We start from the raw sequence: 57,307 nt of genomic DNA on the forward strand, positions 1-57,307 counted from the left end.
CGGGCCATCCGATGGTCGTGGCGCATGTGGACGGCGATGGTCCGCATCTTCTGTTCTACGGCCATTATGATGTGCAGCCCGTCGACCCGCTGGAGCTTTGGCACCGCGACCCCTTCGATCCGGCTATCGAAGAGGTGGACGGACAGAAGGTGATCCGGGCGCGCGGCGCGTCCGACGACAAGGGCCAGCTCATGACCTTCGTGGAGGCGTGCCGCGCCTACATGGCCGAACATGGCAAACTGCCCTGCAAAGTGACCTTCTTCTTCGAGGGAGAGGAGGAATCGGGCTCGCCCTCGCTCGTGCCCTTCATGAAGGAAAACGCGGCGGAGCTGACGGCGGACGTCGCACTGATCTGCGACACGACGATGGCCGCGCCGGGCCTTCCGTCCATCGCCACGCAGCTGCGCGGGATGCTCAAGGAGGAATTCACCCTCAAGGGTCCGAGAATGGACCTGCATTCGGGCCTCTATGGCGGCCCCGCGCTCAACCCGCTCCGTGAGATATCAAAGCTCATCGCGAGCTTCCATGACGAGACGGGGCGCGTCGCGGTCGACGGCTTCTACGAGGGCGTGCCGGAGCTGTCCGACGAGCTGCGCCGCCAATGGGCCGATGCCGGTTTCGACGAGACGACGTTTCTGGGCCGCATCGGCATGAGCCGCGCGCATGGCGAGGAGGCTTTTTCGGCGATGGAGCAGGTCTGGGCACGCCCGACGCTCGAGGTCAACGGCATGTGGGGCGGCTATACCGGCGCGGGGACCAAGACGGTCATTCCCGCCGAGGCGCATTGCAAGCTCACCTGCCGCCTTGTCGGCGATCAGGACCCCGCGCAGGTTCGCGACGCCCTTCGCGCCCATATCGAAGCGCGCCTGCCGGTCGATACGGAGGTCGTCTGGCATGGCAGCCTCGACGGCGCACCCGCCTCGGTGATGGATACATCGCGCCCGGAATTCGAGCTCGCCCGCGGCGCGCTCAGCGACGAATGGAGCCGCGAGGCCGTCTTCGCGGGCATGGGCGGATCAATCCCGATCGCGGGGTATTTCAAAACGATTCTCGGCATGGAGCCGATGCTGATCGGGTTTGCAAAGGATGACGACGCAATCCACTCCCCGAACGAGAAATACGACGTGGAGAGCTTCCATAAGGGCATCCGGTCATGGGCCCGTATTCTCGATGCGCTTGGACAGGCGGCGCCGTGATCTGAACGAAGGCCCGAGCCGGAAGCGTTGCATTTATGCAAATACAACCTCTCCAGATGGTCGATTAAGCGCCTATCCCGAATTGTGCCCGCGCCTCACCTTTTTTGGGTCACAATCCTTAAGCTCTTTGGGCACATGGGAAAGACGTTCAAGAAACAGGGGCTACAGGAGTTCAAGGCGCGCATCGGTCGCGTCGACAGCTTCTATGCGCGCCACGGATTTTCAAAGCCGATCGTGAGCAATCGCTGCGAGCGGCCGGTCCTCTGGTCGATCATTGGGTTCGCCTGGATCGGCTTCGTGATCTCGATTGCCGAGAACCGCGCCTATCTCGAGGAAAGCCTCGCGCAAGGCGCGCTCTCCGCGCAGCACCGGGATTGGATCCTCTATGCGCTGGCGGCGCTGGTCGTTGTCTCGGCGATCAAGCTCGGTTTTCACGCCATGCGCTGCCTGCTCCGTGGCCGCGAACAGCGCGGCGTCTCGGGCAGCCTGCTTGTCGGTGCCCTTGGCGCGATCGTTGTGACCCAGATACCGGCGGATGCCCTGCATGGCGGGGTAGAGATTCTCGGCGCCGGAACGCAGGCCATCCTGCTCGCGGCCACGGATACAGCCGAGAAGACGATCGGCGTCGACACCTCCACCATCGCCTTCGTCTCACGGTCGATCACCGACTGATCTTGGCGCGTCCCGTCAGCCGGCCTAACCTGCTCGTTCAGGGCAGGAGTCGACATGACGGAATTCGCGGATATCGACGGCACGTGCATCGCGTATGAGCGGCAGGGCAGCGGCCCGCCGCTCCTCTTGTTGCATGGTTTTCCGCAGACCCGTGCCATGTGGCGCCCCATCGCGAAGACACTGGCGCAGCGCTTCGACGTGATCGCTGCGGACCTGCGCGGCTATGGCGCGAGCGACAAGCCAGAGGGCGTTAAAGCCATGTCCTTCCGCGCGATGGGCCGCGACATGAATGGCCTGATGTCCGCCCTCGGGCATGAGCGCTACCAACTTGCTGGTCACGACCGCGGCGCGCGGGTCGCGCACCGGATGGCGCTCGACGCGCCGGACCGCATCTCCTCGCTGACATTGATGGATATCGTGCCGACGCATCACCTCTTGCGCGATCTGACGATGGAGGTGGCCTCGGCCTATTACCACTGGTTCTTCCTCGCCCAGCCCGCGCCCTTCCCCGAAACCCTCATCGGTCACGATCCCGACGCCTATTTCGAGCGCTGCCTTCTGGGTTTCGGCAAGGCTGCGCTCTCCGATTTCTCGCCCGAGCTTCTGGCGGAATACCGCGCGGCCTGGCGGGATCCGGCTGCGATCCGCGCGATGTGCGACGATTACCGCGCCGCGATCGAGGTGGATGTCTCGGACGACGCGCACGATCTCGACCGCTCTGTCACTTGCCCCGCCCTCGTCCTTTACGGCGCGGACGGCGCGATGGCGCGCCTCATGGATGTCCCCGAGACCTGGGCGCCACGACTTGCTGACATGCGCGCCAAGGCGATGCCCGGCGGACATTTCTTCCCCGATCAGGCCCCGGACGCGACGGCCGCAGTGCTGATGGACTTCCTGACAGGGCTCACCCCGATCTAAGCCGTGTCACACGATCCCGTCGAACCGCTCCGGCAGGCGATATTGCACGCCGTAATCGGGGCGGTCGAACTGCCAGAACCCCGTCTCTCCGCGTGGCTTCCAACTTTTCGCCATGTCGCGCCGGAGCCATGCGAGGTCGAAGCCCTCCCGCTCCTCGAGCTGCGCGAACGCCTCGAACACCGCCCGATCCTCGCCGCGCGCCTCGGCGAACCAGTGCCGCCCTATCGAGGTCTCCTTCACGCCGACACCGATCTCTTCGATGACGCGGTTGCGGCGATCCATCGCCGCCACGTATTGCGCGAAATCGCAGAACTTGAGGTGCAGCAGGTACATGCCCTCTGGGGCATTGAGGTTTTCGGCCTTGGCGTAATGCCCCCCGCGAGACAGCTGCGCGGGCCGGCCCAGCACACAGGGCTTCGAGTGATACGGCAGGAGCTTCACGTGCCGGCGCGGACCGATGACGTGATCCCCGACCGGAGCATCCTCGCGGTCGATCCGATGGAATACGTCGAGCCCAACGGGCGTATAGACGCGCCGCCGCGCCTTGCCCTTCAGCCAGCTCAGTAGCGTGTGCCCGGTCTCGGGGTCCATCACGACGATCTCGTCGACATCCCCCACGACCACATGCGCGTAATACCCCAGAAGCCCTTCGACCATGCGATTGAGAAGCCGCCAGCGCTTGCGCTCGAAATTGGGATCAGGATCGCCCGGCAGACCGATGACGTTGCACCCTTCCGCCATCCGCGCAACCGTCTCGCCGCGACCGTGATTGATGACGTAGCAGTTCTCGCGGCCGAACATCTCGCCATAATAGGCGAGCCATTTGTCCAGGAAGAAGGCGTCGTCCCTGACCATTGTCAGCGCGGCGGCGGTCGTCTGCATGTCTGCTCGAGGCCTCTTGCGGGTCGCGTCGGCGGCACTCTAGCGTCCGCGGCGCGCCCCGTCAGCCCTGCCCGCGCGGATCGAGCAGGCGGCGCAGCAATCCGGTCTCGCTGACCTGCCCGATCAGCGCGCCATTCTCCTCGACGCCGACCGGCGCATCGGCATCGGCGCAGCGCCGCATGACCTCCTCGACGCGCATGCCCGCGGGCACCCGGATCTCGGGCGCTCCGTTCGCGGGCTCCATCACGTCGCGCGCGGTCAGAACCCCTAACGGGTTCATGTGGGCCACGAACTCCGCCACGTAGTCGTTTGCGGGCTTTGAGTAGATGTCCTGCGGGCGACCACATTGCACGATCCGGCCGCCTTCCATGATCGCGATCCGGTTGCCGATCTTGAAAGCCTCGTCGAGATCGTGGCTCACGAAGATGATCGTTTTCTTCATCTCGCGTTGCAGATCCAGAAGCTCGTCCTGCAATTTGTTGCGGATGAGCGGATCGAGCGCCGAGAACGGCTCGTCCATCAGAAGGATTGGCGCATCCGTTGCGAAAGCCCGCGCGAGGCCCACGCGCTGCTGCATGCCCCCCGACAGATCACCGACCTTGCGGTCGCCCCAACCGTCGAGCCCGACGAGCCCGAGCTGCTTGTCCGCACGCTCGGCCCGCTCCGCCTTGGACAATCCGCCAAGCTCGAGCCCCAGCGCCACGTTGTCGCGCACCGTGCGCCACGGCAGGAGACCGAATTGCTGGAACACCATCGCCACGCGCTTGAGCCGCATCCGGCGCAGCTCCGCCTCGCTGGCATCGGTGACGTTGACCATCGCGCCGCCGTCGCTGACTTCGACCTTGCCGCGCACCACCGGATTGAGCCCGTTCACGGCCCGAAGGAGCGTCGATTTGCCGGAGCCCGAAAGCCCCATCAGAACGAGGATCTCGCCCTCTTCCACGTCGATGGAGCAATTGTGCACGCCGAGCACCTGCCCCGTCTCGCGTTGGATGTCGGGGCGGGATCTGCCCTGGTCCATCATCGGCAATGCGCGTTCCGGCTCGTCGCCGAAGACGATGGAGACGTTGTCGATCTTCACGGCATGGCTCATTTGCGGTCTCCCACGTTGAGAATGCGGTCCAGCATGATGGCGACGACGACGATCACGAAGCCGCTCTCGAAGCCGAGCGAGGTGTTCACCTGGTTGAGCGCGCGCACCACCGGCACGCCGAGGCCATCCGCGCCCACGAGCGCCGCGATCACCACCATCGAAAGCGACAGCATGATCGTCTGGTTGAGCCCGGCCATGATCTGCGGAAAGGCCGAGGGCATTTCCACCTTCCATAAAAGCTGGCGCGGCGTCGCGCCGAAGGCGGTCGCGGCTTCCTTCAGCGCGGTCGGCGTCGAGACGATCCCGAGATAGGTAAGGCGGATGGGCGCGGGCACCACGAAGATCACCGTCGCGATCAGGCCCGGCACCATGCCGATCCCGAAAAAGACGATGGCCGGGATCAGGTAGACGAAGGTGGGCAGCGTCTGCATCAGGTCCAGCACAGGCCGGAGCGCGGTATAGAGCTTGGGGCGATGCGCCGCCGCGATACCGATGGGCACGCCCACCCCCATGCAGACGACGCAGGCCGACAGGATCAGCGTCAGGCTCTCCAGCGTCTCGTCCCAGTAATCCTGGTTGAGCACGAAGAGAAAGCCGAGCGCAACGAAAAGGCAGATCTTCCAGTTGCGCTGCAGCGCCCAGGTAATCGCAACGAAAGCTGCGATGACGATGAAGGGATGCGGTGTCTCGAGCACCCAGAGGATGCCGTCGATCATGTGCTCCATCACCCAGGAGAGCCCGTCGAGCAGGAAACCCAGATTGCTGCGTATCCAGTCGAACACCGCCTCGGCGGTGTCGCCCACGGGAATCTTGTAATCGGTCAGCCAGTCGAGCATCTCGGGTCCGGTCCTCGTTGCCGTCGAATTGTTGATTGACGAGTCAATTAACCACGGCCTATCCTCGAATTGCAACCGAAGTTTCGGAAAAGCGGGGCAAGGGGCCGTATGGGCAAGGAAATCCAGCGTAAAAGCGACCTGATCGCCGCCACTCTGCGCGAAATCGGCGCGAAAGGCACGCTCAATGTGACGGTCGGCCAGATTGCCAAGCGCGCCGGCGTCTCTCCGGGGCTCGCATTTCACTATTTCGGCGACAAGGAGAAGCTCTTCCTCGCCGCGATGCGCTCGATCCTGACAGGGTTCCGGCGCGAGGTGGTGGAGGCGCTCAAGGGCGCGTCAGGCTCGCGCGCACGGATCGAGGCGGTCCTTCAGGTATCCTTCGCGAAGAGTCATTTCGAGGAAGGCGCGGTTGCGGCCTGGCTCAATTTCTACGTGCTCGCGCAGACTTCGGCCGAGGCGCAGCGGCTCCTGACGATCTATCACCGCCGGTTCAATTCGACGCTGCTGCACGATCTACGCCCTCTTGCCGGCGCGCGGGCGGAGGCGGCGGCGGAACGGATCGCGGGCCTCGTCGACGGGCTTTACCTGCGCTTCGCGCTGGATCGCACCAGCGTCGATTCCGCCCCCGCCATCGCGCAGGTGATGGCCGCGCTCGATATCGAGCTCTCCGCGAAATGACCCAGCAATGACCGCGCCTCGGCCAAATCCTGGCCCGAATGTCGCGCCAAGGTGCCGCCGCAGCGATGGAAGGCACCGCCCATGCGACACGTCCAGTTCGACCCCGCACCGCTCAAGACGCTGAAACTGCGCCGGCTCTTCGCGATCCAGTGCCAGGCATGGCGGCAATCGGGCCTGTCCGACAACGCCTTCGAGACACCGCTGACCCCTGCCGACCTTGCGCGGCTTCAGTCCCGCGCGACAGGCAGTCTCAGTCGCCCTCGGCTGGCGTGAGAGGGCGATAGCCTGTCGCCACGACGAACTTCTCCGAGGAATCGCTGCGCGAGGCGGGCGGCTTCACGTTGGCGACCTTGTCGAACCGCCGCTTCAGCAGCCCCTGAAGCTCGGCCTCCGCACCTCCCGCAAGCACCTTCGCAACGAAGGTTCCGCCCTCTTCCAGAACGTCGAACGCGAACTCCGCGGCCGCTTCGCAAAGTGCGACGATCCGCAGGTGATCCGTTTGCTTGTGCCCCGACGACGACGCGGCCATGTCCGACATCACCACGTCGGCAGAGCCGCCGAGCCAGGCTTTGACCTTGTCGTCCGCGCCATCCTCGAGAAAGTCGAGCTGGTGCAGCTCCGCCCCGGCGATGGGTTCGACCTCCTGCAAGTCGACGCCAAGGACCGTGCCTTGCGCCTTGCCCGATTTCTCGCCGAGCGCGTTCACCCGCGTCACCGCGACCTGACACCAGCCGCCCGGCGCGCATCCAAGGTCAACGACCCGCGCACCCGGCACGAGGAAGCGGTATTTGTCGTCAAGCTCGAGGATCTTGAAGGCCGCGCGGCCGCGATAGCCCTCGGCCTTGGCGCGCTTCACATAAGGATCATTGAGCTGCCGCTGCAGCCAGCGCGTCGAGGACGCGCGCCGCCCCCGCGCCGTCTTGACCTTGGTCTTGAGGTCACGTTGTCCGCGGCCCGAGCTTTTCCGTTCGCCTGGTTTGCGTGCCATGACTTCTGCTTCTTCTCTCAAATCTTGTCGGGACGTGTCCCGCGGTCAGTACGGTGCATCCTCGAGCACCCCGTCCGCCGACATCTGCGCGTAGAGCAGCCCCTCCCGCAAGCCCCTGTCCGCGACGGAAAGGCGGTCGGTCGGCCAGCAGCGCAAGAGCGCCTGCAGGATCGCCGCACCCGACATGATGAGGACGTGCCGGTCCTGCCCGATCCTCGGATCGCGTCGCCGGCCTTCGGGTCCCATCGACAGATAGCCCCGGATCACCGCTTCGATCTGGTCCGAACTCATCCTGAGACCATCGACCTTGGTGCGGTCGTAGCGCTTGAGCCCGAGATGCGAGGCCGCGACCGTCGTGACGGTGCCGCTCGTGCCGACGATCTGGAAGCCCTCGCGGGTCTGCTCGTCCTTGTAGGGGGCAAACTCGGCGAGGTTCTCCTCGAAATACCAGGACATCAGCGCATACCGCGCCGCGTCATCCTCCACGTCCGAGAATTGGTCCCGCAACGTCGCGACCCCCAGCGGCACCGAGATCCAGTCCACGACCTTCGCGGCCGGGAACGGGCTGTCGGGTGTGTGAAAGCCCGCATGCAGCCGCATGATCGCGCGCGGCCGGTCTCGTTTGGGCACCGAAGAGAGGTCGATCCAGACAAGCTCGGTCGAGCCGCCCCCGATATCGACCACCAGAAGCTGTTCGGTCCGGGTGGAGACGAGCGGCGCGCAGGAGATCACGGCAAGCCGTGCCTCCTCCTCGGGCTGGATGATCTCGAGCTCGAGGCCGGCCTCGCGCTTCACCCTGCGGATGAACTCTCGCGAATTGGCCGCGCGCCGGCAGGCCTCGGTCGCGACAAGCCGCATCCGCTTGACCTTGTGGCGGGCGATCTTCTGCTGGCACACCTTCAAAGCCGCGATGGTCCGGCCCATCGAGCTGCGCGACAACCTGCCCGTGCGCTCGAGCCCGTAGCCGAGCTGCACGGAGCGGGAGAAGCTATCGACCACATGGAACTGACTGCCCTTGGGCTGGGCGATCAGCATGCGGCAACTATTCGTGCCCAGATCGAGGGCGGCATAAAGCTCGCCCGGATCCGGACCTTCTGGCGCGGGGCTCTCAACCGGTGTCAGGAAAGCGCCCGCACCTTTGGGACGCTCTGGCGCCATGTTCATGCGCCTTTCCGTATGTCAACTTGGGGATAACGATACGCCTTCGGCGTCGTTTCGGCAACATGCGAATGGCCGGGTGCGCGCAGGCGGCGCGGGCCCTTGCCGCCCCGCTCCGGTCCCGCGATCATGGCCGCGACACGAGCCGACGGAAGCGAGCCATGCCGATCACCCTGCCCGACGAGGGCCTTTTCCTGCATCTCGGCGCGCATCGCACCGGGACCGGCTCTTTCCAGGAGTTCCTTTCGTCCAATGCCGATGCCTTCGCCGATCTCGGCGTGAACCTCGCCGTGGCGAACCGCGACGGGCAGGCACCGTCAACGCTGCGCCTGCGCCTTCCCGACGCACGGCACTTTCGCAAGGGACTGCTGGAAGAGCGCGCGGCTCTCCGGGACGAGGCGCTCACCGAGGCGCGTGTAAACTTGCGGGCCCGCAGCGTCATCTCCGAAGAGAACATCCCAGGCAGTTTCAACGCGATCTTCGCCGATGCGCCCTACCGCGCCGCGCGCGAGCGCATGGCCTTCCTTGCGTCTGCCCTGTCGCGCCCCGTGCGCCGCATCCTGTTCGTCACGCGCTCTTACGAGACCTTCTTTCCATCCGCGTATCGCAAACGGTGCGAATTCCGCAAAATCGCGCCGTTCTCCGATTACGCGCCCCGCTTCATGGAGGCGACGCGCGGCTGGGCGGATCTCGTCGAAGACATCGCCGCCGCGTTCTCACCTGGCGAGATCCTGGTCGCGCGCTACGAGGACCGACCGACCCACGAGGCGCTGCTGCATGCACTCCTGCCCGAAACCGCGCAAATGCGCTTCGCTCCGCTCGAGCGACGCTTCAACGTCTCAGCCACGGATGCCGCCTGCCGCGCGATGCAGGCAGCGTTCGAGAAGCCCCCCAAGCTTTCCCCCCGCGAGATCCGGGCGATCATTCACGCTCATGCCGACGACCGCAGCGGCCCGCCCATCGCCGAATTCTCCGACCGCGACCGGGCCGCACTCCGCGACCGCTATACTCGCGATCTCAACCGGATCGCGAAGATACCCGGCGTCACGTTTCTGGGAACATGAGCCGCGCTCATCGAAAGGCTGAGCCGTTTTCCGATCCCCGGCTGTGGCCCCCGCGGTTCAACCACGTATGATAGCCGACGTCGCCTGCGGGGTCTTGAGTGTCGAAATCCGACCCTTGGCCACGGAGCGCGCGCGATAGAGAAGCCGCATCACGTCAAAGGAACTCCGCTCCATGCCCGACGTCACCATCGTTTATTGGCGCGACATCCCTGCCCAGGTCATCGTGGGCAAGGGGCGCCGCGCCGAGAAGGTCCAGCTGCCCGAGCGTTTCGAGCAGGCGATCGACCGTGCGGCGATGAAATCGGGCGCAGCGGAGACCGATGCCTACCTCGCCGAATGGCGCAAGGGCACACCTTATGCCGTGGATGGCAGCCCCGCCGATGCCGCCGCCGCCGAGGCTGCGCGGATCGAAGCGGATTACGATCAGACCCGCCTCAAGGCCCTGATCGACAACCATGGCCGGAACTAGAAACCCGGTCCGGCGCGCGACGGAGGTCCTCATGGCGCTTCTCCCCTTCCGCACGAAATCCAGGTCCGCCGCACGGCGCGGTGGCGATCATCTGGCCTCTTTCCTCACCGGTCACTCGGTGGAGGTGATGCCGCGCACCGCCGAGAAGGTCGAGGATTTCCGCGCCCTATTCGCCCCCGAGACCCGCATCTACATCGCCCATATCGACGGCACGCCGATCGAGGACATGGTCGCGACTGCCAGGCGGCTCGCCAATGACGGATTTACCGTGATGCCGCACTTCCCCGCGCGCATCATCAAGGACGAGGCAACCCTCGCAGACTGGATCGCCCGGTACCAGGGCGAGGCGGGCGTGCATCAGGGCCTCATTCTCGCAGGCGGCGTGACCGAGCCGCATGGCGACTTCCATTCCTCGATGCAGCTTCTCGAGACCGGGCTATTCGACAAGGCCGGCTTCGACCGCCTGCACGTCGCCGGTCACCCCGAGGGCAACCGCGATATCGACGCCGATGGCAGCGAGCGCTCGGTCATGGAGGCCGCCCGCTGGAAACAGGCCTTCACCGAGCGAACCGATGCGAAGATGGCGATGGCCACGCAATTCGCCTTCGAGGCCCAGCCGATCATCGACTGGACCGATCGCCTGCGTGAGAACGGCGTGACCCTGCCCGTCCATGTCGGCCTCGCCGGCCCCGCGAAGCTGCAGACGCTCATCAAGTTCGCCATCGCCTGCGGTGTCGGCCCCTCGCTGCGCGTATTGCAGAAGCGCGCGATGGACGTCACCAAGCTCGTCCTGCCCTACACGCCCGACGAAGTGGCGCTGGAGCTTGCGCAACACAAGGCGGCGAACCCGGGCAGCCTGATCGAAGCGGCGCATATCTTCCCGCTCGGCGGCATCAAGCAGAGCGCGGAATGGGTGCAAGGCGTCATGGCCGACGCCCCCGCGCAAGCCAGCCTCTGAACGAAGGACCTCATGCCCGCGCTTCTCTTCGATCTCGACGGAACCCTCATCCACTCGGACCCGCTCCACGTGGAGGTCTTCGCCGAGATTCACCGTGAGCGCGGGCAGGACTTCACGCACGAGGATTACCTCGCGCGGGTGCATGGCCGCTCGAATGTGGCGATCTTCTCGGACGCATTCCCGGATGAAGACCCGCATGCGCTCGGCAAGGAAAAGGAAGCGCGGTTTCGCGCCCGCCTAGCAGACGGCGATGTGCCGGCGATGCCAGGCGGCGAGGCGCTGATGCGCCGGGCGCGGGATGCGGGCTGGGCGGTGGGCGTCGTCACGAACGCCCCGCGGGCCAACGCGGACGCGATGCTGGGCGCACTCGGCCTCGCAGAGCTTGTCGATACGCTCGTGATCGGCGATGAATGCCCGAAATCGAAACCGGATCCCTACCCCTACCAGGAGGCCCTGCGCCGCCTCGACGTGAGCCCGACCCTGGCGCTCGCCTTCGAAGACAGCCCTTCGGGGGCGCGCGCCGCCCGCGGATCGGGGGCCTACACGATCGGCATCCGGTCGAGCCTTGATGACAGGGCGCTCCGCCAGGCGGGCGCGCATGTGACCATAGAAGATTTCAACGATCCCGCGCTCGAGCCCGCGCTCGACCGCCTCATGAGACCAACAGGAGCCCTGACGCCATGACCCGCACCATTCTCGAGTCGAAGACGAAGACCGCGATCATCGGATTCGACCAGCCGTTCTGCGTGATCGGCGAGCGGATCAACCCGACCGGCCGCAAGAAGCTCGCCGCCGAGCTCGAAGCGGGCGATTTCTCGACCGTTGAGAAGGACGCGCTGGCGCAAGCCGCCGCCGGGGCGACGGTGCTCGATGTGAACGCGGGCGTTGTCTACAATTCCAACCCGAACCCAAACGAGACCGAGCCGCCGCTCATGCGGAAGATGATCGAGCTCGTGCAGGGCCTCGTGGATATCCCGCTCTGCATCGACAGCTCCGTGCCGGGCGCTCTGGAGGCTGGGCTCGAGACCGCCAATGGCCGCCCGCTCGTCAACTCCGTGACCGGCGAGGAAGAACGGCTCGAAGAGATCCTGCCCCTGGTGAAGAAGTATAACGTCCCGGTCGTGGCGATCTCCAACGACGATACCGGCATCTCCGAAGATCCCGACGTGCGCTTCGCGGTTGCCAAGAAGATCGTCGAGCGCGCCGCCGATTTCGGCATTCCCGCGCATGATATCGTCGTCGATCCGCTGGTCATGCCCGTGGGCGCGATGGCGACAGCCGGCCTTCAGGTCTTCACGCTGGTCCGCCGCCTTCGCGACGAGCTTGGCGTGAACACGACCTGCGGGGCCTCCAACATCTCCTTCGGGCTGCCCAACCGCCACGGCATCAACAACGCCTTCCTGCCGATGGCGATCGCCTCGGGCATGACTTCCGCGATCATGAACCCGATCGCCCTGCCCGTTCCCGCCTCCAAGATCGCCGAGAAGCGCGCCGAAGTCGAAGCGGCCGGAATCGCCCTGCCCGCAGACATGGACGACGAGGCGTTCTGCCAGATGTTCGGCCTCGGCTCGACGCTGCCGAAAGCGGGCAAGGAAATGGAAGCGATCCGCGCCGCCAACTTCCTCACCGACAACGACCCCTCCGGCGCGGCCTGGATCCAGTTCAACCGCGCGCCGGGCGCCGCCGCCGAAGGCGGCCGGGCCGGTGGACGCCGCCGCCGCCGCGCGTAGGCAACAAAAAGGCCGGGTCAGCGACCCGGCCTTTCCGTTTCGGCTTGATTGTCCGCCTTACGGAATGATCCGCGTGTATTTCGATCCCTCAAGGGTCGCGCCGAGCCGAAGGCCCGCCTGACCGAAGATCACCGCGATAACGGGTGAGGTGGAGGTCAATGTCTCGGCCGAAAGCGTCTCGCCGCCTTCGGGGATCGCGTATTCCACGTTGGCGCCTGCCGACCAACCCGGCGAGCGGCGGAAATTCGACAGCGCTTCCTGCGTCATGAAGAACAGCACATGCGCGTATTGCTGCGCGCCGATCTGCAAGCCACCCGAGGCTTTCGCGACCGAGTAGTAATCCACCGTCACCCCGCCGACGCGCAGCGCGCCGGTGCCATAAGCCCCGCCGATGCCGAGCCCCGCTTCGGTCACAAGCGGCATCACGAGGATACCCGAGGATTTCTCGCGAAGCTGGGTCGTGCCGGGATATTGGGAGTAAAGCGTGTTCAGCGTCGCATCGACCCGCGCGTCGATCCGCGCCGGGCCGGTCGATCCGACCCCGTTGTCGCAAGCGGCCACAAGGCCCGTAGCACCGAGACCGAGGGTAAAGCCGCGCCGGGAAAAATTGGTCATGTCATCTGCTCTTTTTATCTGAAGCCTCGTCGTGCGGGCGAAAGCCCCCCGATCTGATGCCGGGTCACGGCGAAACTACGCCGAATACGGCGCGCTGTCACCCGATATTGGGCTTTTTCGGCATGAAACCGCTAGCCGTTGAGGAGTTTTGCGGCGGCCGGAGCGAAATAGGTCAGGATCCCGTCGCAGCCGGCCCGCTTGAACGCCATCAGGCTTTCGAGCGTCACCCGGTCGCGATCGAGCCAGCCGTTATCGGCCGCGCCGGCCAGCATCGCGTATTCGCCCGACACCTGGTAGGCGAAGGTCGGCGCGCCGAAGGCCTGCTTCACCGCCGCGCATATGTCGAGATAGGCCATGCCGGGCTTGACCATGACCATGTCCGCGCCTTCCTCGAGATCGCGCGCGACGAGCCGCAGCGCCTCGTCGCGGTTGGCGGGGTTCATCTGGTAGGTCTTCTTGTCCCCCTTGAGCGCGCCCGATGCACCGACCGCATCGCGGAACGGGCCGTAGAAGGCCGAGGCGTATTTCGCGGCATAGCTCAGAAGGCAGACATCGCGGTGTCCTTCAGCCTCCAGCGCGGCGCGGATTGCGCCGATCCGCCCGTCCATCATGTCCGACGGGCCGATGATGTCGGCCCCGGCCTCCGCCTGCGAGAGCGCCTGCTTCACCAGCGCCTCGACCGTGCGGTCGTTGACGATCACCCCGTCTTCCACGAACCCGTCATGCCCGTCGACATTGTAGGGATCGAGTGCGACATCGGTCATCACGGCGATCTCGGGCACCGCTTCCTTGATGGAGCGGGTCGCCCGGTTCGAGAGGTTCTCGGGGTTCCAGGCTTCGGCGCAATCCTTCGTCTTCAGGCTCGGATCGGTGTAGGGAAAGAGGCAGATCGCCGGGATGCCCAGCGCATGCGCCTCGCGGGCGGCCTCCACCACCTTGTCCACCGACAGACGGCTCACGCCGGGCATCGAGGCGATGGGCTCCGCCACGCCCTCGCCATCGCGCACGAAGACCGGCCAGATGAAATCGGACGGCGCGAGCTGCGTCTCCTGGACAAGTGCGCGCAGCGCGGCACTCTTTCGAGGGCGGCGGAACCGCGTGGCGGGAAACGGAGCGTGAAGCGGCTGCATCGGAGGGCACCTTCGGAAAGATTGTCTTGGGACATAGGGGATGCACAGCCCTGCCCCGGAAGTCCAGCCCGAGCCCGCCCTGTGGCGCGGAACCCCGCCCCGCCGGTCAATCGCGCCATTGGCGTCGCGGCCCATTGCAGTGGTCTTCCACACGAGGAATAACGGTCCGGGCACAAAGACGAGCGCGTGGGGCAGGTTTGGACTGGCATCTCACAGTCATGGAAGTGATCGACTTGCGGTCGTTCTCGAACCTCTGGTTCTGGATCGCGCTTGCCGTCATGTGGTCGACCGCCAGCCATTGGGTGCTGGGCGTGCCCTACGACATGGTGGGCCGCGCGGCGCGCATGGGAGGCGAGTCGGAGGCCGACCTCGAGGACATGGTCCGCATCAACGTCAATCGCCTCCTCTACATCGCGGCAGAGGCGGGCCTGTGGATCACGGCAATCGGCACCTTCATGCTCGCTGCGCTTTGTGTCGCGGGCTTCTGGTTCGGCGTCGAGTTCGCGCAGGCCCTGTTCCTTCTCGGCTTTCCGATGTCGCTTGTCGGTCTTCTGTCCTTGCGCTCGGCGCATGTGATACGGGCGCGGAGCCTGTCCGGCCCTGACCTCAGGCGCCGGCTGACATGGCACCGGATCGGCGTGCAGGCGATCGGCATGGTGGCGATCTTCATCACCGCGCTCTGGGGCATGTATCAGAACATGGTGGTCGGCCCCTTCGGCGGTTGACGCGCGCCCGCGCGCGGGCCATTTGGCGCGCTATGGCAGGTGACACGCAAATTCTCATGGGCGGCGCGCCGGAAGGCTTCGACGCGACCCTTCTCTTGCGCGAGGTGGCAACGCGCGACGGCCCGGTGATGTTCGTTGCGCGCGACGACAAGCGTCTGGCGCGCATGGCGGAGGCGCTGGCCTTCTTCGATCCCTCGATGCCGGTCCTGTCCTTTCCCGCCTGGGATTGCCTGCCCTATGACCGGGTCTCGCCGAATGCCGACATCTCGGCCGCGCGGATGGCGACGCTCGCCGCGCTCGTGCATGGGGCGCCGACCCGCTTCGTGCTGCTGACAACGCTCAACGCCGCGACCCAGCGCATCCCGGCCCGTGAGATCTTGCGCGAGGCGGCCTTCACCGCCGAGGTCGGCGGGCGCATCGACGAAGAGGCCCTGCGCGCCTTCCTCGTCCGCATGGGCTTCAGCCAGGCCCCGACCGTCACCGAACCCGGAGATTACGCGATCCGTGGCGGCATCATCGACGTCTTCCCGCCCGGCGAAGGCGGGCCTGTGCGGCTCGATCTCTTCGGCGATGTCCTCGACGGGGCGCGCCGGTTCGATCCGGTCTCGCAGCGCACGACCGAGAAACTGTCGGTCGTGGAGTTCGCGCCCGTCTCCGAGGTGATCCTCGACGAGGCCGCCATCACCCGGTTCCGCCAGAACTACCGCATCGAGTTCGGCGCAGCAGGCACGGACGATCCGCTCTACGAGGCGGTGAGCGCGGGACGCAAGCACCAGGGGATCGAGCACTGGCTGCCGTTCTTCCACGAACGGCTCGAGACCCTCTTCGACTACCTGCCGGACGCGCCGCTTCTTCTCGACGAACAGGCGACGCCCGCGCGCATCGCACGGTGGGAGCAGATCGCCGACCAATACGAGACGCGCAAGATCGCGATGCAGGAAAAAAGCCGCATCGACAGCGTCTACAAGCCGGCCCCGCCCGAGCTTCTCTATCTCGATGACGAGGCTTGGGAGACGGCCGTTGCGGGCCGCCGCCGCGTGCAGCTCTCTCCGTTGCCGCAGGCCTCGGGGCCGAACACCGCCGATGCGGGCGGGCGGCTCGGCCGCAACTTCGCACCGGAACGCCAGCAGGAGAGCATCAGCCTTTTCGGCAGCCTCGCCGATCATGTGAAGAAGAAACTCGAGGACGGCCCCGTCGTCATCGCCTCCTATTCCGAGGGCGCACGCGAGCGCCTCTCCGGGCTCATCGAGGACGAAGGTCTCGGCGAAGCGATCGAGATCGCCAACGGCACGCGGATCGGCAAGCGCGGCCTTCACCTTGCGGTCTGGGCGCTCGAGCATGGCTTCGAAGGGCCGTGGGGCGACAAGAAGGGCCATATCACCTTCATTTCCGAGCAGGACGTGCTGGGCGACCGGCTCATCCGCGCGCCCCGAAAGAAGCGCCGGGCAGAGAACTTCCTGACCGAGGCGCAATCGCTGTCTCCGGGCGATCTTGTTGTGCATGTCGATCATGGCATCGGCCGTTTCCAGGGGATGGAGGTCATCACCGCCGCTGGAGCCGCGCATGAATGCCTGCTTCTCGAATATGCCGAAGGCGCGCGGCTCTACATGCCGGTCGAGAATATCGAGCTTCTGTCCCGCTACGGGCACGAGGAGGGCCTCCTAGACAAGCTCGGCGGCGGCGCGTGGCAGGCCAAGAAAGCGCGCCTCAAGGAACGCATCAAGGAGATGGCGGATCGTCTCATCCGTATCGCCGCCGAACGCGCGCTTCGGAAAGCGCCGGTGCTCGAGCCACCGACAGGCGCGTGGGATGCGTTCCTCGCGCGCTTCCCCTACCCCGAGACCGACGACCAGCTGCGCGCGATCGAAGATGTCGCTACCGACATGACCTCGGGCCACCCGATGGACCGGCTCATCTGCGGCGATGTGGGTTTCGGCAAGACCGAGGTGGCTTTGCGCGCGGCGTTCATCGCGGCGATGTCGGGCACCCAGGTCGCGGTCATCGCGCCGACGACGCTGCTTGCCCGCCAGCATTTCCAGAGTTTCGCAGAACGCTTCCGGGGCTTCCCCCTTGAGGTGCGAGCGCTGTCGCGCTTCGTCTCCTCGACGGAGGCCTCGAAGACCCGCGAAGGGCTCACGAAAGGCACAGTCGATATCGTCGTCGGCACCCATGCGCTTCTGTCGAAGAACGTGAAGTTCCAGAATCTGGGGCTTCTGGTCGTCGACGAGGAGCAGCATTTCGGCGTCTCGCACAAGGAGCGGCTGAAAGCGCTGCGGACGGACGTCCATGTCCTGACACTGACCGCGACGCCCATCCCGCGCACGCTGCAGCTCTCGCTCTCGGGCGTGCGCGATCTGTCGATCATCGGCACGCCCCCCGTCGATCGTCTGGCGATCCGGACCTATGTCAGCGAGTTCGACGCGGTCACGATCCGCGAGGCGCTTCTGCGCGAGCATTACCGCGGCGGCCAGAGCTTCTATGTCTGCCCCCGGATCAGCGACCTCGCCGAGATCGAGGAGTTCCTGAAGGAGCAGCTGCCCGAATTGTCCTACGTGGTCGCGCATGGCCAGATGGCGGCCGGAGAACTCGACGACAAGATGAATGCCTTCTACGACGGCAAGTACGATGTGCTTCTGGCGACGACGATCGTGGAGTCGGGCCTCGACATTCCCACCGCCAACACGATGGTCGTGCACCGCGCGGACATGTTCGGTCTCGCGCAGCTTTACCAGATCCGGGGCCGTGTGGGCCGTTCGAAAGCGCGTGCTTACGCGTATCTGACAACCGAGCCGCGCAAGCGCCTGACCGCCACCGCCGAGAAACGCCTGCGCGTCCTGTCCTCGCTCGACACGCTCGGCGCGGGCTTCACGCTGGCAAGTCAGGATCTCGACATTCGCGGCGCAGGCAATCTTCTGGGCGAAGAGCAGTCCGGCCAGATGCGCGACGTGGGATACGAGCTTTACCAGTCGATGCTGGAAGAGGCGATTTCCAAGATCCGTTCGGGCGAGGTCGAGGGCCTGTCCGAGATCGACGAGCAATGGTCGCCGCAGATCAATCTCGGCGTGACGGTCATGATCCCCGAGGATTACGTGCCCGATCTCGACGTGCGGCTCGGCCTCTACAGGCGGCTTTCGTCGCTCACAACGAAGGTCGAGCTCGAAGGCTTCGCGGCCGAGCTCATCGACCGGTTCGGCAAGCTGCCGCGCGAGGTGAACACGCTCCTTCTCGTGGTGCGGATCAAGGCGATGTGCAAACGCGCCGGGATCTCCAAGCTCGATGGCGGGCCGAAAGGCGCGACGATCCAGTTCCACAACGACAAGTTCGCCTCCCCCGAAGGCCTCGTGGAGTATATCAAGGCGCAGAACGGGCTTGCGAAGGTCAAGGACAACAAGATCGTCGTGCGTCGCGACTGGGCGAAGGAGAAGGACAAGATCCAAGGGGCCTTCGCCATCGCCCGCGACCTTGCAGAGAAGGTGCGCGACGCGAAAAAGGCCGAGAAGGCGAAGGCGGCGGAGTAACGCGCCGCCGCGCCACGGGCGGGCCGCGGTCCGGCGATCCTGACCGTCGAGCCTCTCGCTTTATCCCAGCAAAGTCAGGTCAAGATCGCAACGAAGCGCTGGCCCATCCAAATCGCCGGGCCTCCGGGGCGGCCCGGCGATGGCGCGGCGGCCTGCGGCCTTGTTCCGCGCCCGGACACGCCGTTCAAAGGGCTGAAAGGCTCAGATCCCCCGCGCCTCCCGGATCAGCTTCAGGATGTCCTGCGCCGCCTCGGGAATATTCGTGCCCGGCCCGAAGATCGCCTTCACCCCGGCCTTTTTCAGGAAGTCGTAATCCTGCTGCGGGATCACCCCGCCGCAGATCACGAGAATGTCCTCGGCCCCTTCCGCTTTCAGCGCCTCTATGAGCTGCGGCGCCAGCGTCTTGTGCCCGGCCGCCTGGCTCGAGATGCCGATCACGTGCACGTCGTTGTCGATGGCATCCTGCGCGGCCTCGGCGGGCGTCTGGAACAAGGGGCCGACATCCACGTCGAACCCGATATCGGCAAAGGCCGTGGCGATCACCTTGGCACCCCGGTCATGCCCGTCCTGGCCCATCTTGACGACCAGCATGCGCGGCCGGCGCCCTTCGGCCTCTGCGAAATCCTCCACCGATTTCTGGATCGCCGCGAAGCCTTCGTCGCCCTCATAGGCCGCGCCGTAGACACCGGCGAGCGTCTTCACTTCGGCCCGGTGGCGGCCAAACACCTTTTCCATCGCCATCGAAATCTCTCCTACGCTGGCCCGTGCGCGCGCGGCCTCGACCGCCGCCTCGAGAAGGTTGCCACCCTCTTTCGCGACCCGTTCGACCTCCGCCAGGGCCGCGTCACATGCGTCCTGATCGCGGCTGGCGCGGATCCGCTCAAGCGCCTCGACCTGGGACTGGCGCACCTTGGCGTTGTCGATGTCGAGGATGTCGAGATCCTCTTCCTTCTTGAGCCGGTACTTGTTCACGCCGACGATCACGTCCTCGCCGCGGTCGATCTTGGCCTGACGCTGGGCGGCGGTCTCTTCGATGCGGAGCTTGGGCATCCCGCTTTCGACCGCCTTGGTCATGCCGCCCATCTCGTCGATCTCTTCGATCATCGCCCAGGCCTTTTCGGCCAGGTCATGGGTCAGCCGCTCGACGTAATAGGAGCCCGCAAGCGGATCGACGACATTCGTGACCCCCGTCTCCTCCTGCAGGATGAGCTGGGTGTTGCGCGCGATCCGGGCGGAGAAGTCCGTCGGCAGCGCCATCGCCTCGTCGAGCGCGTTGGTATGCAGCGACTGCGTGCCGCCAAGCACCGCGCTCATCGCCTCGTAGGCGGTGCGGATGACGTTGTTGTAGGGATCCTGCTCGGCCAGGCTGACGCCGCTCGTCTGGCAATGGGTCCGCAGCATCTTGGAGCGCGCCTCCTTCGCCCCGAGATCGGTCATGATCCGGTGCCAGAGCATCCGCGCCGCGCGCAGCTTCGCGGCCTCCATGAAGAAGTTCTTGCCGATGGCGAAAAAGAACGAGAGCCGCCCGGCGAAGCGGTCCACATCCATGCCGCGCGCGATGGCCGCCTCGACATATTCCTTGCCGTCCGCCAGCGTATAGGCCAGCTCCTGCACGAGGTTCGCGCCGGCCTCCTGCATGTGGTAGCCGGAGATCGAGATCGAGTTGAAGCGCGGCATCTCGTTGGCGGTGTATTCGATGATGTCCGCGATGATCCGCATCGAGGGCTCCGGCGGATAGATGTAGGTGTTGCGGACCATGAACTCCTTGAGAATGTCGTTCTGGATCGTGCCCGACAGCACCTTGGTGTCGTGGCCTTGCTCCTGCCCTGCCACGATGAAGCTTGCCAGCACCGGGATCACCGCACCGTTCATCGTCATGGAAACCGACACCTGATCGAGCGGAATACCGTCGAACAGCACCTTCATATCCTCGACGGAATCGATCGCGACGCCTGCCTTGCCGACATCGCCAACGACACGCGGATGATCGCTGTCATAGCCCCTGTGCGTCGCAAGGTCGAAAGCCACGGAGACGCCCTGCTGACCCGCATCGAGCGCGCGGCGGTAGAACCGGTTCGATTCTTCCGCAGTGGAGAAGCCCGCATATTGCCGGATCGTCCAGGGACGACCCGCGTACATCGTCGCCTTCACGCCGCGCGTGAACGGCTCGAAGCCCGGAAGCGAGCCCAGGTGCTCCAGCCCCTCGACATCCGCCTCGGTATAGAGCGGCTTGATATCGAGGCCCTCCAGCGTCTTCCAGACGAGGCTGTCGGGGGATTTGCCCTTGAGCTCTTTTTCAGCCAGAGCCCGCCAATCTTCGATCTTGGCCGTCATCGTATCGTCCTCTCTTCTCTGACGCGGACGGACGGCCGATTGCCGGTTCTCGCCCGTTCGGATCTTCCTCGTATCGTGCAAGCCCGCCTGCTCCGGCCCTGAGCCAGAAGAGGTCGTCCTGGTAGGTCTCGCGCAGCGCCATCGCTTGCCCGTGGGTGAAGGGCGTCCACCGCCCCTGCCCCGGCCCGAGCGCACAGGCCGGCACGCCGCGCGCCGCGAGCGTCTCGGCAAGCTCGGACCGCAACGGGGAGCGGTTGATCCAGAGCCTCGCCCGGTCGCGCGGCGCGTCCGACCAATCCGTTGCCAGCGCCATCAGCCGATCCGGCCGGGCCGCGAAATTCTCGAAGGTGGTCACCACCAGTTCCGTCTCCGGCAGCGCCGCAGCGGCATCCTCGATCACGCCGCGCCAGCCACGCGCCCTGACCGACAGGTCGATCAGCGTCTCGGGATAAGGCAGCCCCATGCCGCGCGAGACGGAGACCGCCATCGCCGAAGCCCAGTACATCTCGAGCGACCGCACTTGCAGCACCGCGCGCGTCACCGGGCCGAAAGCCGCCCCGAACCGCGCGAGACGCTGACCGATATCGGGATAAAGCTCCGCCGTGCGGATGTTCCGCCGCATCGTGCCGACCATGTTCTCGTCCGAGATCAGCAAGGTCTCTATGCCGCACGATGCCACCCGCTCCGCCGCGAGCCGCACCCGGCCGCGATCCCTGTCGCGCCCGCCCTCGGCAATCCCGTGAAAGAGCCCCTTGCGCGTTCGGCACGGCCCCCAGAAACCGATGTTCCGGCCTTGCAACGCCGAAGCCTCTGCCCGCGCATAGCGCTGGAAGGTCGTGGAGGCGCTGCGATGCGCGCCCAGATGCAGGACGATCTTCATGAACGCAGCCTCCGCCCGGTCCCGTGGACACGGCCGAGACTGCCCGCTTCAATGTGAGCGTCGCCTTAACGTTAAAGTTTTCGTGGTCTGGGGGCATGTTGGGCTTCGAAAGGCGAGGATCCGCGCATATATTCCCCACCATGACGCGCATCGCTACAGCAACCGCCCTCGCCCTGTCGCTCCTCGCCTCGCCCCTCCTGGCGGCAGAAGCCGGTTCCGATACAGATGAATTGATCCAAAGCGCCGAAGGCCGCTCGCTATCCGAGTTCGAGTGGCTCAAGCGCCCGCTCATCGTCTTCGCGGACAATCCCGCCGACCCGCGATATGTCGAGCAGATGCAGTACATCACCGATCGGACGGACGCGCTGATCGATCGTGACGTCGTCGTGCTGACCGACACCGACCCGGCGCTTTCCACCGAGATCCGGCGCGAGCTCAGGCCGCGCGGCTTCATGCTGGTGCTCATCGCCAAGGATGGTACGCGCGTACTGCGAAAGCCTTTCCCCTGGAGCGTGCGCGAGCTTTCGCGCTCCATCGACAAGCTGCCCGTGCGCCAGCAGGAAATCCGCGACCGGCAAGGCACCTTGCGGGACTGAGCCGAAAGCCTCGCAGGTCGCGGGTGTGGCGCCGGGCGCGTCATCGCCTCACTCGAATTCCATGATCACGTCGTCCACGGCAAGGCTGTCGCCCGGCCCGGCATTGATCTTGGAGACCACGGCTTTCTTCTCGGCGCGCAGGATGTTCTCCATCTTCATCGCCTCGACGGTACAGAGCGCCTGGCCTTCCTGAACCTCGTCGCCCGGCTCCACGTTGATCTTCACGATGAGGCCCGGCATCGGGCAGAGCAGCATCTTGGAGGTGTCGGGCGGCTCCTTTTCGGGCATGAGCCGCGCAAGCTCGGCCTGACGGGGTGTGCGGACATGCACCCGCAGATCCGCCCCGCGGGAGCGTACGCGGAACCCGCCCGAGATCTTGCCGATCTTCATCACGAGCGCCTGTCCGTCGATCTGCATCCGGGCAAGCTGATCTCCCGGCGTCCAGTCGCCGGTGACGCGGTGCTCCTTTCCGTCCGCGAACCGGATCGTCGCGCCCTCGCGATCCGCTTCGATGGTCAGGTCGTAATCATTGCCCTGAAGCGCGACGTTCCACTCCGAGCCGACATGCCGCTCATGATTGTCGAGCCGCCCCGAGACCCGCGCGCGCCGAATTTCCGCCACTCGGTTCATGGCCGCCGTCGCGGCCGCGATGCGCCGCAAGGCGTCGTCTGAAAGCGTCACGCCCTCGAACCCCTCGGGATATTCCTCCGCGATGAAGGCCGTCGTCATGTCGCCGCTGGCGAATTTGGGATGGTCCATCACCGCCGACAGGAACGGCAGGTTGTGCCCGATCCCTTCGACCTCGAACGCGTCGAGCGCCGTACGCATGGTCTCGATCGCTTCGCCGCGCGTGCGCCCCCAGGTGCAGAGCTTGGCGATCATCGGATCGTAATACATCGAGATCTCGCCGCCTTCGAAGACGCCGGTATCGTTCCGCACGATCCCCTCGCCGAGCGGGCCCTCCTCGGGCGGGCGGTAGCGGGTCAGCCGGCCAATGGAGGGCAGGAAGTTGCGATAGGGATCCTCGGCGTAGAGACGGCTTTCGATGGCCCAGCCGTTGATCGTCACGTCCTTCTGAGCGAGCGCCAGCTTCTCGCCATTGGCGACGCGGATCATCTGCTCGACAAGGTCGATCCCGGTGATGAGCTCGGTCACCGGATGCTCGACCTGCAAGCGCGTGTTCATCTCGAGGAAGTAGAAGTTCTTGTTGCCGTCGACGATGAATTCGACCGTCCCGGCACTGGTGTAGCCGACGGCTTCGGCCAGCGCGCAGGCCTGCTCTCCCATTTTGCGGCGCGTCGCTTCGTCGAGAAACGGCGATGGCGCCTCCTCGATGACCTTCTGGTTCCGCCGCTGGATCGAGCATTCGCGCTCGTTGAGATAGATGCAATTGCCGTGGCTGTCGGCCAGAACCTGGATCTCGATATGCCGCGGCTGGGTGACGAATTTCTCGATGAAGATGCGGTCATCGCCAAAGCTGCTGGCCGCCTCGTTCTTGGAGGACTGGAACCCTTCGCGGGCTTCCTCGTCGTTCCACGCAATCCGCATCCCCTTGCCGCCGCCACCTGCGGAGGCTTTGATCATCACCGGATAGCCGATCTCGGAGGAGATCTTCACCGCCTCCTCGGCATCTTCGATCAGCCCCATATAGCCCGGCACGGTCGAGACCCCGGCCTCCTGGGCGAGCTTCTTGGAGGTGATCTTGTCGCCCATCGCCTCGATCGCGCCCTTGGGCGGGCCGATGAAGGCGACGCCCTCGGCCTCGAGCGCTTCGGCGAATTTGGGGTTCTCCGACAGGAAGCCATAGCCGGGATGCACGGCCTCCGCGCCGGTCTGGCGGATCGCGTCCATGATCTTGTCGATCACGATATAGGACTGGTTCGCCGCCGGCGGGCCGATATGAACAGCCTCGTCCGCCATCTCGACGTGCAGCGCGTTCTTATCCGCGTCGGAATAGACCGCGACGGTCTTGATGCCCATCTCGCGGGCAGTCTTGATGACCCGGCAGGCGATCTCGCCCCGGTTGGCGATCAGGATCTTCTTGAACATGAGCGTCCCTCTTGATGGACCGCCGGAGCTTGTGCCTCCCCGGATGCGGTCTGCGCACGAAAAAGGCCACCCGCGGCGCGTGCCGGGGTGGCCTTGGAAAGTCTGTTTGTCAGGCCGCGCGACGCGGCCCGGCCGCGATCAGCAGCGGCTCGGGTAGGTCCGGCAGTAGGCGACGTTACCGGCTGCGCCGACGACCGCACCGGTCGTTGCGTCGCCGCCTGTCGCGGCCGCGGTGCCTGCGCCTGCTGCGCCGCCGATGAGGGCTTGCTCACCGAGCGTGTCGCCACAAGCGGCGAGACCGAGAAGGGCGAAAACTGCGGAAATTTTTGCGATGTGACGCATGATAACTGCTCCCTGGAAGCGCTTTTACATTCAGATAATGCCATAACTGGCGAAAAAGACGTAGAGTTCCAGCGAATTCGACGATTTTCGCGAGAATTGGCGAAAACCGGCTTAAAGGATGCTGTGAGCCCGGGAAAAAATCCGGGCGGCCAGTTCGGGGATGGACCAGTCCGCCCGGAAGGGGAAGGGTAACGGTGAGTGAGCGGCGCTGGGGAGCGCCTCACCAAGTGCGACCCCATCGGGGACATATCAACGCTGACACCGATTTGGCGACGCGCAAACCTTACTTTGAGGCAAGCGCTCGCATCGGCTTCAACCCGCGCATCGGAAGGGGCGCTCGGCAGGATCATGCCCATAAATCCCCGTCAAACGCGTCGGGAAAGGAAGCGCGGGCGGCGCGCTCGTCGATGATGAGACGGGCGTCGTAATCGGTGGGATCGAACGGATCGTCATAGGGCAGAACTTCGCGGCCGAAGAGCCAGGACAGGCGCCCGGCATCGAGATTGCCGCGCTCGAAGGGCTCTGCGCCGAACTGCTCCCAGAGCGCGGCCATGAACCACAGATCCGCGCGCCGGTCGGGGGCGCGGCGATCCGCAAAGCGCTCACGCTTCGTGATCGGGGTGGCACCCTTGGGATTGGCCCGGCGAATTGTAAACTGGAAATCCGTTCCGGGCAGTCGTCCCGGAAACCCGCGGTGCTTGATCATCGGCCCACCCCTGCGAAGAGGTGCCGCGCGGGGCCGTGGAGCGGGGCGGCGCGAAGCCGCCCCGTTGCCGAATTACTTGTACTTGCCGGTGTAGACCGGCTCTTGCGTGATCGGCGCGGGTTCGACGACCACAAATTCCTCTTCAGCTGCCTGCTGGCCGCATGCTGCGACGGTGCCGACAACGGCGAAGAGGGAAAGAAGCTTGATGCTCTTGGACATTTCTGTCTCCTGTTGTTCCGTGATGGATAGCCGGACGCTGCCTCAGTCGTCGCGCCTTGTCCAGTCGAGGTTGCGATTGCTCTGTGACAATCGCTCTCCACCATAACTGAAAGCCCGGCGCGAATACATCTGTGCCCTTCAAACGGTGCGTCCTGTGGTGCGAAAGCCGCAGAACCGTGATAGGTTCCATCAGAATGCACAAAATCTGGTGGAAGCATCAGAAGGCCTCCCAGATGCAGCGGTCATCTTCGATGCTGTAGGCCTCGAAGACCTGCACGATATCGGGCCGGGACACTCCAAATTCGGTTGCCTCCGAGCCGATGGAGATCACGATCCGGTTCGGATCGGGGTATTCGCCCGGCACCGACGGCAGTGCGATTTCCGAGCAAAGATGGTCCATGTCGGCGGAAAGGCGCTCAAGATCCAGCTCGGTCTCCGCCAGCTCGTCCGAGACGAACCGGAAGCGGAGCAGCGCATCGTCGCTCTCGCTGACCTCGAAGCGCAATTCCTGAAACTCGACGACGCGGCCGGACGGCAATTCGATGGGATCTTCCAGCGCGACGGCCGGTCCGGCGAGCGCGATCAAAGCGGATGCCAGGAAGGTGGTGCAGCCCCGACCCCTTTTCAGGGCTCCTCCCGCCGGGGCTGCTGATGGGCGGGACAGTCCCGCATCCTGTGCCAAGAGTGCAGCTTGAGACCGCTGCATGAAGAGACGACGAACACTTGGGAAACGTTGAAAAAACATCGCCTCTTCTTGGCGTTGCCGGGAACCTTGGCGTGTGAAGGGGTTTTTAGCAAGCATAATTTTTTCGCATTCCGCCAATGGATTGGGCGCCTCCCCCGGGTCGACTTGATTCGCTCAGAGGGGAATGTTGTCGTGCTTCTTCCACGGATTTTGCAGTTTCTTGCCCCGCAGCGACGCGAAGGCCCGGCTCACCCGCCTCCGGGTGGAGCGCGGCTGGATCACCTCGTCGATGAACCCCTTCTCGGCAGCGACGAACGGGTTGGCGAACCGATCCTCGTACTCGGCCGTTCGCGCCGCGATCTTCTCGGCATCGCCCAGCTCGGAGCGATAGAGGATCTCGGTCGCCCCCTTCGCGCCCATCACCGCGATCTCTGCCGTCGGCCAGGCGTAGTTGAAATCGCCGCGCAGGTGCTTGGAGGCCATCACGTCGTAAGCCCCGCCATAGGCCTTGCGGGTGATGACCGTGACTTTCGGCACCGTCGCCTCGCCATAAGCGAAGAGAAGTTTCGCGCCATGCTTGATGACGCCGCCATATTCCTGGCCCGTCCCCGGCAGGAATCCGGGCACGTCGACGAAGGTCAGGATCGGGATTTCGAAGGCATCGCAGAACCGCACGAAACGCGCGGCCTTGCGGCTGCTGTCGATGTCGAGGCAGCCCGCAAGCACCATCGGCTGGTTCGCGACAACGCCCACCGTGCGCCCTTCGAGGCGGATGAAGCCGGTGATGATGTTCTTGGCGAAGTCTTCCTGGATCTCGTAGAAATCCGCCTCGTCCGCGACCTTCAGGATCAGCTCCTTCATGTCGTAGGGCGTGTTGGCGTTCTCGGGCACGAGCGTGTCGAGAGAGCTTTCCTGCCGCCCCGGCTCGTCGAAGAACGGACGTTCGGGCACCGCGGCGCGGTTGTTGAGCGGCAGAAAATCCACGAGCCGCCGCACTTCGGCCAAGGCTTCCACGTCATTCTCGAACGCGCCATCGGCGACCGAGGATTTCTTGGTGTGGGTCGAGGCCCCGCCCAGTTCCTCGGCGGTGACGACCTCGTTGGTGACAGTCTTCACCACGTCAGGGCCGGTCACGAACATGTAGGAGCTGTCTTTCACCATGAAGATGAAGTCGGTCATCGCCGGGCTGTAGACCGCCCCGCCCGCGCAGGGCCCCATGATGACGGAGATCTGCGGGATCACGCCCGAGGCCATGATATTGCGCTGGAAGACCTCGGCATACCCCGCAAGGCTCGCCACGCCTTCCTGGATACGCGCGCCGCCCGAGTCGTTCAGACCGATCACCGGTGCGCCGTTCTGCATCGCCATGTCCATGATCTTGCATATCTTCTGGGCATGGGTTTCCGAGAGAGAGCCGCCGAAGACCGTGAAATCCTGGCTGAAGACATAGACCATGCGGCCGTTGATCGTGCCCCAACCGGTCACGACGCCGTCGCCATAGGGACGCTGCTCTTCCATTCCGAAATCGGTGCAGCGATGGGCGACGAACATGTCGAACTCCTCGAAGGAGCCTTCGTCGAGCAAGAGATCGATCCGCTCGCGCGCAGTGAGCTTGCCCTTGCCGTGCTGCGCGTCGATGCGCTTTTGCCCGCCGCCGAGCCGCGCTTCTTCGCGCCGCTCCTCGAGTTCGCGCAGAATGTCCTTCATCGCCCGCTCCCTGGTTGCTTATGCTGCAAGTGCCAAATCCGTGGCCGCCGGACAAGAAAAATTCGGCAAATTTGCAAATTTTGGAAAAATCTTGCTTTGCTAATTGCAAATATGCGAACCACGCAGGCCGCAGCGGACCGATTGCCCTTCCCCGCCGCGCGCCCTAAACCGGAGGCATGAGCGCTCCCGATACGCGGTTTCTCGACCGCAGCACCCCGCCGCACATCGCCACGCTGATCCTGTTGTCGGGCGTCTCGGCGCTGACCATGAACATCTTCCTGCCGAGCCTGCCCCGGATGGTCGAATATTTCGACACCGAATATCGGCTCGTGCAGCTTTCGGTCGCGATCTATCTCGGTGTGAACGCGGTTCTGCAAATCTTCGTCGGCCCGGTCTCTGACAAGTTCGGCCGGCGTCCGGTGATCCTGGGCGGAATCGGGATCTTCTGCGTGGCGACGGTGGGCTGCATCTTCGCCACCGATATCTACGTCTTCCTCGTCTTCCGCATGATCCAGGCCGCGATCGTGACCGCGATGGTCCTGAGCCGCGCCGTGGTCCGCGACATGGTCCCGCAGGACAAGGCCGCCTCGATGATCGGCTACGTGACGATGGGCATGGCGGTCGTGCCGATGATCGGCCCGGCCATCGGCGGCGTCCTCGACCAGGTCTTCGGCTGGCAGTCGAATTTCTGGCTTCTTCTTCTCTGCGGGCTCGCGCTCTTCTGGCTCACATGGCGCGATCTCGGCGAGACGGCGCGCCCCTCGGGCCTCACCCTCTCGCAGCAATTCCGCGAATATCCCGAGCTTCTGCGCTCCCCGCGGTTCTGGGGCTACGCAATGGCGGCGGGCATGTCCTCGGGCGCCTTTTTCGCCTATCTCGGCGGCGCGCCTTTCGTCGGCTCGGAGGTTTTCGGCCTCTCGCCTGCGCTTCTCGGCATTTTCTTCGGAGCGCCGGCAGTGGGCTACTTCCTGGGGAATTACGCTTCGGGCCGGTTCTCGACGGATTTCGGCGTGAACCGCATGGTGCTTGTCGGCACCATCATCAACGGTGCGGGCATCGCGGCCTCGATGGTCGTCTTCCTGATCGGCGCAGGCTCGGCGCTGTCCTTCTTCGGGTTCATGTGTTTCGTCGGCCTCGGCAACGGCATGACCATCCCCAATGCGACCGCCGGGGCCCTATCGGTGCGCCCGCACCTCGCAGGCACCGCCTCGGGGCTCGCGGGCGCGATCATGATCGGCTTCGGCGCTGCGCTTTCGGCTGCGGCGGGCGCGCTTCTGCAACCAGGCACCGGGGCATGGCCGCTTCTTTGGCTGCAACTCGGCACCGCGATCCTCGGCGTCTTCTCGATCCTCGTCGTGATCCGGCGCGAGCGGCAGATTTCCCGGCTGGACCCCGCCTGAACATTTTGCAAACTGGTGCAAAGCGGTTTGCAAAAAGGTGCCGGGCATGGCGCTCCAGAAACTCTACGCGGGCGCGAAGCTGCGCGACCTGCGACAGCGGCTGAGCCTCACGCAGCGCGATTTCGCGGCCAAGCTCGGCGTGTCGCTGCCCTATCTGAACCAGATGGAGAACAATAACCGCCCGGTCTCCACCACGGTCGTGCTGGCGCTGGCGCAGGAGTTCGGGTTCGACGTGACCGAGCTCAGCCAGGGCGACGCGGAGCGGCTCATCACCGATATGCGCGAGGCGCTTGCCGATCCGGTCTTTGCCGACGCACCGCCCCTGGCCGACCTGCGGCTCACCGCCTCGAACGCCCCGGCCCTCGCTCGCGCCTTCCTCGAACTCCACCGCGCCTACCGGCAAAGCCATGACCGCCTCGCCTCTCTCGACGAGGCGCTCGGGCGCGAGGATGCGCGCCTTGCCCCATCGCCCTGGGAGGAAGTCCGCGACTTCTTCCATTATTGCGACAACTACATCGATGCGGTGGACCGCGCGGCGGAGCGCTTCGCCCGCGAGACCGAGACCGGAGACGATCCGCGCCGCGCGCTCGTCGTCCATCTTGCCGCGCGGGGGATCGAGACTCGGTTCATTCGCGATGCGCGGCTGCGCTTCTACGACCCCGAATTGAAGCTCTTGATGATCTCGTCGCTGGTGCCGTTCGAGACCCAGCTCTTCCAGCTCCTGCTGCAAATCGCGCTTCTCGAGCAGGAAAAGCTCCTGGAGGCGACGCTCGACCTTGCGCGTTTCCAATCGGACGAGGCGCGCGCCATCGCCAAGATCGGGCTTGCCAATTACTTCGCGGGCGCGGCGCTCATGCCCTACACCACCTTCCTCGAGGCCGCCCACGAAGTGCGCCACGATCTCGAGCTGCTGGCCGCGCGCTTTCACGCCTCGATCGAGCAGGTGGCGCACCGGCTCTCCACGCTTCAGCGTCCGGGCGCAAAGGGCATCCCCTTCTTCTTCGTCCGCGTTGACCAGGCCGGCACGATCACCAAGCGCCATTCGGCGACCCGTCTGCAATTCGCGCGGTTCGGCGGGGCCTGTCCCTTGTGGAACGTGCACCGCGCCTTCGAGACCCCGGGCCGTTTCCTGCGCCAGCTCGCCGAGACGCCGGACGGGATGCGCTATATCAGCCTTGCGCGCGACGTCTCCAAGCCGGGAGGAAGGTTCGGCGCGCCGACCCGGCGCTATGCCATCGCGCTTGGCTGCGAGGTCGCCCATGCGGGCGCGCTCACCTATGCAGACGATCTCGATCTCAGCCGCTCGGACGCCTTCGAGCCGATCGGCATTTCCTGCCGGATCTGCGAGCGGCGGAACTGCCATCAACGCTCCGTGCCGCCCCTGGAGCGTCGGCTCTCGATCGATCCCGACCAGCGGGGCGTTCTGCCTTACAGCGTGGAGTGAACGCGCCATTCCAAAGCGCGCAGCGATGGGCTAGGCTCCGCGCCACAGGGCAAGAGCAGTCGGCAGAATGGCCAAGAAGACAGCGCCGCCGCGCAGGGTGAACATTGTCATCGTCGGGCAAGACGGGCGTCTCGGTTACGAGGCGGCGCTCTTTGCGCTGTCGCTGAACGCGCGCATGACGGGCACCAGGTTCCGCCTCTTTATTGCGGAACCCGAGCCCGGCCCGCTCTGGCCCGGTGATCCGCGCATCCAGGATGCCGATCTGCGCGCACTTCTGGAAGATCAGGGCGCGACCTTCCTTCCCTTCCAGAGCCGGCATTTCGGCGCGGCCTATCCCTATGGCAACAAGATCGAGGCCCTCTTCGCGCTGCCGCCCGATGAGCCCTTCATCTTCTTCGACACCGATACGCTCATCACCGGGGATCTCGACAAGGTGCCGTTCGATTTCGCACGGCCCTCCGCCTCGCTGCGGCGTGAAGCCACATGGCCCGAGATAGAGCTCTACGGGCCGGGCTACGCGGCGATCTGGAAAAGCCTCTACGACAAGTTCGGGCTCGACTTCGACAGCTCGCTGGACCTGACGCAGCCCGACGAGTACTGGCAGCGCTACCTCTATTTCAACGCGGGCTTCTTCTACTACAAAGAGGCCCGCGCCTTTGCCGAACGGTTCCTGGGCTACGCGCTGGCGATCCGTGACGATCCGCCGTCCGAGCTCGTCTGCCAGAGCCTCGACCCCTGGCTCGACCAGGTTGCACTGCCCCTCGTGATCCATTCCCTCGGCGGCGGGCGCGACGCGCTGGAGCCCGGATGGCTCGACGGGTCGACAAGCTGTCACTACCGGCTCCTGCCGCTTCTCTATGCGCGCGAAGACGATGCCGTGGTGCAGCTTCTCGAAGAGATCACCGCGCCCAACAAGGTCAAGAAGGTGCTCAAGGGCTCCGAGCCGATCAAGCGGATGGTCTACCAGGGGCGCGGTGCAAAAGTGCGCGCGCTCTTTGACCAAGACGACCTGCCGCGCAAGGAGCAGGCGATCCGCAACCGTATCAAGAAGAACGGGTTCTGGATGCGCTGAGACGGGACTTCGGCGCCTCGCGCCCTAATTCGGCGTCCATGACGGAGAAAATCGGCAAGCTTTTCGAACACTTCGCGACGCTGGTCGCCCTCGCGCTTCTCGTCGGTGTTGCGGCTGTGATCGTCATCGCGACGGCAAGCTTCCTGCGGCTGACCGCGGAAGTCGCGATCCAGGACAGCTGGCAGGTGTCTTATACAACGCTCCAGCAGCTCTTCGACCTCCTCCTCGGCGCGGTGATCGCGCTGGAGCTCGCCCATTCCGTGAAGCTCATGGTCGAGGGCCACCGCGGTTACGCGCAGGTGCGGATCGTCCTCGTCATCGGCATCCTCGCCGTCGTCCGAAAGCTCATCGTGATCGAGCTCGAGACCGTGTCGGGGTTTCTCCTCCTCGGTCTTGCCGCGGCGGTGATCGCGCTCGGCGCGATCTTCGGCATGCTGCTCTGGCTCGACCGGACCGGAGACCTGCCGAAGGACTGATCCCTCTTTCGGGCCGCGCCGAGATCGCCTAGCGTCTGGCGCAACGAAAGGGAGGGATATTCCATGAGCGAATACGGTTTCGACACGCTACTCATCCATGCCGGGGCGCGGCCCGATCCGGCGACCGGCGCGCGGCAGACGCCCATCTACCAGACGACCGCCTACGTGTTCCGCGATGCCGACCATGCCGCGGCGCTCTTCAACCTGCAGGAAGTGGGCTTCATCTATTCCCGCCTGACGAACCCGACCGTGGCCGTCCTGCAGGAAAAGATGGCGATGCTGGAAGGCGGCCAGGGCGCGGTCTGCTGCTCATCGGGTCACGCGGCGCAGATCATGGCGCTGTTCCCGCTGATGGGTCCGGGCAAGAACATCGTCGTCTCGACGCGTCTTTACGGCGGCTCGATCACCCAGTTCAGCCAGACGATCCATCGCTTCGGCTGGTCCGCGAAATTCGTCGATTTCGACGACATGGACGCGGTTGCCGCGGCAATCGACGACGACACCCGCGCGGTCTTCTGCGAGAGCATCGCCAATCCCGGCGGCTACATCACCGATCTCGACGCGGCCGCCAAGGTCGCGAGCGACGCGGGCCTGCCGCTCATCGTCGACAACACCTCCGCCACCCCCTATCTCTGCCGTCCGATCGAGCATGGCGCGACCCTGGTCGTCCATTCCATGACGAAGTTCCTGACCGGCAACGGCACGGTCACGGGCGGCGTCGTCGTCGACAGCGGCACCTTCGACTGGTCCGCCTCGGGCAAGTTCCCGTCGCTCTCCGAGCCGGAGCCGGCCTATCACGGTCTCAAGTTCCACGAGACGTTCGGCCCCCTTGCCTTCACCTTCCACGGCATCGCGGTTGGCCTGCGCGATCTCGGCATGACGCTGAACCCGCAAGCCGCGCATTACACGCTGATGGGGATCGAGACGCTGTCGCTCCGCATGAAGAAGCACGTGGAGAACGCGGAAAAAGTGGCCGGCTGGCTCGAAGGGCACGCGGCCGTCGAAGGCGTGACCTATGCCGGCCTGCCCTCCTCGCCGTATCACTCGCGCGTCGCGCAGATCTGCCCCAAGGGCGCGGGCGGGCTCTTCACCGTCGCGCTCAAGGGCGGTTATGAGGCCTGCGTGAAATTCGTGGATTCGCTCGAGCTCTTCAGCCACGTCGCCAATCTTGGCGACACCCGAAGCCTCGTGATCCATTCGGCCTCCACGACGCACCGCCAGCTCAGCGAAGAACAGCAGATCGCCGCCGGCGCGGCACCGAACGTGGTGCGGATCTCCATCGGGATCGAGGATGCCGACGACCTCATCCGCGACCTCGACCAGGCACTGGCCAAGGCCTCGGCCTGAGCGGATCCGAGGGCCGTTTGGCGGCCGGTTTCCGCCGGAGGGACAAAAAAATCCATGGAACTTTCGGGGCGGTCGTCACAGGCCGCCCTTCTTGTTGATATAAATTATTTTTTTGAGATGCGTATTTTTGTCATACCCTGAAAATCAATGGGCACAACTGCGAGAAACGCCCGAAAGTCATTGTTTTTTGGCGTATTTTTCCCTTGCTAAAAGGAACATCTGCGACTCCGATTTGTTCTCGAAACCGTGAACAGTCCAAACGGAGGAACGGATCACATGACCCTAAGACGCCTACTTCTGACTTCGGCCCTGACGCTTCCCGCCATGGCCGGCACAGCCTTCGCGCAAGACAGCGACGCGCCCTGCGACGAACTCTCCGCGATGATCGAGGACGGGGCACCCGAGTCCGTCTCGATGAGTGAAGACGAGCTGCAGCGCATCGTGGAGGAAGGCAATGCCGATGCCTGCGAGACGCAGCTCACCATGATCGAGCAAGCCGAAAGCGACAGCTCCGGCGGCGATCAGGCGCAGGACAGCGCGAGTGACAGCGATAGCGCGAGTGCTGAAGCAGAGGCAGACGCCAGCGTCGCCGAGCGTGAGACCACGACCGTCCAGATCGACGAGGAACGCGTGGTCGAGGGCGTCGTACGTCTCAGCCGCGAGACCCCGCAGGTCGACGTGGACCAAGGCGAGACCGAGGTCACGGTAGAAAATAACCGTCCTGACGTCACCGTCTCCCAGCAGCAGCCCGAGATCACGGTCCGCCAGCCGCAGGCCAATGTGACATTCGAGATGGCGCAGCCCACCGTCACCATCGACCAGCCGGCCCCCGAAATCATCATCACGATGCCCGACCCGGATGTGAACGTGGCGAACGCGGAACCTCAGGTCGAAGTGCGGCAGTCCGAGCCGAGCGTCACGGTGCAGCAGGCACCGCCGCAGGTGAACCTTGATCTCCGCGTGGTCGACAATGCCGATGCCACGGGTGACGGCGTTCAGGTCGAGGACGAGCAGTCCGGCTCCACCTATTCGCAGGGTGAGGCACAAGACCTGCAGCCGATCGAGAACGCGCAGGTCAACCTGACGCAAGCGGACCCCGTCGTGACCTATCAGGACGGCGCGGGATCTTCGGAGAACGGTGACGACGACAGCGCGTCTGCTGAGCAATCGGGCGGCGACGCGGAAGCCAGCTCCGCGAACATCACTTATGAGAGCGCCGGTCAGCCGAATGTGACCTACGAATCCTCGGAGCCGAATGTCGAAGTGACGATGCAGGGTGAGCCCAATATCGAGCTCACGCAATCGGGCGAGCCGCAGATCACCATGCAATCTGCCGACGCCGACGAGGCGAACAGCTCCGGCGAGACCGCCGAGGAGCAAAGCTCGAACACGCAATCGGGCGAAAGCGACACGCAGACGGACACCGCCAGCGACAGCCAGTCCGACGACAGCGCGGAAGGCGACAGCCAATCCGCCGACGCCACGTCCGGCGAGAGCCAATCCGAGGAAACGACGGACACCGCCGAAAGCGACGCGGCAACCGGCTCGGACATGCAGGTCGATGGCTATGAAGCGGTGGCGATGACTGATCTCGGCCGCGATGCCGTCTCGAACGGCGTGCTCTACAACACCAATGGCGAGCGCATCGGCGCGATCAAGAACGTCGTCGCCGAAAGCGGCGAGACGATCGACCAGGTCATCGTCGGCGTCGGCGGCTTCCTCGGGATCGGCGAGCGCGATGTCGCCATCGACACCGGTGAGCTGACCGCGATGCAAGCCGAAGACGGCGACGATCTGCGTCTCTACACCGACATGACGCGCGACGAGCTGCAAAATATGGAGCGTTACGAGGGCTGAGCCTCTCTCCGCTCACAAGGAAGGGTCGGCATATCCCGCCGGCCCTTTTTCATGTCTTCGGGCAAGAGCGCCACCCCGCTCTTTTGGGTTGGCGAAAATACCGCCGCCGGAGGCAAACCGGAGCGGGCGGCTACGCCGCCCGTGACATATCAAGCGCGCGAGGCGTTTCGCCTCGCGCTCCTTCGGATCAGGCCGATGCGGCGTAGATCTTGTCGATATTCTCGCCGAGCGCCGCGTTGAATTCCGAATCCGTCTGGCCCTTCGACAGACCTTCGGTCAGCGCGCGGGAGAAGCTCGCGATCATCTTGGGGTTCGCGGACAGGCGCTCGCAGGCCTCGTCGGTGGAATAGCCGCCAGACAGGGCGACGACGCGCACCACCCGCGGGTGGTCCGCAAGCGCATCGTACAGGCCCGGCGCGGTCGGGATGGTCAGCTTGAGCATGACGTCCTGACCCTCCTCAAGCGTGTCCAGATGCGACAGGATCGCATCGCGCAGCATCGCCTCTGCCTCGGCCTTGGTCTCCGAATGGATGTCCACTTCCGGCTCGAGGATCGGCACGAGGCCCGCATCCACGACCTGCAGGCCGAGCTCGAATTGCTGCGTCACGATCGCTTCGATGCCGTCGCGATCGGCGTGTTTGATGACCGAGCGCTCCTTGGTGCCGAAGATACCATGCGCGACGGCCTCTTTCAGCAGATCGTTGAGCCCCGGGATCGGCTTCATCAGCTGCACGCCCTGCGCTTCGTCCTCGAGGCCCTTGTCGATTTTCAGGAAGGGCACCACGCCCTTCGCGCCCCAGAGCGCTTCGGCAGTCGGGCGGCCTTCGACCTCGCCGCGCATGGTCTTCTCGAACAGGATCGCGCCCAGCACCTTCTCGGAGGCGAAATGCGGGGAGGTGATGATCCGTGTCCGCATCTTGTGGATCTCGGCGAACATCTCGTCATCGCCAGAATATTCGCTTTCCTCGACCCCGTAGAGCCGAAGCGCCTTGGGCGTGGAGCCGCCCGACTGATCGAGCGCGGCAATGAAGCCCGCCTCCTTGGCCATGCGGCTCTTCTGCTGCTCGAAAGTGTCGTTGTCCCGTGCCATGATGCGGCCCTCGTTCCTGAATTCGTCGGACAGAGATTTACCGCAAGGATTGAACGAAGGATAGCCGCGCAGGAGCGCGGTTAGCGCTAAACCTCTGATTTTCCTTGATCGCGCGACTTGAGGACGAGGTGGATCCCGTCGCGGGAGCGCACCGTCAGATGCGCCACGGGCACGGGCGGCGGGCCGCCTGCCGGTGTGATCTCGAAGGCCCGAACGATCAACGAAAGAAGAAGCGGCCCTTCAACCATCGCAAAGCCTGCCCCCGTACAGACACGCCTGCCGGCCGAGAAGGGGATGAACGCCTCCCGCGCGCAGGTCTTGCCGTTCTCCGTGCCCCATCGTGCGGGGTCGAACCCGTCCGGGTTATTCCAAAGCCGCTCGTGCCGATGGAGGTGCCAGGGGCTCAGGACAAGCTGCGCGCCCTTTGGCACGTCGCGGTCTCGGAAGCGCTCGGGGCAGCTTGCCTCGCGCACCATCATCGGCACTGGCGGATAGAGTCGCAGCGCCTCGCGGAAGACGTCCCGGCTGACCTTCAGCCGCCCCATATCCGAGGCCGCGCCGGTCAGCGCCCGCGCCTCGTCCGCGACGCGCATCTGCCAGTCGGGATGCGTGGCGAGGAGATAGAGCGCCCAGGCCAGCGCCGAGGCGGAGGTCTCGTGGCCTGCAAGAAAGAAGATCGCCACCTGGTCGACCATCTCGGACGCCGAGAAGGTCTCGCCGGTCTCCGGGTCGGGCGTCGTCATGATCTTCGTCGCAAGATCGTCAGGCGCGGTGCCAGCCGCGATCTCCGCCTGACGCCGCGCGGTCATCTCGGTGATGAGAGCGCGGATCCGCGCCGCCGACGCCTTCGTGTCGCGCCGGAAGAACCGCGGCAGAAGTGACAGTTTCGGCAGGAAGGCGGCGAGGTTCAGGATTGGCTGGCTGCGCTGGTAGGCGCGGAACTCGTGGAAAACCGCCTGGGCCATCTCGTCCTCGATCGGGATGGAGAAGAGCGTGCGGAAGATGACATCGGCGGCGGCGTGGCTGGTCTCGGCCTCGATCTCGACGGGCGTGCCGGTACGCATCCTGAGCCGCGCCACGGCCTCCTGCCCCGCCGCCCACATCGGCGCCCAGGTATCGCCCAAACGTCCGCCCTCGAAGGCCGGATCGATGATGCGACGCTGCCGCTCCCAAGTGGCGCCGTTGGTCAGAAAGACGCTCTCGCCGAGAAGCGGACGCAAGCCCGCGCCGATCCGGTCCGATTTCGGGAAATCGCGGGGGCGGTCCTTCAGCACGGTCTTCACGAGGTGGGGCTGGTTCAAGAGGTAGGAGCGGAAGAAGGGCGTGCGGAACTCCGCCATCCAGGCGCGGTAGAGCCGCGCTGGCTGGGCCGACAGGATGTCCTGACGGAAGAGTTTCGCATACCGCCAGAGCGAGACGCGATCCGGCCGGGAGGGCGGTTTCGGTGGGATCATGCGGCCATTGAGGTGAACTTGGAGACCGCCGCGTCGATGCGGCTCGCCGAGGCCGGGCGGTCTTCGTAGCGCGTGGCCAGGCTCACAGGGCCTGCGGTGATCTGGAAGTAATCGTAGTCGAGCGGCGCATCGAAGGCGCAGAGATACTGGAAATGCAGCCGGAAGAAGCGCCAGCGCAGCTCTTTCCAGCGTTCGGGGCTGAGCGAGCGGGTGAATTGCGCCGAGAAGACCAGCGGCCAGCGCTTGTTCGCAGGCGCGACACCCGAGACCGAGACCGGATCGCAGAGCGCGAAAGCGCAGCCGTCCCCGGGCGCGGTCACGTCGATCCAGGTGAGCTCGTCGCGGGCGGACAGGAAGTGCAGATCCGCCCGGAGGCGATGGGCATCGGGAAGGAAGGAGACCATCGGCACCACCTGCCCCAGTGACAGAAACGCAAGATGCGGGCCGTTTGCGGGGACGCGCTTTGCGCGGATGAGGTCGGCCAGGATCGAAACACCCAGATGTGCGCCCGAGGAATGGCCGACGACGAGCACCTCGTCGACATCCGATCGGAGCGCTTCGGCGATCGTGTCGCCGAACGCGGCCATCCGCGCTTCGAGCTCGGGCGGGTTCGCGCCGCGATGGCGCGCGGAATAGGAGTAATCGTGCATGAGGTAATAGGCGAAGAACTTGCCGTCCTTGGCCTTGAACCAGCGCAGGAGCCAGATACCGACCGCCCCGCCCGCGATCCAGCCCAGCACCGAGGCGAGGAGCTCCGGCCCCGGAGCGAGGAGCTGCACTCCGCGCGCCAGCCCCCAGGCGGCCAGAAGAGCGATCAGCGCCTGCAAGAGCAGCATCCCGATCGGGTAGAGCGCCGCGATCACCGGACCTTTTCTCAGGCGCATCAGCCGCCAGAGCGCGCCGCTGCCGATATAGGCCCAGGCGGTCCGAACGAGGCTGAGATAGGTGGCGGGGATGGAGTCGGACATGCTGTCCCGCACGATGTCGGACCAGACCAGCACCTCGATATCGGCATCCGCGACCTGCCCGTCGATCACGCTTTCAACGTGCCAACCATAGGGGCCTTTCGTGGTCTTCGGCTTGAGCGCGATCTCGTATCCCGAAATCGCGGCCTGCGCCGCGGCTTCCTTGCGGTAGAGCTCGCGGTATCGGCGCGGATGGATGGGATCGTAGCCGGGAATGTAGATCACCCGCCTCCGGCGCACCTCCTGACCCGATTGTGGCATATGCCCATCCCTCGCTCTGACAGGAACAGGCTACTCTGCCTTCGGGGCAGGTTTAAGGCGATTTTCTGAACGGCTCGGACCGGGCCGGCAGGAATGTTGCGCGATCACCCGAGGGTCGCGAGCGCGGGGAAGGTCTCGAGGAGCCAGAATGAGAAGGCGGTGAACGCACCCGTCACCAGCGCGAGGCCGACCGCGACCAGAAGCCCGCCCATGACCTTTTCGATCAGCGCCATGTGCCGCTTGATCCGGTTCATGAGGCCCATCGCACGGGTCAGGAACAGCGCCGCGAGCAGGAATGGTATGCCAAGGCCCGCCGCGTAGACGCCCAGAAGCAGCGCGCCGCGCCCGGCATTGGCCTCGGAGGCCGCGAGCGACAGGATCGCGCCCAGTTGCGGGCCGATACAGGGGGTCCAGCCGAAGGCGAAGGCCAGGCCGAGGATATACGCGCCGAACGCCGAGCCGCCGCTGTCGCCCACCTCGATCCGCGCCTCGCGGTCGAGGAAGGGAATGCGGAAGAGCCCCAGGAAGTGCAGGCCGAAGACGATCACGACGACGCCCGAGATCCGCGCCAGAAGCACCTGGTTCTGCAGGAACAGCGTGCCAAGCCAGGACGCAGTGAAGCCAAGGAGGATGAAGACGGTCGAGAGGCCCAGAACGAAGAACAAAGCGGCAAGGCCGGCGCGCGCCCTCGCCGAGCCACCGCCCTGCATCTCGTTCACGGAAACGCCGGACATGAAGGCGAGATACGGCGGCACGATGGGCAGAACACAGGGGCTCAGGAACGACAGCCCGCCCGCGAGGAGCGCGACCGTCATGGCCGGCAGGAGGCTAGCGTCGATGATCTCGATTCCGAACATGCGCCCAGCCTTAGGGTATCGGCCGGGCGGCGTCACGGGGCCAAGCGTCACATGCGCGTGGCGGATGTGAAACAATGTCGGCTGGACAGCGGCAGCACCGCCCAATATTTCGAGGCGTATGGATCACGAGCTAGATGCCCGGGGGCTCCTGTGCCCCCTGCCCGTTCTGAAAACCCGCAAACGCCTGTCGGCTCTCGAGCCCGGCACGCGCATCCACGTGATGACGGACGATCCCGCCGCGGTCGTGGACATGCCGCATTTCTGCGCCGAGAGCGGTCACGGGCTGATCGACAGCCGCGAGGAAAGCGGGATCATGTATTGGCTGATCGAGAAGCGCTAGCGCGCGCCTGTTCCCGAGATCACGGGCAAGACGTGACGCCGCAGATCCCGTACCGGAACCTGCGGCGCACGAGTGCGGTCAGCGGCCCAGGTTCCACCAACCACGTTTCTTGGGCTTCGCCTCGTCGGGCGCGCCCTCGCTCTCTGCCGTCTCGGCCGGTTCGAGCGGGCGGGGCTCCTCGGTAGGCTCCGCCGGGGTCGGCTCGACCGTGGCCGCCTCTTCGGGGGCCGGTTCGGGCGTCGCCGCTCCGGTCTCGACCGCCGCCGGTTCGGGGGCGGCGGGCGCCTCCTCGATCTTCTCGTCGACCGGCGCGGCCTCGGGCTCCGCCGCGACTTCCTCGGTGGCGGCCTCGTCGGCGCGTTCCTCGGTGAGTTCGGGCTCTACCTTCTTCTTGCGCGGCGCGCGCTTGCGCTTGGGCTTCTCCTCGGCCTCGGGGGCGGGATCTGCCGTCTGCGCGGGCTCGTCCGCGACCGGGGTCTTGTCCGCGGCCTCCGCGGTCTCTGCCTCGGGCGCGGGCTTCTTGGTCGACGGCTTGCGAGAACGCGAAGGCGAGGACGCGCGGCTGCGCGTGGTTTTCTTGGGCTTCGGCGCGTCTTCGGCACTGTCGGCTGCGGCCTCGGGCGTCTCGCTGGCCTCGGCGCTCACCGGCTCCGCCTCGGGAGCGGTCTCGGCCTCGTTGCCGTTGTCCTTCGATTGCGCGTCGTCCTGGTCATCCCCGTTCTGATCGGAGCTGTCCTGGCCGTTCTCGCCCTTGCTGGACTTCTTCGAGCGGCGGCGACGGCGGCGGCGCTTCTTGGGCTTCTGCTCACCCTCGTCTTCGGCAGAGGCCCCCGGTGCGGGCGGAGCCTCGGACGGATCGATCTCGTCGGGTATATCCTCGTCGTCCTCGGCCTCGCTGTCGGCATCGATGGCCGCCATGATCGAGGTATCCGCCGAGATCACGGGCGACGTCGGCTCGGGCACGGTGCGGGAGGCGGTCTTGAATTTCTCCATCGAGAAATCCGGCGAGACAAGCGACGGATCGCCCTCGATCATCACGGCCATGCCGTAACGCAGCTCGATCCCGGCGACATGCTCGCGCTTCTGGTTGATGAGGTAATTGGCGATTCCCACGGGGCATTTGACGCGCACCTCGCGGGAGCGACGGCGCGTGCCCTCTTCCTCGATCTGGCGCAGGATCTGCAGCGCCATGTTGTCGTCCGAGCGGATCAGGCCGGTGCCGTGGCAGGACGGACAAGGCGCGGTCGTCGCCTCGATCATGCCGGGGCGCAGACGCTGGCGGCTCATTTCCAGAAGGCCGAAGCCCGAGATGCGGCCCACCTGGATGCGCGCACGGTCGGTCTTCAGCTTGTCCTTCAGCTTCTTCTCGACGGCGGAATTGTTCTTGCGCTCGTCCATGTCGATGAAGTCGATGACGATGAGACCCGCGAGATCGCGCAGACGAAGCTGGCGGGCCACCTCTTCGGCGGCCTCGAGGTTGGTCTTGAGCGCGGTCTCCTCGATCGAGCCTTCCTTGGTGGCCCGGCCGGAGTTCACATCGATGGCGACGAGCGCCTCGGTGACGCCGATGACGATGTAGCCGCCCGACTTGAGCTGGACCGTCGGGTTGAACATCGACGACAGGTAGCTCTCGACCTGGTAGCGCGCGAACAGCGGCATCGGGTCGACATAGTGTTTCACGTTCTTGGCGTGGGACGGCATGATCATCTTCATGAAGTCCTTGGCGATGCGGTAGCCGCGCTCGCCTTCCACATGCACCTCGTCGATGTCGCGATTGTATAGATCGCGGATCGAGCGTTTGATGAGGTCGCCTTCCTCGTAGATCTTCGCGGGCGCGATGCTCTGCAGCGTCAGCTCGCGGATCTGCTCCCAGAGACGCTGGAGATATTCGTAATCGCGCTTGATCTCGGTGCGGGTGCGCTTGGCGCCCGCGGTGCGGATGATGAGGCCCGCGCCTTTCGGCACGTCGATCTCGCCCGCGATCTCCTTGAGCTTGGAGCGGTCCTGCGCGTTGGTGATCTTGCGGGAGATGCCGCCGCCGCGCGCGGTGTTCGGCATCAGAACGCAATAGCGACCCGCGAGCGACAGGTAGGTGGTCAGAGCCGCGCCCTTGTTTCCGCGCTCTTCCTTGACGACCTGCACCAGCAGGATCTGGCGGACCTTGATGACTTCCTGGATCTTGTAGCGGCGCTGGCGCGGTTTCCGCACGGGCCGGATGTCTTCCTCGGTGTCGTCATCGGCGACGGATTCGATGGAATCGTCGTGCCGCTTGTCGGTCTCGTCGGACCCGTTGTCCTCGTCGGACCCATTGTCATCGTCGGACGAATTCGCATCTTCGGAAGGTTCCTCGACCGGCGTTTCGGCCACGGTCTCCATCGGGGAGAGGCCTTCGCCGTCCTCGGGCGTGTCGCCGTCGGTCTCGCCTTCGCCGAGATCGATGGTCTCCATCCCCGCGACATCGCCGGACTCCTTCGTCGCGACCTGATCGCCGGTCTCGGCGTTCTCGGGAGCGGCCTTCTTGCGGCTGCGCGAGCGCGAGGAGCGGCGCGACTTGGGCTTGTTTTCTTCCTCGGCCTCGGCGCGGGCCTGGGCCTCTTCTTCTTCCATCAGCGCCTGACGGTCGGCGATGGGGATCTGGTAATAATCCGGGTGGATTTCCGAAAAGGCCAGGAAGCCGTGACGGTTGCCGCCGTAATCGACGAAGGCCGCCTGCAGGGACGGCTCGACCCGCGTTACCTTTGCGAGGTAGATATTGCCGGCGAGCTGCCGCTTGTTCTCGGATTCGAAGTCGAATTCCTCGACCTTGTTTCCGTCCACCACCACGACACGGGTCTCTTCCGCGTGGGTGGCGTCGATGAGCATCTTCTTTGCCATATTGTCCGTTTGCACGGGTCGAGCCGCCGCGCCCTCTCTGGGCTGGCGGTGTGGTCCCGTGTTTCTATGCTGTGCGAGACACGAGGATGCCGGCCAGCGGCGGAGACCTTGCGGTCCTCTTCCGTCTGCCTGTGCAATCCTGCGCGCGTCATCGCATTTGGTCTCCAACGCGGCTGCGGCGGGGCGGGCCTCGGCCCTGATCCGCGCGTTCCGCGTCAACGAATGTCCGGTGCCTCGACGGTCGGACGGGGTGGGATGGCCCTTGGGCCGGATCGGTCTGTCGGGGCGGTGATCCGCGGGTCTTCCCCCGGAGAGCACCTGCCCGTTCAGCGAATTCGGGGCCGGAGCGATACTGCTCCGGCGGTCTGGTCACCTTACGCCGGGAGTTCGGGGAAACACAATGGGCAATGTCGCGCTCGGCGGCGTGCCGGGCGGCGATGCCCGGTCTTTAGCCGGACGCCTTCAAGCGCTTGAAAAGGCTGGACGTATCCCAGCGACCGCCCCCCATCTTCTGCACGTCCTTGTAGAATTGGTCCACAAGCGCCGTGACCGGCAAGGATGCGCCGTTCTCGTTCGCGGTCTTGAGGCAGATGCCGAGATCCTTTCGCATCCAGTCGACGGCGAAGCCATGATCGAACTGATCGTCGAGCATCGTCTCGTAGCGGTTCGCCATCTGCCACGAGCCCGCCGCGCCCTGGCTGATGACCTCGACCACGGCACGTCCGTCCAGCCCGGCCTTGTCGGCGAAGTGCAGCGCCTCGGACAGGCCCTGCACGAGGCCCGCGATGGCGATCTGGTTGCACATCTTGGTCATTTGCCCCGCGCCGCTCTCTCCGATGCGGCGGCAGAGCTTGGCGTAGATTTCCATCACCGGCTCGGCCTTGGCATAGGCGTCCTCGTCGCCGCCGCACATGATCGACAGCTGGCCATTCTCGGCACCCGCCTGCCCGCCCGAGATCGGCGCGTCGACGAAGGAAATGCCGGCATCCTTCGCGGCGGCGTAAAGCTCGGCGGTCACCTCGGCCGACACCGTGGTGTGATCGACGAAGATCGCGCCCTTCGCCATGCCCGCGAATGCGCCATCCTCGCCAAGGCACACGCTTCGCAGATCGTCGTCATTTCCGACGCAGGCCATCACGAACTCCGCCCCCTCGGCGGCCTCGCGCGGCGTCTTGCGGGCCGCGCCGCCATGTTCGGACGCCCAGGCCTCGGCCTTCGAGAAGGTGCGGTTGTAGACCGTGACGTCATGCCCTTTCACCTGAAGGTGCCCCGCCATCGGGTAGCCCATCACGCCAAGCCCCAGAAACGCGCATTTCGCCATGATCCGTCCCTTTCTTCACATTATCCGGGGTTCAGTAGTGACGCCCCGGGGTCGCACTTGGCAACCGGTGACATTGGGTTTAGTCCCGAAAGCCACGCGCGCCAGCCCCTGCGCGCTGTCTCTGGAGGTGTGATGCGACTGCTGTTCCGTTGGCTTGTCCGGCTGGTGAGCTTCGCCATTCTGGCGGGCGTCCTGGCCGTGGTCGTGGTCTATTACCTCGGCTCCCGGTCCCTGCCCGATTACGACAAGCGCGTCGAGGTCGCGGGGCTGAGCCAGCCGTTCGAGATCGTGCGCGACAATTCCAGCATTCCGCACATCATGGCCGAGACCGACGAAGACGCGTTCTTCGGCCTCGGCTATGCCCATGCGCAGGACCGGCTCTGGCAGATGACGCTGCTCCGCCGAACCGCGCAGGGCCGCCTGTCCGAGATGTTCGGCACGCGCACGGTGGAGACGGACAAGCTCTTGCGTCGGCTCGATCTTTATAACCTCGCACGGCAGAGTGTCGCCGCGCAGGACACACGCACGCAAGCGGCGCTCAGGGCCTATTCGGCGGGGGTGAACGCGCGCATCGACGAGATCAACCAGGGCAGTCTCGGGCGCGGCGCGCCGGAATTCTTCGTCTTCGGCGCCGAACTCGCGCCGTGGCAGCCGGCGGATTCCGTGGCGCTGGTCAAGGTGTTGGCACTGCAACTGGCCGGGCATCTGCAGGAAGAGGTGCTGCGCGCGCGGACCTCGCTCGCGCTCGACGACGAGGAGCGGCTTGCCGATATTCTGCCCGATATTCCCGGCAGCGGCGTTGCGGCTTTGCCGGAATATGCCAGCCTCGCCCCCGGTCTGCCGCGCTTTGCCGAGGCGCAGCCGCAATCGGAGGGCGCGCTCTGGCCGGCACCCAAGCGTGGCCTTGCGGGCGCCTCGAACGCCTGGGCGGCGGATGCGACACGCGCGGCCTCCGAAGGCACGCTTCTGGCGAACGATCCGCATCTTGGGCTGACCGCTCCGTCGATCTGGTATCTCGCGCGGATGGAGCTGTCCTCGGGCGGTGTGATCGGCGGGACGATCCCGGGTATTCCCGCGATCATGGTCGGCCGGTCCGAGACGCTGGGCTGGGGGCTGACCTCCTCCTATCTCGACGATCAGGACCTGCATCTCGAAGAGCTGAATCCCGACAATTCCGAGCAATATCGGGGCGTCGACGGATGGCGGCGCTTCGAGACGCGCCGCTCGATCATCGAGATCAAGGACGCGCCTCCCGTCACCGTCACCCTGCGCTGGACGGAGAACGGCCCCGTCCTGCCCGGCACGCAGTTCGATCTCGGTACGATCACGCCGCCGGGCCACGTGATGTCGTTGTCCTGGACCGCGCTCTCGCCTGAGGACACGACGATGAGCGCGGCGATGGGCATCATGCATGCGGGCGACATCGACGAGGCGCTCGAGGCCGGAGAGAGTTACGTCGCCCCGTCGCAGATGCTGACGCTCGCCGATGAAGACGGCGTCGCGATGAAGCTTCTGGGCCGAATGCCCGCACGCGATGCGAACCATCAGAGCCAGGGCCGCCTGCCCGCACCGGGCTGGATCGAGGCCAATCGCTGGCAGGGCACCCTGCCCTACACGGACAACCCCGAATTCACCGAGCCTGCGGGGGGCATCGTCGGGAACACCAACAACAAGGTCATCGACCGCCCCTTCCCCGATCATGTCAGCTTCGAATGGGGCGACAGCCAGAGGGTCAGGCGCTGGCGCGCGCTCATGCAGGGCCGCGAGGTCCATACCCGCGACAGCTTCATCGAGTTTCAGCTCGACACCGTCTCCGAGGCGGCGCGCACGCTTCTGCCGCTCATCGGCGCGGATCTGTGGTTCACCGGCGAGGCCGCGCCCGAGGGCACGCCCGAGCGCCGACGCCGCGTCGCGCTCGACCTTCTGTCCGAGTGGAACGGGGAGATGAACGAGCACCTGCCGGAGCCGGTGATCTATGCCGCCTGGCTGCGCGCGTTGCAGGACCGGTTGATCCGGGACGACCTCGGCCCGCTTGCCGACACTTACGACCGGGTCGAGCCTCTCTTCATCGAACGAGTCTTCCGCGACGTCGACGGCGCGTCGGCCTGGTGCGACATCGTCCGCTCCGCCGCCGAGGAGAGCTGCACCGACATTGCGCGGCTCGCCCTCGACGATGCGCTCATTTGGATCGAGGAGACCTACGGGACCACCCTCGCCTCCCTGCGCTGGGGCACGGCCCATGAGGCGGTGCACGAGCATTCCGTGCTCGGCGAGGTGCCGGTGCTGCGCTATTTCGTGAACATCCGCCAATCGACCAGCGGCGGGGACTTCACACTGCAGCGCGGCGCGACAAGCGGCGACGAGGCCAACCCGTTCCAGAATGTCCACGCGGCAGGCTATCGCGGCGTCTACGATTTCGCCGATCCCGACTCGTCGGTCTTCATCATCGCCACGGGTCAGTCAGGGCATTTCCTGTCGCGCCATTACGACGATCTCGGCCAACTCTGGCGGCGGGGCGAATATATCCCGATGTCGCTCGACCCTGAACTTGCGCGGGCAGCGGCGGTCGGGATCACGGAGCTTGTTCCGACGGAGTGACGGGGCGCGGCGGCGCGCCCCTACACCTTTTCGAAGCGTGCCGCGTCGCGAGCGGACCAGCGGACGGTCAGGAGATAGCCGTCCGCGTCCTGCACCTCGGCCTCGACCAGCCCTTTTTCGAAAAGCCAGGCGCGCTTGCGGCCTTCGGCGAAGGGCAGGCGCAGCTCCTCGATCCGCATCTCGCCTTCGAGCCGGTCCGCGATCGCGTCGAGTATCGGCTCCATCCCCTCGCCGGTCCAGGCGGACAGGGTGAAGATGTCAGGCTCGCGTGCGGCACGTTCGGCGAAACCGGCGCGGGCCTCGTCATCGAGCTGGTCGACCTTGTTCCACAGCTCTAGCTGCGGGACGGTCTCGTCCACGCCGAGCGAGGCCATGATCGCGCGCACGTCGGCGGCCTGCTCCTCGGAATTGGGATGCGCGATGTCGCGGACATGCAGGATGAGATCGGCTTCCAACACCTCTTCGAGCGTGGCACGGAAGGCGGCGACCAGTTCTGTCGGCAGATCTGAGATGAAGCCCACCGTATCCGACAGGATCACGTCGAGCCCGTTGGCAAGCTTCACGCCGCGCATTGTCGGGTCGAGCGTGGCGAAGAGCATGTCCTTGGCCATCACCTCGGCCCCGGTGAGCCGGTTGAACAGCGTCGACTTGCCCGCGTTCGTGTAGCCCACGAGCGCGACGATGGGATATGGCACCTTTGCGCGCGCGGCGCGGTGCAGCGTGCGGGTCTTCACGACCTTTTCGAGCTGCCGGCGCAGGCGCACGAGCTGCTCGTCGATGGCGCGGCGGTCGGCCTCGATCTGGGTCTCGCCGGGGCCGCCGACGAAGCCGAGCCCGCCCCGCTGACGTTCGAGGTGGGTCCAGGCCCGGACCAGGCGCGTGCGCTGGTAGGACAGATGCGCCATCTCGACCTGCAAGACGCCCTCGCGGGTCGCGGCGCGGTCCGAGAAGATCTCGAGGATGATGCCGGTCCGGTCGAGGATCTTGACCTTCCACGCCTTCTCGAGATTGCGCTGCTGCACGGGGGTCAGCGGGCCATCGATCAGCACAAGCTCGATATCGCTGCCTTCGAGGCTCTCGGCGATCTCGGCGATCTTGCCCTTGCCGAACAGCTCTCCGGGCTGCGGCTCGCGCAGTGGCACCACGGTCGCGCCAGCCACGACGAGGCCCGGCAGCGCCTCGGCGAGCGCGACCGCCTCATCGAGCGCGATTTCCGCATCGCGGCGGTCGCGGTCGGACTTGATGTCGGGGTGCAGCACCCAGGCGCGGGTGGTGCGGGTCTGGTCGGGCGTCAAGATTCCGAGCCGTCCCCGTCATAGAGGTTGATCGGCTGGGCCGGCATGATCGTGGAGATCGCATGCTTGTAGACAAGCTGCGACTGTCCGTCGCGGCGCAAAAGCACGCAGAAATTGTCGAACCAGGTAATCACGCCCTGCAATTTGACGCCATTGATGAGAAAAACGGTCACCGGGACCTTGGTCTTGCGGACGTGATTGAGAAATGCGTCCTGAAGATTCTGCTTATCGGAAGCCATTCAAAAGCCTTTGTTCTTGTCAGTGCCGGGGCCCGGCACGCCCTCGTTTCACAAGAGTATGGTATGCTGGTCTGCGACTTTCCAGAGGGAATCTGAGAACACGGCGGTCGGGCGCGGTCAATCGCGCCAGAGATCGGGGGTCACAAGAACAATGATCGCGAGAACTTCGAGCCGGCCGAGGATCATCGCAGCGGCGAGCGCCGCCTTGATCCCTGCCCCGTATTGCGCGAGCTGGATCGGCATTTCGGTCGCCAGAGACACGATCGGCCCGGTATTGGTGAGCGCGGCGAGCGTCAGCACGTAGGCCCCCTCGAAACGCAGCCCGAGCGCGGAGAAGACCATCACCATCGCGGCAATGGTCAGCGCGAAGATCATGAAGAACACCCATGCGATGAGCGCCCCTTCCCGGCGGACCCGGCGCGACAGCAGGCCAGAGCGGCCCACCGAATGCGGGTGGATGAGGCGCTCCAGCTCGCGCCGGCCGTTGAGGTAGAGGATGAAGACGCGCAACAGCTTCACCCCGCCCGCGGTCGTCGCCACGCCGCCGCCGATCAGCGCCAACCCCATGAGGATCAGCCCCGGCGTCTCCAGCCCCGACCAGCCCTGCGAGCGGGCCCAGTCCATACTCTCGAACCCAGTCGTCGTCAGGAAAGACAGGGTCGTGAAGGTCGCGCCCCAAAGCGCGGCGAGCGCCATCGGGATATTCTCTTCCGCGCCCGTATCGAAGGACGCGGCCCAGTGACGGAAGAACAGGATCGTCGGCACCGCGGCGACGATCAGGATCCCCATGCGGAACTCGGGATCGTACCAGAGGCCCTGCCGCCGGGCTGCCGAGGTGTCGTTGGAGAAGGTCAGGCGCGAGAGTGCGAACAAGAGAAACAGGAAGATCAGGGCCTCGCCCGCATGGCCCGACGATGCGCCGGACAGCCCGCCCACCGGAGAGATCGCGGAGGTCGCGAGCGTCGACATGGCATGGGAGATGGCAACGAGCGGCGGATCGCCTGCCGCCAGCAATCCCAGCCACAGGGCCAGCGTAAGACCGACATAGGTTGGCACCAGCGCGTGGATCGCGCGCGCCAGGCGCTGCCGCGGATCGGCGCGATCCCGATGCGCGGCGCCCGGCGCGGTCGACTGGCCCGGCTCCGACACGGCGGTCACCTCGAAGCCGCCCAGGGTGAGGGGCGCGAGGATCGCGGCGGCGGCGATCCACATCAGCAGCCCGCCCAGCCAGCCGACCTCGGCCCGCCAGAGATGCTCGGCCGAGGACAGACGCTCCGGCGCGAAAAGCGAGAGCCCGGTCGTGGTCAGCGCCGAGACCATCTCCACGTAGGCATTGATGAAACTCGTCGTCCGCACCGCCTCGTGGAACGGCACCGCGAGAAGCGCGGGCAGGACCGTGAAAACTAGAAGCAGCGACAGAAGCTGGCGCAAGGCGCTGCGATTATGCTCGCGGGACGATTGCGCGACCGCGATCAGCGTTATCACGATAAGCGACATGAGCCCGGCATAGAAGAACGCGCGCGCGTCGTGAAAATCGCCTTCCAGCAAGGCCAGAGCCGCAGGTGCGAACATCGCGACCGCACCGACAGCCGCGATCAAGAGAAACAGCGGAAGAGAGAGAAGCCGCGCCATGCCGCCCGTCAGAAAAAGTCGATGGAGACCTGCAGCAGTGTCTCCACCGCGGGCACGTCCTTCGACAGTGCGAAGATCACGATCTGGTCGCCTTCCTCGACGCGGGTGCTGCCGCGCAGCTTGACCACGTCATCGCCCTTGCGCAGCGCGGCGACGAGCACGCCTTCAGGGAAATCGATGTCCCGGATGCGGCTGCCCGCGATCGGCGAGGTCGAAAGCACTTCGGCCTCGATCACCTCGGCCTCCGCATCGCCGATGGAATAGACCGCGCGCACCCGTCCATGCCGGATATGCCGCAGGATCGAGGAGACGGTCGTCGCGCGCGGGTTGATATAGGCGTCGATGCCGAGCGGCTCCATCATCGCGGTCAGCGTCGGGTCGTTGATGAGCGCGATGGCCATCGGACAGCCCTCGGCCTTGGCGCGCACGGCCGCGAGCATGTTCGTCTTGTCATCGTCGGTGACGCACAGGACCGCATCGGCCCGGTCGATATTGGCCTCCGAGAGCAGCGAGGTGTCGAGCCCGTCGCCATAAAGGACGATGGTCTTCTCGAGCTCTTCGGCGGCGCGTTCGGCAGCGCGGCGGTCCTTTTCGATGACCTTGGCGCGGATGCGGTCGGTGCGCTCTTCGAGGGCACGGGCGACCATGAGGCCGACATTGCCGCCGCCGATCAGGACGACCCGCTCCTGCTTGCGCTGGGATTTGCCAAAGACCTCGAGCGTGCGCGTGACGTCGTCGCGGTGGACCATCACGTAGACGCTGTCGCCGATGAAGATCTGGTCCTCGGGCTCGGGCGCGAAGAGCGTGCCGTCCCGCCGCACGCCGACGACGACCGCGCGCAGCGTCGAAAAGAGATCCGTCAGCTGGCGCAGCGGCGTGTTCACCACCGCGCAATCCTCTTCGATCGTCAGACCGAACAGCCGCGCCCGCTCGTCGAGGAAGGTCTCGGTGTCGAAGGCCGAGGGCGCGCCGAGACGCTGAAGCGCGGCATCCGCAACCTCGCGCTCAGGCGAGATCACCACGTCGATGGGCAGATGGTCGCGGCGGTAAAGGTCGGAATAGATCGCGTCGAGATAGCTTTGCGCCCGGAGACGCGCGATCTTGCGCGGGATCGAGAAGATCGAATGGGCCACCTGGCAGGTGACCATGTTCACCTCGTCCGAGTAGGTCGCGGCGATGATCATCTCCGCATCCCGCGCCCCGGCCCGGTCGAGCACGTCCGGATAGGAGGCGAAACCCGCAATGCCCTGCACATCGAGCGTATCGGTGGCGCGGCGCACCAGGTCGGGGTTGTTGTCGACGACGGTGACGTCGTTGCGCTCACCCGAGAGGTGGCGGGCGATCTGCCAGCCGACCTGGCCGGCGCCGCATATGATGACCTTCATGGGGCATCCTGAAAGAAACTGCGCTTGGCCCCCGGTCTGACACGGGGGCGCGGGCCGGTCAATCGAGCCCGGCGGCGTCGAGAAGTGACGCGTCGCAGGGGGCTTGCTGCCCCCTCTTCGGGGCGTGCCGCCCCGAATTCACCCCCGCCGGTATTTTTGCCAACCCAAAGACAGGGGCACCGCATAACATTCATGCGTCACGCGGTCTGGCGGGCGGGTTCCGGCTCTGCCTCGTCCTCGTCCATATGGGCGATGCGCGCGCCGCCCTTGGCCGAGGTCACGACGCCGAGCGACTTGAGCTTGCGGTGCAGCGCCGAGCGTTCCATCCCGACGAAATTCGCGGTGCGGGAGATGTTGCCGCCGAAGCGGTTGATCTGGGTCAGCAGGTATTCGCGCTCGAAAGCTTCGCGCGCCTCGCGGAGCGGCATCGTCGCCAGCGTGCCGGCGAGGACGACGCGGCCCTCGGCATCGCCGCCCGGCGCGCTTTCCTGCGGCAGCTCATGCGCTTCGATCGGGCCGCTGCCATCGCCGAGGATCAGGACGCGTTCGATCAGGTTCTTGAGCTGACGCACATTGCCCGGCCAGACCATCGTCTGCAGAAGCGCGACCGCATCGCCGGCAAGATCGCGGCGCGGCAGGCCCTGCGTCGTGTTGCATTGCGCGATGAAGTGGTGGGCAAGGTCCGGAATGTCCTCCCGGCGGTCCTCGAGCGAGGGCACTGCGATCGGCACCACGTTCAGGCGGTGATACAGCTCCTGACGGAACCGGCCTGCGGCGATCTCCGCCTCGAGGTCGCGGTTGGTCGAGGAGATCACGCGCAGATCGACGCGCACCTTGTCCTGACCGCCGACGCGGGTGAATTGCTCATCCACCAGGACGCGCAGGATCTTGGACTGGGTGCCGAGGGGCATGTCCGCCACCTCGTCGAAATAGACGATGCCGCCATGGCCCTGTTCGAGAAGCCCCGGCTCGACGCCCCGGTCCGGCGTCTCGCGGCCGAACAGCACCTCTTCCATCGTCTCGGGCGTCACGCCGGCGCAGTTCACGGTCACGAACGGGCCCTGGGCGCGGCCCGAATGGGCGTGAATGTAGCGCGCGGCCACTTCCTTGCCGCAGCCTGCGGGCCCGGTGAGCATCACGCGCCCGTTCGATTTCGTCACCTTGTCGAGCTGACCGACGAGCCCCTTGAAGGCGGCGCTTTCGCCGATCATCTCGGCGACCTCGGTCTCACGGCGCTTGAGCTTGTGGTTCTCGCGGCGCAGGCGCGCGGTTTCCATGCCGCGGCGGATGACCACGAGAAGCTGATCGATATTGAAGGGCTTCTCGATGAAGTCGTAGGCGCCCTGCTTGATCGCCGCGACGGCGATCTCGATATTGCCGTGGCCCGAGATGATGACGACGGGGATGTCGGGATTGTCGCGTTTGACGGTCTTGAGGATGTCGATCCCGTCCATCTTGCTGTCTTTCAGCCAGATGTCGAGGATGATGAGCGAGGGAGGCTCGCCGTTGATCTCGGCCATGGCTTCGCTCGAATTGCCCGCAAGACGGATCGAGAAGCCCTCGTCCTCCAGGATGTCTCCGATCAGCTCGCGAATATCGCGCTCGTCGTCCACGATCAGAATATCGCCCATCTCAGTCATACCCTTTTATCATACCGTTTCTTCTGCTCGCTCGCCCGGCCCTTCGGCCTGTGGCACCTCGGAGGCGGGAAGGCGGATCACCGCCATCGCCCCCCTGTGCGCTTCGGCTCCAAAGGCCGGCGCGTCGTCGAGAGACAGCGTGCCGCCGTGCTCCTCGATGATCTTTTTCACGATGGGCAGGCCGAGGCCGGTGCCCTTCTCGCGGGTCGTCACGTAAGGCTCGAAGAGCCGCGCGCGGTCCTCCGGCAGGCCGATCCCGTTATCGGCGATGGTGATCTCGGCGCGCTCCTCCTCGGCCATGCGGAGCGCCACGCGGATCTCGGCGGCCTCGCCGTCCGGCATGAGGCCCGCCTCGCGGCGGCTTTCGATCGCCTCTCCTGCATTCTTTATCAGGTTCGTCAGCGCCTGGCTGATCATCGTCGCGTCAAGTTCGGCGGCGAGCGGGCGCGCGGGCAGATCGAGCGTGAAGCGCACGTCGGGCTGGCCGGCTTCCTGCAACAGGACCGCGCCACGCAAAAGATCGGTCAGATCCTCGGGCTTGCGCTCGGGCTCGGGCATCCGGGCGAACTTGGAGAACTCGTCGACGATGCGCCGCAGGTCCGAGGTCTGGCGCGTGATGACATCGGTCATCTGGTTCAGCCGCTCGGCCTCCTCGGGCGGCAGGCCGCGGGAGAACTTGCGCTTGATGCGCTCAGCGGAAAGCTGGATCGGTGTCAGCGGGTTCTTGATCTCGTGCGCGATCCGCCGGGCCACGTCGCCCCAGGCGGCCATCCGCTGCGCCGAGACGAGGTCGGTGACGTCGTCGAAGGCCACCACGTAGCCCTCGAGGCTGCCATCCTCGCGGCGTCGCGTGGACATCCGCACGAGCAGATGCTCGAGCCGCCCGTCGCGGCTGACCTTGACCTCTTCCTGCACCACCTCGTTGCCCGTCTCGATCAGCCGGTCGAAGAGCGGGCCGAATTCGGGCACGGCGACATGGATGGGATGGCGCGCGCGGTCATGCTCGAAGCCCAGAAGACGCTCGGCCGAGCGGTTCACGAAGGTCATCCGCCCCTCGGCATCGAGGCCCGCAACGCCCGAGGTCACATTCGAGAGAACGGAGTCGAAGAGCCGCTGCCGGCGCTCGATCTGGCGGGTATTCTCCAGGAGCCGCTCGCGCTGACCTTTGAGCTGCCGGGTCATCTGGTTGAAGTAGCGGCCGAGCATGGCGATCTCGTCATCGGCCTCCTCTTCGCGAACCTGCACGTCGAGATCGCCCGCCCCGACGCGTTGCGCCGCCCCGGCGAGCTGGCCCACGGGCCGCGACAGGCGTTCGGCGAACCACAGCCCCGCCCATGTCGCGGCGAGGATCAGAAGGAGCGCGAAGCCGAGATAGAGCAGCGCGAAGTCGAAGACCCGCCTGCCCCGCTCGCTTTCCTGCTGCTGATAGAAGCGCGCGGTTTCCTGCGTGTCATCGAGAAGGTTCAGGATGCCGCCATCCACCTCGCGGCTGACATAGAGAAAGCGGTCGACGAAGGCGGCAAGCGGCACAAGAGCGCGAAACTCGTTATTGTCCCAATCGGCGATCACCGCGACGCCGCTGTTGCGTGCCTTGCTGAGATCGGCGGCGTCCGGCTCCTCGTAGTCGAAAAGGTAAGAGCGTTCGCCGCGGGCCCGTATCTCGCCCTGCCCGTCGATCACGTAGGCCTCGCGAAGCCCGCGCTGGATCTGCGCCTGGCCCGAGCCCAGGAGCTGCCGCAACTCGCCCTCGTCCATGAAAGGCTGCGCGCGGCGGTTGGCATCGAGAAACCGCCCGAGTGCCTGCGCGTCCTCGATGAGATCGCCGCGATGCTCCTCCTCGTAGGCCTCGGCGGCGGAGAGCGAGGCACCGACGACGTTCTGCACGCGCGTCGAGAACCACGTTTCGAGGCCGATATTGATGGTGAGCACCGCGAAGACGGCAACGGTGATCGTCGGCAGGAGCGCCATAAGCGCGAAGACGCCGGTCAGGCGCAGGTGCAGCCGGCTGCCTGCGGATTTCGCGCGCCGCGCGGCCACGAGGCCCGCAACCCGGCTCAGGACCAGCGCGGCGATCAGGAGAACGTAGACAAGATCGGCCAGCAGGACGAGGCGCAGCGACAGGTCGGAGCCGTCGCCCTGCATCGGGCCGAGAACGAGATAGGTGCAAAGCGCCAGGACCGGGCCAAGCGCCACGAGCCCCAGCGTCGCCGCATTCTGTACGCGCCTCAGACGCCGCATCTGTGCGATGCGCGCCCAGCTCCAGTTACGTGCCCGAGTGGCCACAGCCGCCCCTCGTGATATGAGGCCGCTTTGCGCGGCCGACCGCCATATATTGTGGTCTATGCGGTGCCTAAGGCATCGCCGCCACGGTTCTGTTGCGGTTTTACATCAATTTGCGGCGTCGTGTCACGCGAATATCGAGATCCGTAATCTTTTTCCGAAGCGTATTTCTGTTGATTCCCAGAAGGTCGGCGCATTTCGCCTGATTGCCGCCCGTCGCTTCGAGCGCGATTTCGAGAAGCGGGGCTTCGACCTCGCGGATGATGCGGGTATAAAGCCCCGGCGGGGGCAGCATGTTGCCATGCAGGTCGAAATAGCGCCGCAGGTGCCTATGGACGGAGGTGCCGAGCTTCTCGCCCTCCCCGCCCCGCATGATCGGACCGGTCTCGGGCTGGTTGCCGAGCACCGCCTCGACCTCGGCGCGGGTGATTTCCTCGGCCCTCGACGTCAGGCTCAGACGCCGCGCGGTATTTTCAAGCTGGCGCACATTGCCCGGCCAGGAATAGCTGCGGAAGAGCTCCGCCGCCTCGGTCGACAGCCAACGATGCGGGCCGCCCTCGCGCTCGATCCGGGCAAGGAAATGCTCCGCGAGAAGGCCGATATCGTCGACGCGTTCACGCAAGGAAGGCACGTGGATCGTCGCGCCCGACAGCCGGTAGAAGAGATCGCGGCGCATCGTGCCCTCCTCCACATCCTGCCCGAGATCGTTCTGGCTGGTGGCCATGAAGCGCGGCGCGTGATCGCCCGGCGCATCCATCATCCGCACGAGGCGCGCCTGCACCTCGGCATCGAGATCGCCGACCTCGTCGATCAGGAGCGTGCCGCCCCGGACCCGCGCCAGCACCCGCGCCGGACCTTCGAGATCGGACAAATCCGCGCCGGTGACCGAGACAAAGGGCAGCGTGCGGCGGTCGGAGAAGTCGTGAATCGCCCGCGCGATCAGGCTCTTGCCGGTGCCGCTCTCGCCCGAGATCAGGACCGGCAGATCGGTGTTCATCACCTTCGCCACGAGCCGATAGAGCGCCTGCATCGCGGCGGTCTTGCCGACGAGCGGCAGCTCATCGGGCCCGTCCGCATGCTCTATGGCCTCATCGCGGCGCGGTGCGCGGTTGCGGTTCTCGAGCGCCTTGGCCGTGCGCTTCATGAGATCCGGCAGATCGAAGGGTTTGGGCAGGTAGTCGTAGGCTTCGGCCTCCGCTGCCTGGATCGCCGTCATGATCGTGTTCTGCGCCGAGATCACGATGACTGGCAGGTCTGGCCGGTCCTGGCTGATCTTGGGCAGCATCTCGAGGCCGTTGCCGTCCGGCATGACCACGTCCGAGATCACCACGT

General features: G+C 65.5%; 49 protein-coding genes (2 of these 49 cut by a window edge). 21 read left to right on the forward strand and 28 right to left on the reverse strand.

Going from position 1 to position 57,307, the window contains the following annotated elements; all coding sequences use genetic code 11:
* The 3 genes from FIU91_RS10930 to FIU91_RS10940 form a co-directional block, all read left to right on the forward strand.
* On the forward strand, positions 1–1,196 hold the 3' portion of the coding sequence (locus FIU91_RS10930; RefSeq protein ID WP_152462468.1) for a dipeptidase. The gene continues 190 nt to the left of window position 1, outside the view; the window shows 1,196 of its 1,386 coding nt (coding positions 191–1,386); its start codon lies off the left edge, out of view; it ends in the stop codon at positions 1,194–1,196.
* 135 nt (positions 1,197–1,331) lie between these two features.
* The gene (locus FIU91_RS10935; protein ID WP_152462469.1) at positions 1,332–1,868 is read left to right on the forward strand and encodes a hypothetical protein; all 537 of its coding nucleotides are present in this window, start codon (positions 1,332–1,334) and stop codon (positions 1,866–1,868) included.
* A 54-nt stretch (positions 1,869–1,922) separates the two neighbouring features.
* Entirely contained in the window at positions 1,923–2,786 is an 864-nt protein-coding gene (locus FIU91_RS10940) for an alpha/beta fold hydrolase (protein WP_152462470.1), read from the forward strand.
* Between the two features lie 6 nt (positions 2,787–2,792).
* On the opposite strand, the gene FIU91_RS10945 is transcribed toward FIU91_RS10940, so the two are convergent.
* The 3 genes from FIU91_RS10945 to choW all read right to left on the reverse strand — a co-directional run bounded on the left by FIU91_RS10945 (position 2,793) and on the right by choW (position 5,597).
* Entirely contained in the window at positions 2,793–3,668 is an 876-nt protein-coding gene (locus FIU91_RS10945) for a glycosyltransferase family 2 protein (protein ID WP_152462471.1), read from the reverse strand.
* Between the two features lie 61 nt (positions 3,669–3,729).
* Positions 3,730–4,761 carry a choline ABC transporter ATP-binding protein gene (gene choV / locus FIU91_RS10950; protein ID WP_093009883.1) on the reverse strand — a complete coding sequence of 344 codons (1,032 nt, stop codon included), beginning with the start codon at positions 4,759–4,761 and terminating at the stop codon, positions 3,730–3,732.
* Positions 4,758–5,597, reverse strand: coding sequence for a choline ABC transporter permease subunit (gene choW, locus FIU91_RS10955; RefSeq protein WP_152462472.1), 840 nt, complete (start codon positions 5,595–5,597; stop codon positions 4,758–4,760). The genes choV and choW overlap by 4 nt, the downstream gene beginning before the upstream one ends.
* Positions 5,598–5,705: 108 nt before the next feature.
* Here choW and betI point away from each other — a divergent pair, with 108 nt between their 5' ends.
* Positions 5,706–6,275: a transcriptional regulator BetI gene (betI, locus tag FIU91_RS10960; RefSeq protein ID WP_093009885.1), complete on the forward strand. Its 570-nt coding sequence runs from the start codon at positions 5,706–5,708 to the stop codon at positions 6,273–6,275.
* Positions 6,276–6,356: 81 nt separating this feature from the next.
* Positions 6,357–6,548 (forward strand): hypothetical protein, encoded by a 192-nt coding sequence (locus tag FIU91_RS10965; protein ID WP_152462473.1) that lies wholly within the window; start codon positions 6,357–6,359, stop codon positions 6,546–6,548.
* Here FIU91_RS10965 and FIU91_RS10970 read toward each other — a convergent pair.
* Positions 6,526–7,263 (reverse strand): RlmE family RNA methyltransferase, encoded by a 738-nt coding sequence (locus FIU91_RS10970; RefSeq protein WP_152462474.1) that lies wholly within the window; start codon positions 7,261–7,263, stop codon positions 6,526–6,528. The two genes, FIU91_RS10965 and FIU91_RS10970, sit on opposite strands and share 23 nt — an antisense overlap.
* A 45-nt stretch (positions 7,264–7,308) precedes the next feature.
* On the reverse strand, positions 7,309–8,421 hold the full coding sequence (locus tag FIU91_RS10975) for a Ppx/GppA phosphatase family protein (protein ID WP_093010110.1): 1,113 nt from the start codon (positions 8,419–8,421) through the stop codon (positions 7,309–7,311).
* Positions 8,422–8,582: 161 nt separating this feature from the next.
* Between FIU91_RS10975 and FIU91_RS10980 the strand changes: the two genes are divergently transcribed.
* From FIU91_RS10980 to FIU91_RS11000, 5 genes are all read left to right on the forward strand, one after another.
* Positions 8,583–9,485, forward strand: coding sequence for a hypothetical protein (locus tag FIU91_RS10980; RefSeq protein ID WP_152462475.1), 903 nt, complete (start codon positions 8,583–8,585; stop codon positions 9,483–9,485).
* A 172-nt stretch (positions 9,486–9,657) separates the two neighbouring features.
* Positions 9,658–9,954, forward strand: coding sequence for a virulence factor (locus FIU91_RS10985; RefSeq protein WP_093009889.1), 297 nt, complete (start codon positions 9,658–9,660; stop codon positions 9,952–9,954).
* Between the two features lie 31 nt (positions 9,955–9,985).
* Positions 9,986–10,912 carry a methylenetetrahydrofolate reductase gene (locus FIU91_RS10990; RefSeq protein ID WP_152462476.1) on the forward strand — a complete coding sequence of 309 codons (927 nt, stop codon included), beginning with the start codon at positions 9,986–9,988 and terminating at the stop codon, positions 10,910–10,912.
* 12 nt (positions 10,913–10,924) lie between these two features.
* A complete protein-coding gene (locus tag FIU91_RS10995) occupies positions 10,925–11,596 on the forward strand; it encodes an HAD family phosphatase (protein ID WP_152462477.1) in 672 nt (223 codons plus the stop codon).
* Entirely contained in the window at positions 11,593–12,642 is a 1,050-nt protein-coding gene (locus tag FIU91_RS11000) for a dihydropteroate synthase (RefSeq protein ID WP_152462478.1), read from the forward strand. The genes FIU91_RS10995 and FIU91_RS11000 overlap by 4 nt, the downstream gene beginning before the upstream one ends.
* A gap of 57 nt (positions 12,643–12,699) precedes the next feature.
* Here FIU91_RS11000 and FIU91_RS11005 read toward each other — a convergent pair whose 3' ends face one another.
* Together FIU91_RS11005 and hemB are read right to left on the reverse strand one after the other, a co-directional pair.
* Positions 12,700–13,257 (reverse strand): YSC84-related protein, encoded by a 558-nt coding sequence (locus FIU91_RS11005; protein ID WP_093009893.1) that lies wholly within the window; start codon positions 13,255–13,257, stop codon positions 12,700–12,702.
* Between the two features lie 131 nt (positions 13,258–13,388).
* The gene (gene hemB, locus FIU91_RS11010) at positions 13,389–14,387 is read right to left on the reverse strand and encodes a porphobilinogen synthase (RefSeq protein WP_152462479.1); all 999 of its coding nucleotides are present in this window, start codon (positions 14,385–14,387) and stop codon (positions 13,389–13,391) included.
* 197 nt (positions 14,388–14,584) lie between these two features.
* Between hemB and FIU91_RS11015 the strand changes: the two genes are divergently transcribed.
* Positions 14,585–15,112: a component of SufBCD complex gene (locus tag FIU91_RS11015; protein WP_152462480.1), complete on the forward strand. Its 528-nt coding sequence runs from the start codon at positions 14,585–14,587 to the stop codon at positions 15,110–15,112.
* 32 nt (positions 15,113–15,144) lie between these two features.
* The gene (gene mfd / locus FIU91_RS11020; protein ID WP_152462481.1) at positions 15,145–18,630 is read left to right on the forward strand and encodes a transcription-repair coupling factor; all 3,486 of its coding nucleotides are present in this window, start codon (positions 15,145–15,147) and stop codon (positions 18,628–18,630) included.
* 201 nt (positions 18,631–18,831) lie between these two features.
* On the opposite strand, the gene scpA is transcribed toward mfd, so the two are convergent.
* A complete protein-coding gene (gene scpA, locus FIU91_RS11025; protein ID WP_152462482.1) occupies positions 18,832–20,964 on the reverse strand; it encodes a methylmalonyl-CoA mutase in 2,133 nt (710 codons plus the stop codon).
* Entirely contained in the window at positions 20,927–21,844 is a 918-nt protein-coding gene (locus FIU91_RS11030) for a hypothetical protein (protein WP_152462483.1), read from the reverse strand. Before FIU91_RS11030 ends, scpA begins: the two co-directional genes overlap by 38 nt.
* A 140-nt stretch (positions 21,845–21,984) precedes the next feature.
* Between FIU91_RS11030 and FIU91_RS11035 the strand changes: the two genes are divergently transcribed.
* Entirely contained in the window at positions 21,985–22,440 is a 456-nt protein-coding gene (locus FIU91_RS11035; protein ID WP_093009899.1) for a DUF4174 domain-containing protein, read from the forward strand.
* 48 nt (positions 22,441–22,488) lie between these two features.
* On the opposite strand, the gene FIU91_RS11040 is transcribed toward FIU91_RS11035, so the two are convergent.
* The 6 genes from FIU91_RS11040 to FIU91_RS11060 form a co-directional block, all read right to left on the reverse strand.
* Positions 22,489–24,489, reverse strand: a complete 2,001-nt coding sequence (locus FIU91_RS11040) for an acetyl/propionyl/methylcrotonyl-CoA carboxylase subunit alpha (RefSeq protein ID WP_152462484.1) — start codon at positions 24,487–24,489, stop codon at positions 22,489–22,491.
* Positions 24,490–24,627: 138 nt separating this feature from the next.
* Complete coding sequence (locus FIU91_RS11045) at positions 24,628–24,831, reverse strand: hypothetical protein (RefSeq protein WP_093009901.1); 204 nt, start codon at positions 24,829–24,831, stop codon at positions 24,628–24,630.
* 346 nt (positions 24,832–25,177) lie between these two features.
* Positions 25,178–25,537 carry a hypothetical protein gene (locus FIU91_RS11050; RefSeq protein ID WP_093009902.1) on the reverse strand — a complete coding sequence of 120 codons (360 nt, stop codon included), beginning with the start codon at positions 25,535–25,537 and terminating at the stop codon, positions 25,178–25,180.
* 72 nt (positions 25,538–25,609) lie between these two features.
* Positions 25,610–25,756 carry a hypothetical protein gene (locus FIU91_RS19435; protein WP_172974993.1) on the reverse strand — a complete coding sequence of 49 codons (147 nt, stop codon included), beginning with the start codon at positions 25,754–25,756 and terminating at the stop codon, positions 25,610–25,612.
* 217 nt (positions 25,757–25,973) lie between these two features.
* The gene (locus tag FIU91_RS19440) at positions 25,974–26,342 is read right to left on the reverse strand and encodes a DUF6497 family protein (RefSeq protein ID WP_172974994.1); all 369 of its coding nucleotides are present in this window, start codon (positions 26,340–26,342) and stop codon (positions 25,974–25,976) included.
* A 273-nt stretch (positions 26,343–26,615) separates the two neighbouring features.
* Positions 26,616–28,148: an acyl-CoA carboxylase subunit beta gene (locus FIU91_RS11060; protein ID WP_093009904.1), complete on the reverse strand. Its 1,533-nt coding sequence runs from the start codon at positions 28,146–28,148 to the stop codon at positions 26,616–26,618.
* Positions 28,149–28,324: 176 nt separating this feature from the next.
* Here FIU91_RS11060 and FIU91_RS11065 point away from each other — a divergent pair, with 176 nt between their 5' ends.
* The 6 genes from FIU91_RS11065 to FIU91_RS11090 all read left to right on the forward strand — a co-directional run bounded on the left by FIU91_RS11065 (position 28,325) and on the right by FIU91_RS11090 (position 35,744).
* A complete protein-coding gene (locus tag FIU91_RS11065) occupies positions 28,325–29,548 on the forward strand; it encodes a multidrug effflux MFS transporter (RefSeq protein WP_152462486.1) in 1,224 nt (407 codons plus the stop codon).
* A gap of 46 nt (positions 29,549–29,594) precedes the next feature.
* Positions 29,595–30,992: a short-chain fatty acyl-CoA regulator family protein gene (locus tag FIU91_RS11070; RefSeq protein WP_152462487.1), complete on the forward strand. Its 1,398-nt coding sequence runs from the start codon at positions 29,595–29,597 to the stop codon at positions 30,990–30,992.
* 67 nt (positions 30,993–31,059) lie between these two features.
* On the forward strand, positions 31,060–32,064 hold the full coding sequence (locus tag FIU91_RS11075) for a hypothetical protein (RefSeq protein ID WP_152462488.1): 1,005 nt from the start codon (positions 31,060–31,062) through the stop codon (positions 32,062–32,064).
* Positions 32,065–32,102: 38 nt separating this feature from the next.
* The gene (locus FIU91_RS11080) at positions 32,103–32,540 is read left to right on the forward strand and encodes a phosphate-starvation-inducible PsiE family protein (RefSeq protein ID WP_152462489.1); all 438 of its coding nucleotides are present in this window, start codon (positions 32,103–32,105) and stop codon (positions 32,538–32,540) included.
* Positions 32,541–32,603: 63 nt separating this feature from the next.
* Positions 32,604–33,887 (forward strand): O-acetylhomoserine aminocarboxypropyltransferase/cysteine synthase family protein, encoded by a 1,284-nt coding sequence (locus FIU91_RS11085; RefSeq protein ID WP_152462490.1) that lies wholly within the window; start codon positions 32,604–32,606, stop codon positions 33,885–33,887.
* A gap of 276 nt (positions 33,888–34,163) precedes the next feature.
* Positions 34,164–35,744: a PRC-barrel domain-containing protein gene (locus FIU91_RS11090; protein ID WP_152462491.1), complete on the forward strand. Its 1,581-nt coding sequence runs from the start codon at positions 34,164–34,166 to the stop codon at positions 35,742–35,744.
* Positions 35,745–35,931: 187 nt separating this feature from the next.
* On the opposite strand, the gene FIU91_RS11095 is transcribed toward FIU91_RS11090, so the two are convergent.
* The 4 genes from FIU91_RS11095 to FIU91_RS11110 all read right to left on the reverse strand — a co-directional run bounded on the left by FIU91_RS11095 (position 35,932) and on the right by FIU91_RS11110 (position 40,371).
* Positions 35,932–36,834 (reverse strand): fructose bisphosphate aldolase, encoded by a 903-nt coding sequence (locus tag FIU91_RS11095; protein ID WP_152462492.1) that lies wholly within the window; start codon positions 36,832–36,834, stop codon positions 35,932–35,934.
* Between the two features lie 86 nt (positions 36,835–36,920).
* Positions 36,921–38,288 (reverse strand): cytochrome P450, encoded by a 1,368-nt coding sequence (locus tag FIU91_RS11100; protein WP_152462493.1) that lies wholly within the window; start codon positions 38,286–38,288, stop codon positions 36,921–36,923.
* Positions 38,285–39,514: a hypothetical protein gene (locus tag FIU91_RS11105; RefSeq protein WP_152462494.1), complete on the reverse strand. Its 1,230-nt coding sequence runs from the start codon at positions 39,512–39,514 to the stop codon at positions 38,285–38,287. Before FIU91_RS11105 ends, FIU91_RS11100 begins: the two co-directional genes overlap by 4 nt.
* A gap of 104 nt (positions 39,515–39,618) precedes the next feature.
* Complete coding sequence (locus FIU91_RS11110; RefSeq protein ID WP_093009914.1) at positions 39,619–40,371, reverse strand: cytochrome c biogenesis CcdA family protein; 753 nt, start codon at positions 40,369–40,371, stop codon at positions 39,619–39,621.
* 118 nt (positions 40,372–40,489) lie between these two features.
* Between FIU91_RS11110 and FIU91_RS11115 the strand changes: the two genes are divergently transcribed.
* Complete coding sequence (locus FIU91_RS11115; protein ID WP_152462495.1) at positions 40,490–40,711, forward strand: sulfurtransferase TusA family protein; 222 nt, start codon at positions 40,490–40,492, stop codon at positions 40,709–40,711.
* Between the two features lie 78 nt (positions 40,712–40,789).
* On the opposite strand, the gene FIU91_RS11120 is transcribed toward FIU91_RS11115, so the two are convergent.
* Both FIU91_RS11120 and FIU91_RS11125 read right to left on the reverse strand, forming a co-directional pair.
* Positions 40,790–43,585 carry a ribonuclease E/G gene (locus FIU91_RS11120; protein WP_152462496.1) on the reverse strand — a complete coding sequence of 932 codons (2,796 nt, stop codon included), beginning with the start codon at positions 43,583–43,585 and terminating at the stop codon, positions 40,790–40,792.
* A gap of 448 nt (positions 43,586–44,033) precedes the next feature.
* The gene (locus FIU91_RS11125; RefSeq protein WP_152462497.1) at positions 44,034–44,906 is read right to left on the reverse strand and encodes an NAD(P)-dependent oxidoreductase; all 873 of its coding nucleotides are present in this window, start codon (positions 44,904–44,906) and stop codon (positions 44,034–44,036) included.
* A 132-nt stretch (positions 44,907–45,038) separates the two neighbouring features.
* Between FIU91_RS11125 and FIU91_RS11130 the strand changes: the two genes are divergently transcribed.
* The gene (locus FIU91_RS11130; RefSeq protein WP_152462498.1) at positions 45,039–47,504 is read left to right on the forward strand and encodes a penicillin acylase family protein; all 2,466 of its coding nucleotides are present in this window, start codon (positions 45,039–45,041) and stop codon (positions 47,502–47,504) included.
* A gap of 20 nt (positions 47,505–47,524) precedes the next feature.
* On the opposite strand, the gene hflX is transcribed toward FIU91_RS11130, so the two are convergent.
* From hflX to FIU91_RS11165, 7 genes are all read right to left on the reverse strand, one after another.
* Positions 47,525–48,799, reverse strand: a complete 1,275-nt coding sequence (hflX, locus tag FIU91_RS11135; protein ID WP_254701950.1) for a GTPase HflX — start codon at positions 48,797–48,799, stop codon at positions 47,525–47,527.
* The gene (gene hfq, locus FIU91_RS11140; protein ID WP_093009920.1) at positions 48,796–49,038 is read right to left on the reverse strand and encodes an RNA chaperone Hfq; all 243 of its coding nucleotides are present in this window, start codon (positions 49,036–49,038) and stop codon (positions 48,796–48,798) included. Before hfq ends, hflX begins: the two co-directional genes overlap by 4 nt.
* Before the next feature lie 117 nt (positions 49,039–49,155).
* Complete coding sequence (locus tag FIU91_RS11145; protein WP_152462500.1) at positions 49,156–50,670, reverse strand: potassium transporter TrkG; 1,515 nt, start codon at positions 50,668–50,670, stop codon at positions 49,156–49,158.
* Between the two features lie 8 nt (positions 50,671–50,678).
* Positions 50,679–52,055 (reverse strand): Trk system potassium transporter TrkA, encoded by a 1,377-nt coding sequence (gene trkA, locus FIU91_RS11150; protein WP_152462501.1) that lies wholly within the window; start codon positions 52,053–52,055, stop codon positions 50,679–50,681.
* Between the two features lie 197 nt (positions 52,056–52,252).
* The gene (locus FIU91_RS11155) at positions 52,253–53,686 is read right to left on the reverse strand and encodes a sigma-54 dependent transcriptional regulator (protein ID WP_152463719.1); all 1,434 of its coding nucleotides are present in this window, start codon (positions 53,684–53,686) and stop codon (positions 52,253–52,255) included.
* Between the two features lie 18 nt (positions 53,687–53,704).
* Complete coding sequence (locus tag FIU91_RS11160) at positions 53,705–55,933, reverse strand: PAS domain-containing sensor histidine kinase (RefSeq protein ID WP_152463718.1); 2,229 nt, start codon at positions 55,931–55,933, stop codon at positions 53,705–53,707.
* Between the two features lie 145 nt (positions 55,934–56,078).
* Positions 56,079–57,307, reverse strand: the 3' portion of a protein-coding gene (locus FIU91_RS11165; protein WP_152462502.1) for a response regulator. It continues 142 nt past the right edge of the window; 1,229 of the gene's 1,371 nt are visible here — the last part of the coding sequence; the start codon falls outside the window, past its right edge; the stop codon is at positions 56,079–56,081.

The sequence above is a fragment of the Roseivivax sp. THAF30 genome, assembly GCF_009363575.1.
Lineage (GTDB): Bacteria > Pseudomonadota > Alphaproteobacteria > Rhodobacterales > Rhodobacteraceae > Roseivivax > Roseivivax halotolerans.

Bases quoted from the DNA above. Each gene is read 5' to 3' on its own strand.
- FIU91_RS10935 (WP_152462469.1), top strand. From the start codon at position 1,332: ATGGGAAAGACGTTCAAGAAACAGGGGCTACAGGAGTTCAAGGCGCGC.
- FIU91_RS10940 (WP_152462470.1), top strand. From the start codon at position 1,923: ATGACGGAATTCGCGGATATCGACGGCACGTGCATCGCGTATGAGCGG.
- FIU91_RS10945 (WP_152462471.1), bottom strand. From the start codon at position 3,668: ATGCAGACGACCGCCGCCGCGCTGACAATGGTCAGGGACGACGCCTTC.
- choV (WP_093009883.1), bottom strand. From the start codon at position 4,761: ATGAGCCATGCCGTGAAGATCGACAACGTCTCCATCGTCTTCGGCGAC.
- choW (WP_152462472.1), bottom strand. From the start codon at position 5,597: ATGCTCGACTGGCTGACCGATTACAAGATTCCCGTGGGCGACACCGCC.
- betI (WP_093009885.1), top strand. From the start codon at position 5,706: ATGGGCAAGGAAATCCAGCGTAAAAGCGACCTGATCGCCGCCACTCTG.
- FIU91_RS10965 (WP_152462473.1), top strand. From the start codon at position 6,357: ATGCGACACGTCCAGTTCGACCCCGCACCGCTCAAGACGCTGAAACTG.
- FIU91_RS10970 (WP_152462474.1), bottom strand. From the start codon at position 7,263: ATGGCACGCAAACCAGGCGAACGGAAAAGCTCGGGCCGCGGACAACGT.
- FIU91_RS10975 (WP_093010110.1), bottom strand. From the start codon at position 8,421: ATGGCGCCAGAGCGTCCCAAAGGTGCGGGCGCTTTCCTGACACCGGTT.
- FIU91_RS10980 (WP_152462475.1), top strand. From the start codon at position 8,583: ATGCCGATCACCCTGCCCGACGAGGGCCTTTTCCTGCATCTCGGCGCG.
- FIU91_RS10985 (WP_093009889.1), top strand. From the start codon at position 9,658: ATGCCCGACGTCACCATCGTTTATTGGCGCGACATCCCTGCCCAGGTC.
- FIU91_RS10990 (WP_152462476.1), top strand. From the start codon at position 9,986: ATGGCGCTTCTCCCCTTCCGCACGAAATCCAGGTCCGCCGCACGGCGC.
- FIU91_RS10995 (WP_152462477.1), top strand. From the start codon at position 10,925: ATGCCCGCGCTTCTCTTCGATCTCGACGGAACCCTCATCCACTCGGAC.
- FIU91_RS11000 (WP_152462478.1), top strand. From the start codon at position 11,593: ATGACCCGCACCATTCTCGAGTCGAAGACGAAGACCGCGATCATCGGA.
- FIU91_RS11005 (WP_093009893.1), bottom strand. From the start codon at position 13,257: ATGACCAATTTTTCCCGGCGCGGCTTTACCCTCGGTCTCGGTGCTACG.
- hemB (WP_152462479.1), bottom strand. From the start codon at position 14,387: ATGCAGCCGCTTCACGCTCCGTTTCCCGCCACGCGGTTCCGCCGCCCT.
- mfd (WP_152462481.1), top strand. From the start codon at position 15,145: ATGGCAGGTGACACGCAAATTCTCATGGGCGGCGCGCCGGAAGGCTTC.
- scpA (WP_152462482.1), bottom strand. From the start codon at position 20,964: ATGACGGCCAAGATCGAAGATTGGCGGGCTCTGGCTGAAAAAGAGCTC.
- FIU91_RS11030 (WP_152462483.1), bottom strand. From the start codon at position 21,844: ATGAAGATCGTCCTGCATCTGGGCGCGCATCGCAGCGCCTCCACGACC.
- FIU91_RS11035 (WP_093009899.1), top strand. From the start codon at position 21,985: ATGACGCGCATCGCTACAGCAACCGCCCTCGCCCTGTCGCTCCTCGCC.
- FIU91_RS11040 (WP_152462484.1), bottom strand. From the start codon at position 24,489: ATGTTCAAGAAGATCCTGATCGCCAACCGGGGCGAGATCGCCTGCCGG.
- FIU91_RS11045 (WP_093009901.1), bottom strand. From the start codon at position 24,831: ATGCGTCACATCGCAAAAATTTCCGCAGTTTTCGCCCTTCTCGGTCTC.
- FIU91_RS11050 (WP_093009902.1), bottom strand. From the start codon at position 25,537: ATGATCAAGCACCGCGGGTTTCCGGGACGACTGCCCGGAACGGATTTC.
- FIU91_RS19435 (WP_172974993.1), bottom strand. From the start codon at position 25,756: ATGTCCAAGAGCATCAAGCTTCTTTCCCTCTTCGCCGTTGTCGGCACC.
- FIU91_RS11060 (WP_093009904.1), bottom strand. From the start codon at position 28,148: ATGAAGGACATTCTGCGCGAACTCGAGGAGCGGCGCGAAGAAGCGCGG.
- FIU91_RS11065 (WP_152462486.1), top strand. From the start codon at position 28,325: ATGAGCGCTCCCGATACGCGGTTTCTCGACCGCAGCACCCCGCCGCAC.
- FIU91_RS11070 (WP_152462487.1), top strand. From the start codon at position 29,595: ATGGCGCTCCAGAAACTCTACGCGGGCGCGAAGCTGCGCGACCTGCGA.
- FIU91_RS11075 (WP_152462488.1), top strand. From the start codon at position 31,060: ATGGCCAAGAAGACAGCGCCGCCGCGCAGGGTGAACATTGTCATCGTC.
- FIU91_RS11080 (WP_152462489.1), top strand. From the start codon at position 32,103: ATGACGGAGAAAATCGGCAAGCTTTTCGAACACTTCGCGACGCTGGTC.
- FIU91_RS11085 (WP_152462490.1), top strand. From the start codon at position 32,604: ATGAGCGAATACGGTTTCGACACGCTACTCATCCATGCCGGGGCGCGG.
- FIU91_RS11090 (WP_152462491.1), top strand. From the start codon at position 34,164: ATGACCCTAAGACGCCTACTTCTGACTTCGGCCCTGACGCTTCCCGCC.
- FIU91_RS11095 (WP_152462492.1), bottom strand. From the start codon at position 36,834: ATGGCACGGGACAACGACACTTTCGAGCAGCAGAAGAGCCGCATGGCC.
- FIU91_RS11100 (WP_152462493.1), bottom strand. From the start codon at position 38,288: ATGATCCCACCGAAACCGCCCTCCCGGCCGGATCGCGTCTCGCTCTGG.
- FIU91_RS11105 (WP_152462494.1), bottom strand. From the start codon at position 39,514: ATGCCACAATCGGGTCAGGAGGTGCGCCGGAGGCGGGTGATCTACATT.
- FIU91_RS11110 (WP_093009914.1), bottom strand. From the start codon at position 40,371: ATGTTCGGAATCGAGATCATCGACGCTAGCCTCCTGCCGGCCATGACG.
- FIU91_RS11115 (WP_152462495.1), top strand. From the start codon at position 40,490: ATGGATCACGAGCTAGATGCCCGGGGGCTCCTGTGCCCCCTGCCCGTT.
- FIU91_RS11120 (WP_152462496.1), bottom strand. From the start codon at position 43,585: ATGGCAAAGAAGATGCTCATCGACGCCACCCACGCGGAAGAGACCCGT.
- FIU91_RS11125 (WP_152462497.1), bottom strand. From the start codon at position 44,906: ATGGCGAAATGCGCGTTTCTGGGGCTTGGCGTGATGGGCTACCCGATG.
- FIU91_RS11130 (WP_152462498.1), top strand. From the start codon at position 45,039: ATGCGACTGCTGTTCCGTTGGCTTGTCCGGCTGGTGAGCTTCGCCATT.
- hfq (WP_093009920.1), bottom strand. From the start codon at position 49,038: ATGGCTTCCGATAAGCAGAATCTTCAGGACGCATTTCTCAATCACGTC.
- FIU91_RS11145 (WP_152462500.1), bottom strand. From the start codon at position 50,670: ATGGCGCGGCTTCTCTCTCTTCCGCTGTTTCTCTTGATCGCGGCTGTC.
- trkA (WP_152462501.1), bottom strand. From the start codon at position 52,055: ATGAAGGTCATCATATGCGGCGCCGGCCAGGTCGGCTGGCAGATCGCC.
- FIU91_RS11155 (WP_152463719.1), bottom strand. From the start codon at position 53,686: ATGGGCGATATTCTGATCGTGGACGACGAGCGCGATATTCGCGAGCTG.
- FIU91_RS11160 (WP_152463718.1), bottom strand. From the start codon at position 55,933: ATGCGGCGTCTGAGGCGCGTACAGAATGCGGCGACGCTGGGGCTCGTG.